Annotated in this window: 43 protein-coding genes (2 of these 43 running past the window's edge); 31 read left to right on the forward strand and 12 right to left on the reverse strand. The window is 70.2% G+C overall.

Annotated features, from left to right (window positions below):
- Together ATM97_RS20405 and ATM97_RS20410 are read right to left on the reverse strand one after the other, a co-directional pair.
- On the reverse strand, positions 1-283 hold the 5' portion of the coding sequence (locus ATM97_RS20405) for a MerR family transcriptional regulator (protein ID WP_218719631.1). It extends 182 nt beyond the left edge of the window; only the first 283 of its 465 coding nucleotides appear in the window; its start codon is at positions 281-283; its stop codon lies beyond the left edge, outside the window.
- An 89-nt stretch (positions 284-372) separates the two neighbouring features.
- Entirely contained in the window at positions 373-741 is a 369-nt protein-coding gene (locus ATM97_RS20410) for a VOC family protein (RefSeq protein ID WP_218719632.1), read from the reverse strand.
- A 48-nt stretch (positions 742-789) separates the two neighbouring features.
- On the opposite strand from ATM97_RS20410, the gene ATM97_RS20415 reads away from it, so the two are divergent.
- Positions 790-993 carry a hypothetical protein gene (locus tag ATM97_RS20415; protein ID WP_218719633.1) on the forward strand — a complete coding sequence of 68 codons (204 nt, stop codon included), beginning with the start codon at positions 790-792 and terminating at the stop codon, positions 991-993.
- Positions 994-1005: 12 nt separating this feature from the next.
- Here ATM97_RS20415 and ATM97_RS20420 read toward each other — a convergent pair whose 3' ends face one another.
- Positions 1006-1497 (reverse strand): histidine phosphatase family protein, encoded by a 492-nt coding sequence (locus ATM97_RS20420; RefSeq protein WP_218719634.1) that lies wholly within the window; start codon positions 1495-1497, stop codon positions 1006-1008.
- Positions 1498-1655: 158 nt separating this feature from the next.
- Between ATM97_RS20420 and ATM97_RS20425 the strand changes: the two genes are divergently transcribed.
- Positions 1656-3323: an FAD-dependent oxidoreductase gene (locus ATM97_RS20425; protein WP_218719635.1), complete on the forward strand. Its 1668-nt coding sequence runs from the start codon at positions 1656-1658 to the stop codon at positions 3321-3323.
- A gap of 34 nt (positions 3324-3357) precedes the next feature.
- Here ATM97_RS20425 and ATM97_RS20430 read toward each other — a convergent pair whose 3' ends face one another.
- The gene (locus ATM97_RS20430; protein ID WP_218719636.1) at positions 3358-4131 is read right to left on the reverse strand and encodes an acyl-[acyl-carrier-protein] thioesterase; all 774 of its coding nucleotides are present in this window, start codon (positions 4129-4131) and stop codon (positions 3358-3360) included.
- A 142-nt stretch (positions 4132-4273) separates the two neighbouring features.
- Here ATM97_RS20430 and ATM97_RS20435 point away from each other — a divergent pair, with 142 nt between their 5' ends.
- From ATM97_RS20435 to ATM97_RS20475, 9 genes are all read left to right on the forward strand, one after another.
- Positions 4274-5929, forward strand: a complete 1656-nt coding sequence (locus ATM97_RS20435; RefSeq protein ID WP_218719637.1) for a serine/threonine-protein kinase — start codon at positions 4274-4276, stop codon at positions 5927-5929.
- Between the two features lie 56 nt (positions 5930-5985).
- Positions 5986-6960 (forward strand): NADPH:quinone oxidoreductase family protein, encoded by a 975-nt coding sequence (locus tag ATM97_RS20440; protein ID WP_218719638.1) that lies wholly within the window; start codon positions 5986-5988, stop codon positions 6958-6960.
- Between the two features lie 83 nt (positions 6961-7043).
- Positions 7044-8156 (forward strand): winged helix DNA-binding domain-containing protein, encoded by a 1113-nt coding sequence (locus ATM97_RS20445; protein WP_218719639.1) that lies wholly within the window; start codon positions 7044-7046, stop codon positions 8154-8156.
- Positions 8157-8283: 127 nt separating this feature from the next.
- On the forward strand, positions 8284-9597 hold the full coding sequence (locus ATM97_RS20450; protein ID WP_218719640.1) for an amidohydrolase family protein: 1314 nt from the start codon (positions 8284-8286) through the stop codon (positions 9595-9597).
- A gap of 112 nt (positions 9598-9709) precedes the next feature.
- Positions 9710-10495 (forward strand): ABC transporter ATP-binding protein, encoded by a 786-nt coding sequence (locus ATM97_RS20455; RefSeq protein ID WP_218719641.1) that lies wholly within the window; start codon positions 9710-9712, stop codon positions 10493-10495.
- Complete coding sequence (locus ATM97_RS20460) at positions 10495-11343, forward strand: ABC transporter permease (RefSeq protein ID WP_218719642.1); 849 nt, start codon at positions 10495-10497, stop codon at positions 11341-11343. The genes ATM97_RS20455 and ATM97_RS20460 overlap by 1 nt, the downstream gene beginning before the upstream one ends.
- Positions 11344-11370: 27 nt before the next feature.
- Positions 11371-12540 carry a nitrate ABC transporter substrate-binding protein gene (locus ATM97_RS20465; protein WP_218719643.1) on the forward strand — a complete coding sequence of 390 codons (1170 nt, stop codon included), beginning with the start codon at positions 11371-11373 and terminating at the stop codon, positions 12538-12540.
- 10 nt (positions 12541-12550) lie between these two features.
- Complete coding sequence (locus ATM97_RS20470; protein WP_218719644.1) at positions 12551-13543, forward strand: isopenicillin N synthase family oxygenase; 993 nt, start codon at positions 12551-12553, stop codon at positions 13541-13543.
- A gap of 30 nt (positions 13544-13573) precedes the next feature.
- Complete coding sequence (locus ATM97_RS20475) at positions 13574-14218, forward strand: GntR family transcriptional regulator (protein WP_218719645.1); 645 nt, start codon at positions 13574-13576, stop codon at positions 14216-14218.
- 28 nt (positions 14219-14246) lie between these two features.
- Here the strand turns inward: ATM97_RS20475 and ATM97_RS20480 are convergent, their stop codons facing one another.
- Positions 14247-14762 carry an Lrp/AsnC family transcriptional regulator gene (locus ATM97_RS20480; protein ID WP_218719646.1) on the reverse strand — a complete coding sequence of 172 codons (516 nt, stop codon included), beginning with the start codon at positions 14760-14762 and terminating at the stop codon, positions 14247-14249.
- Positions 14763-14903: 141 nt separating this feature from the next.
- On the opposite strand from ATM97_RS20480, the gene hppD reads away from it, so the two are divergent.
- The 8 genes from hppD (at position 14904) to ATM97_RS20520 (ending at position 23014) form a co-directional block, all read left to right on the forward strand.
- Positions 14904-16049, forward strand: a complete 1146-nt coding sequence (gene hppD / locus ATM97_RS20485) for a 4-hydroxyphenylpyruvate dioxygenase (protein WP_218719647.1) — start codon at positions 14904-14906, stop codon at positions 16047-16049.
- 157 nt (positions 16050-16206) lie between these two features.
- Positions 16207-16731 carry a DUF3558 domain-containing protein gene (locus ATM97_RS20490; RefSeq protein WP_218719648.1) on the forward strand — a complete coding sequence of 175 codons (525 nt, stop codon included), beginning with the start codon at positions 16207-16209 and terminating at the stop codon, positions 16729-16731.
- Positions 16728-17303, forward strand: a complete 576-nt coding sequence (locus ATM97_RS20495) for a DUF3558 domain-containing protein (RefSeq protein WP_308248558.1) — start codon at positions 16728-16730, stop codon at positions 17301-17303. The genes ATM97_RS20490 and ATM97_RS20495 overlap by 4 nt, the downstream gene beginning before the upstream one ends.
- A 284-nt stretch (positions 17304-17587) precedes the next feature.
- Positions 17588-17962 carry a 30S ribosomal protein S12 gene (gene rpsL, locus ATM97_RS20500; protein ID WP_019049359.1) on the forward strand — a complete coding sequence of 125 codons (375 nt, stop codon included), beginning with the start codon at positions 17588-17590 and terminating at the stop codon, positions 17960-17962.
- 1 nt (position 17963) lies between these two features.
- Positions 17964-18434, forward strand: a complete 471-nt coding sequence (gene rpsG / locus ATM97_RS20505) for a 30S ribosomal protein S7 (protein ID WP_019049358.1) — start codon at positions 17964-17966, stop codon at positions 18432-18434.
- Between the two features lie 150 nt (positions 18435-18584).
- Positions 18585-20687, forward strand: coding sequence for an elongation factor G (gene fusA, locus ATM97_RS20510; protein ID WP_218719649.1), 2103 nt, complete (start codon positions 18585-18587; stop codon positions 20685-20687).
- Positions 20688-20801: 114 nt separating this feature from the next.
- On the forward strand, positions 20802-21992 hold the full coding sequence (gene tuf, locus ATM97_RS20515) for an elongation factor Tu (protein ID WP_218719650.1): 1191 nt from the start codon (positions 20802-20804) through the stop codon (positions 21990-21992).
- 206 nt (positions 21993-22198) lie between these two features.
- The gene (locus ATM97_RS20520) at positions 22199-23014 is read left to right on the forward strand and encodes an alpha/beta hydrolase (RefSeq protein ID WP_308248559.1); all 816 of its coding nucleotides are present in this window, start codon (positions 22199-22201) and stop codon (positions 23012-23014) included.
- Between the two features lie 10 nt (positions 23015-23024).
- Here ATM97_RS20520 and ATM97_RS20525 read toward each other — a convergent pair whose 3' ends face one another.
- Entirely contained in the window at positions 23025-23381 is a 357-nt protein-coding gene (locus ATM97_RS20525) for a nitroreductase/quinone reductase family protein (RefSeq protein ID WP_374104884.1), read from the reverse strand.
- 104 nt (positions 23382-23485) lie between these two features.
- Entirely contained in the window at positions 23486-23914 is a 429-nt protein-coding gene (locus tag ATM97_RS20530) for a PPOX class F420-dependent oxidoreductase (RefSeq protein WP_218719651.1), read from the reverse strand.
- 334 nt (positions 23915-24248) lie between these two features.
- Between ATM97_RS20530 and fusA (ATM97_RS20535) the strand changes: the two genes are divergently transcribed.
- Complete coding sequence (fusA, locus tag ATM97_RS20535; protein ID WP_218719652.1) at positions 24249-26339, forward strand: elongation factor G; 2091 nt, start codon at positions 24249-24251, stop codon at positions 26337-26339.
- A 127-nt stretch (positions 26340-26466) separates the two neighbouring features.
- Here fusA (ATM97_RS20535) and ATM97_RS20540 read toward each other — a convergent pair whose 3' ends face one another.
- A complete protein-coding gene (locus tag ATM97_RS20540) occupies positions 26467-27351 on the reverse strand; it encodes a helix-turn-helix transcriptional regulator (protein ID WP_218719653.1) in 885 nt (294 codons plus the stop codon).
- Positions 27352-27453: 102 nt separating this feature from the next.
- Here ATM97_RS20540 and ATM97_RS20545 point away from each other — a divergent pair, with 102 nt between their 5' ends.
- Positions 27454-28968: an MFS transporter gene (locus ATM97_RS20545; RefSeq protein WP_218719654.1), complete on the forward strand. Its 1515-nt coding sequence runs from the start codon at positions 27454-27456 to the stop codon at positions 28966-28968.
- Positions 28969-28981: 13 nt separating this feature from the next.
- Here the strand turns inward: ATM97_RS20545 and ATM97_RS20550 are convergent, their stop codons facing one another.
- Positions 28982-29599, reverse strand: a complete 618-nt coding sequence (locus ATM97_RS20550) for a TetR/AcrR family transcriptional regulator (RefSeq protein WP_218719655.1) — start codon at positions 29597-29599, stop codon at positions 28982-28984.
- A complete protein-coding gene (locus ATM97_RS20555) occupies positions 29599-29955 on the reverse strand; it encodes an SPW repeat protein (RefSeq protein ID WP_218719656.1) in 357 nt (118 codons plus the stop codon). The genes ATM97_RS20550 and ATM97_RS20555 overlap by 1 nt, the downstream gene beginning before the upstream one ends.
- Positions 29956-30280: 325 nt before the next feature.
- On the opposite strand from ATM97_RS20555, the gene ATM97_RS20560 reads away from it, so the two are divergent.
- The 4 genes from ATM97_RS20560 (at position 30281) to ATM97_RS20575 (ending at position 33459) form a co-directional block, all read left to right on the forward strand.
- On the forward strand, positions 30281-31480 hold the full coding sequence (locus tag ATM97_RS20560) for an NAD(P)/FAD-dependent oxidoreductase (RefSeq protein ID WP_218719657.1): 1200 nt from the start codon (positions 30281-30283) through the stop codon (positions 31478-31480).
- A gap of 99 nt (positions 31481-31579) precedes the next feature.
- Complete coding sequence (locus ATM97_RS20565; RefSeq protein WP_218719658.1) at positions 31580-31789, forward strand: hypothetical protein; 210 nt, start codon at positions 31580-31582, stop codon at positions 31787-31789.
- Positions 31790-31845: 56 nt separating this feature from the next.
- Positions 31846-32610: a glutamate racemase gene (locus ATM97_RS20570; protein ID WP_218719659.1), complete on the forward strand. Its 765-nt coding sequence runs from the start codon at positions 31846-31848 to the stop codon at positions 32608-32610.
- Positions 32611-32718: 108 nt separating this feature from the next.
- A complete protein-coding gene (locus ATM97_RS20575; RefSeq protein ID WP_218719660.1) occupies positions 32719-33459 on the forward strand; it encodes a DNA alkylation repair protein in 741 nt (246 codons plus the stop codon).
- A gap of 16 nt (positions 33460-33475) precedes the next feature.
- On the opposite strand, the gene ATM97_RS20580 is transcribed toward ATM97_RS20575, so the two are convergent.
- Both ATM97_RS20580 and mftR2 read right to left on the reverse strand, forming a co-directional pair.
- The gene (locus ATM97_RS20580; RefSeq protein WP_218719661.1) at positions 33476-34531 is read right to left on the reverse strand and encodes a ferredoxin--NADP reductase; all 1056 of its coding nucleotides are present in this window, start codon (positions 34529-34531) and stop codon (positions 33476-33478) included.
- Between the two features lie 37 nt (positions 34532-34568).
- Entirely contained in the window at positions 34569-35207 is a 639-nt protein-coding gene (mftR2, locus tag ATM97_RS20585; protein ID WP_218719662.1) for a mycofactocin system transcriptional regulator MftR2, read from the reverse strand.
- A gap of 176 nt (positions 35208-35383) precedes the next feature.
- Here mftR2 and mftA point away from each other — a divergent pair, with 176 nt between their 5' ends.
- The 6 genes from mftA to ATM97_RS20615 all read left to right on the forward strand — a co-directional run.
- A complete protein-coding gene (gene mftA, locus ATM97_RS20590) occupies positions 35384-35488 on the forward strand; it encodes a mycofactocin precursor MftA (protein WP_218719663.1) in 105 nt (34 codons plus the stop codon).
- Between the two features lie 2 nt (positions 35489-35490).
- Positions 35491-36984: a mycofactocin radical SAM maturase gene (gene mftC / locus ATM97_RS20595; protein WP_218719690.1), complete on the forward strand. Its 1494-nt coding sequence runs from the start codon at positions 35491-35493 to the stop codon at positions 36982-36984.
- Positions 36985-37123: 139 nt separating this feature from the next.
- Positions 37124-38521, forward strand: a complete 1398-nt coding sequence (gene mftF / locus ATM97_RS20600) for a mycofactocin biosynthesis glycosyltransferase MftF (RefSeq protein WP_218719664.1) — start codon at positions 37124-37126, stop codon at positions 38519-38521.
- Between the two features lie 10 nt (positions 38522-38531).
- Positions 38532-39977, forward strand: a complete 1446-nt coding sequence (mftG, locus tag ATM97_RS20605; RefSeq protein WP_218719665.1) for a mycofactocin system GMC family oxidoreductase MftG — start codon at positions 38532-38534, stop codon at positions 39975-39977.
- A gap of 105 nt (positions 39978-40082) precedes the next feature.
- Positions 40083-41459, forward strand: a complete 1377-nt coding sequence (locus ATM97_RS20610) for a GAF domain-containing protein (RefSeq protein ID WP_218719666.1) — start codon at positions 40083-40085, stop codon at positions 41457-41459.
- A 469-nt stretch (positions 41460-41928) separates the two neighbouring features.
- On the forward strand, positions 41929-57671 hold the 5' portion of the coding sequence (locus ATM97_RS20615) for a non-ribosomal peptide synthase/polyketide synthase (protein ID WP_308248560.1). It continues 2161 nt past the right edge of the window; 15743 of the gene's 17904 nt are visible here — the first part of the coding sequence; its start codon is at positions 41929-41931; its stop codon lies beyond the right edge, outside the window.

Consider the following 57671-nt stretch of genomic DNA (forward strand, 5'->3'; position numbering starts at 1 on the left):
GCTCACCCGCCTTGACCAGTTCGGCGTAGCGGATCATGTCGGCCACCGGCATGCCGGTCATCCGCAACCGCTTGATCAGCGTCAGCCATTCCAGGTCGCGGTCGCTGAAGCGCCGGTTGCCGGTGTGGTCGCGGCCGACGTAGCTCATCAGCCCGATCCGCTCGTACCAGCGCAGGGTGTCGCGACTGAGGCCCGATCGCTCGGCGACCTGGCCGATCGAGTATCGCGGGCGTTCGCGATCGTCGTCCCCGGCGGTGCTGCGCAGGGCCGCGTCCTGATCCATCGTGCTCGTCCCTTTCTCGTGGAACCCCACCGACGCTATCCACCTGGAGTGCGCTCCAAGCAAGACTTATTCTCGCGGGACGAGCGAATTCAGTTGTACTTCGGCAGCTCCTGCACGGCCCACCGGTTGCCGTCGGGGTCGGCGAAGAAGGTGAACAGACCCCAGCCCATGTCCTGCACCGGGCTGGCCTCCACGCCCGCGGCCACGAGCTGCTCGTAGGCCTGCTGGGCACTGGGGACGACCATCTGCATGCCCTCGACGCTGCCGGGGGCCGCACTGGTCAGGCCGCGGCCGATGCAGATCGAGCAGCCGGAGCCGGGCGGGGTGAGCTGGACGAAGCGGATGTCCGGGCTCGGGGTGTGGTCGTGATCGGCGTTGAAACCGATGCTGGTGTAGAAGTCCTTGGCCCGATCGACATCGGTGACCGGGATGGCAACGAGTTCGATTTTCCAATCCATGCCGTTCAGCATGGCACCAGAGGCCGACAGAAACGTAGTGTGGATCACATGGCAGGTAAGGACATCGACCGCGTCAGGGCCCGATCGGCCTGGGAGACGGTCAAGGAGAGCCCGGTGATCACCGCGATCGCGGTGGCGCCGGTGGTGCTGGTGCTCGGCGTGGTGTGGTGGCTGACGAACGGTTTCGTCGCCTTCGTGCTGCTCGCCCTGCTGGGGGTCGGCATCGTCGTCGGCGGCAAGCTGCTCAAGTAGCCGCGTCCGCCCTCAGCGGGGCACGTGGAAGTACGTGAGTTCACCCGAACCCGGGTCCAGCTGTGCCCACAGCCGGTCGAACTCGAGCACGGCCAGCGCCGAGGTGGGAAATTTGCGGCTGAGCTCGGTCGCCTGATCGGAGTCGCGATTGGCCGCGAGTTCCCAAGCGGTCCACGGGATTCCGGGCACGTGCCCGACGACGAGCAGCGTGCCGACGGCATCGTCGGTGAGCTGGACCAGCTCGATCAGGGTGTGCGGGTTCGCCTCGTAGATGTCGTCGGTGTACTCCACCGGCGCATCGATCCCGGTCGCGGCGAGCGTCTGCCTGGTCCTGGTGGCGGTCGAGCAGCGCACGGCGTCGATCGGCGGCTGGGTGGCCCGCAGCCAGTCACCGGCCAGGGCCGCCTCCCGCTGCCCACGCGGCGCCAGCGGGCGGGCGTGATCGCCGACACCGTCGGGGTATGCCGATTTTCCGTGCCGCATGAGGATCAGGGTCGCCACCATGGGAACCACCGTAATCCCGACCGCCGGTGAGGTAGCGGTCACACTCGAGGCACACTGAAAGCTGCGTCACCGTAGATGTGTTCGTGGCACACCCGCCGCGGGCCCGCCACGGACGACGTCTCGAGCCACCGACCACACATTTCGAGGATCTGCACACTATGGCCTACGTCATCACGCAGCGTTGTTGCAACGACGCCAGCTGCGTCACCGAGTGCCCGGTCGACTGCATCCGTCCGACCCCGGATCAGCCGGAATTCGCCACGGCGGAGATGCTGTACATCGACCCCGACACCTGCATCGACTGCGGAGCCTGTGTCGACGCGTGCCCGGTGGACGCCATCTTCTCCGAGGACGACCTGCTCGCCTCGCTGGCCAGGTACCGCGAGATCAACGCCGCCTACTTCCAGCGCCACCCGCTGGAGTCGAACTTCGATCCGCTGGCGACCCCGACCCGTCCGCCCAAGGACCTGGGCACGCTGCGCGTCGCGATCGTCGGCGCCGGCCCGGCCGCCTGCTACGCCGCCGACGAACTGCTGCGCCGCAGCGACGTCGAGGTCGAGATGTTCGACCGGCTGCCGACCCCGTGGGGTCTGGTCCGGGCGGGCGTCGCGCCCGATCACGCGGGCACCAAGAACGTGGCGAACATGTTCGACTCGGCCTTCCGCCGCGAGACGCTGCAGTACTACCTCAACGTCGAGGTCGGTCAGCACATCGACCATCAGGAACTGCTCGATCACCACCACGCGGTGATCTACGCGGTCGGCGCGTCCAGCGATCGCAAGCTCGGCGTGCCCGGCGAGGACCTGCCCGGCAGTCACTCGGCCACCGAGTTCGTCGCCTGGTACAACGGCCACCCCGACTTCGCCGATCGCGAGTTCGACCTGTCGGGCGAGCGCGCGGTGATCGTCGGCAACGGCAATGTCGCGCTCGACGTCGCCCGCGTGCTCACCGTCGACCCGGACGAGCTCGCCAAGACCGACATCGCCGACCACGCCCTGGACGCGCTGCGCAACAGCAACATCCGCGAGGTGGTGATCCTGGGCAGGCGCGGCCCGCTGCAAGCCGCCTACAGCACCCCGGAGTTCCTGTCGCTGACGCACCTGAAGGGCGTCGACGTCGTCGTCGATCCGGCCGATCTGGCGCTGGACCCGCACAGCCAGGCGCTGCTCGACGACCCGAACATCGAGCCGTCGCTGCGGCTGAAGTACACCCTCGCGCAGGAGTACTCCACCGCCGAGCACGACCCCGCGCACAAGCGGATCGTCTTCCGCTACCTGACTACGCCGACCGCGGTGCACGGCGAGGACAAGGCAACCTCGATCGAGTTCGCGCACAACGAACTGACCGAGGAGAACGGTCAGCTCGTGGCGACCGCCACCGATCGCACCGAGTCGCTCGACACCGGTCTGGTGCTGCGTTCGATCGGTTACCGCGGCGTGCCGATCGCGGGTCTGCCCTTCGACGAGCGGCGCGGCACCGTGCCCAGCGAGCACGGCCGGGTCATCGAGGCGACCGAGCCGGTGCCGGGCGTGTACGTCTCCGGCTGGATCAAGCGCGGCCCGCGCGGCGTGATCGGCTCCAATCGGGTCGACGCCGAGGAAACGGTGGAGGCGCTGATCGCCGACTTCATCGCGGGCAAGCTCACCGCGCCGACCGGTGACCGGGCGGCGCTGCAGGCGCTGCTCGCGCAGCGGCAGCCGGAGCTGGTCGACCGGAAGGGCTGGAAGACCATCGACCAGGCAGAGAAGGCCGCGGGCAAGGCGGCGGGCAGGCCGCGGGTCAAGTTCACCACCCGCGCCGATCTGCTCAAAGCGGCCAAGGGCTAGCCGAGGCAGCCCCGGTCCGCGCGGCGGGCCGGGGCTACTCCGGCAGGGGCATGATCCGGACGACGGTCGTGGTGATCCCGCCGACCACGAACCACAGCCGCAGCACCGGGCGGCCGGTCCGGTCGCCCGATTCGTAGCGGCCGCGCACCGTGATGTGCTCACGGGCCAGCACCGGGGCCACGTATTCGATGACCGCGCGGTGCGGTCCGGCGACCAGCTTGGGGTAGTCGACCAGGAACTGCTCGACCGCCTGCCAGTAGCAGGTGTGGTTGACGTGGTTGTACTGGTCGATATCGGTCGCGCGGACCGGGAACGGCAGATCGGTGTCGGACTCGCGCGGGGCCGGATCGGTCAGGTAGGGCCGCCAGCGCAACCGGTGCTCGTCGGTGGATCGGGCCAGGTAGGCCAGGCCCTCGTCGCTGATCCGGGCGGGCAGATTGCTGGACTCGCTGAGGTTGATCCAGAAGCCCTCGGTCTCGATCAGCCCGCCGCCGTCGCTGGTGATCCGCGTGCGCATGTTCGTCCACCGGGTCGACATGCTCGAACACCAGCGGGTCAGGTGCACCTGGTCGGGCCAGGTGACCGGCCGGATGACGTCGATGACGGTGCGGCGCACGATCCAGGTGGGGTCGGTCCGATGCAGGGCCGTCTGATGCAGTTCGTCCCAGGAGATGTCCTGCAGATAGCGCGCCACGGCATCGAAGCGCAGCCGGTGATAGGGATCCACATCGCCAGCCCGGACGGGCCACGCCGCGGCGAAACCCATGCCCTCCTGGGGAAGCGGGGCCAGTGGCTGATCGAGTGACACGTGTGCTCCTTGCACGGCGCACCAGGTGTGCCGCGACTTCTTGCGTAGTTCTGCTGACGACTTTACGGGGCGCAGATCACACCCTCGCGCGGAGCCGGGGCAAGCGGTATCGAATTCCACCGGCTCCCGGTAGCCTGCAGGAATGGCCGGCGGGGCGATGGCGGGCTCGATGTTCGGGCGCTATGAATTGCGCAGACTCCTCGGAGTCGGCGGTATGGGGGAGGTCTACGAGGCCTACGACACCTCCAAGAATCGCACTGTCGCCGTCAAGGTGCTCAACCGCGATCTGGCCAGAGACCCCGTCTACGTGCAGCGATTCCGCCGGGAGTCGCACGCGATGGCGAGTGTGCAGGAGCCGCACGTCATCCCGGTGCACGACTGGGGTGAGGTCGACGGTGTCCTCTACATCGACATGCGGCTGGTCAAGGGCACCGATCTCAAGGACCGCCTGCAGCGGCACGGCAGGCTGACGCCCGGTGAGGCGGTGCAGGTGGTCGAACAGATCGCCGCCGCGCTCGACGCCGCCCACGAGATCGGCCTGATCCATCGCGACGTGAAGCCCGCCAACATCCTGCTCACCAGCAGCATGTTCGCCTACCTGGTCGACTTCGGCATCGCGCACACCGACTCCGATCCGCAGCTCACCAGCACCGGCAGCGCCGTCGGCTCGATGGCCTACATGGCGCCGGAACGCTTCGAGGACGCGCCGCTGACCGCCGCCGTCGACACCTACGCGCTGACCTGCGTGCTCTACGAGGCCCTGGTCGGGCGGGTCCCGTACCCGGTGAACAGCCTCGCAGGCGCGATCGGCTCGCATCAGATGGCGCCGCCGCCACGGCCCAGCGCCGTGGACCCGGCCCTGGAATTCTTCGATCCGGTGATCGATCGGGGCATGGCCAAGCGGCCGGGACAGCGCTACGCCACTCCCGGTGACCTGGCTCGCGCGGCCCGCGCCGCGCTGGTGCAGGGCGAGCGCGCGGCGCCGCGCACCGCGCCGGGCCCGCAAGTGGCGGCGGCGACCGTGGTCGGCCCGCTGACCGGGCCCCGGTCCTACGACACCGGTGAGCCGCCACCGCCGACGGTGTCCGGTCCCCAGGTGGTGGTGCCGCAGGCCGCCGGCCCGCAGCCGCAGTGGACGCCGCCGCCGGGCTATCGGATGAACGGTCCGCAGCCCACCCGGCCCGGCGGATACACCCACCCCTCCGCGCCGCTGCCGCTGCCGCCGCGGCGCGGTTCGTCGACGCCGATCCTGGCCGGTGCGCTGGGCGCGCTGATCGTGGTTGCGGTGGTCGGCGCGGCGGTGTGGATCATGCTCAGCGTCGGCGACGACAAGCAGCGGACCATCGCCGATCCGCCGATCACGACCACCGGCGACGTGGTCCCGCCGCCGGTGATCGAGACGGTCAGCCAGACCGTCCCGACCACCCGGAACGCGCCGACCCCGACCCCGACGACGGTGCCGCCGCTGCAATCGAGCGTCTCCGGCGCCGACGGCCAGGGCTTCCTGACCAGCCCGCGCTGCAACGACAACGACGCCGCGATGACGATCGCGCGCACCACCGGCTCCCGTGTCGTCATCTGCCACACCGGCGACAACCGCTACTACTACAAGGGCGCGCGCGCCAGCGACGGCCTCGGGATCGAACTCGACGACCCGGTGCCGACCGGCGGTGGTGGTTTCACCGCGACCAATCCGACCGACGGCACGCAGTATCAGCTCAGTTCGGCCGGACTCACCATCGTCAAGGGCGGCTCGGTGCTGGCCAGCGAGTCGGTGACGGAATTCGCCCATCGCTGATCGGTCCGCCGGGATATGTTCGCGGTAGAGGGTGTCACCGAGAGAGGTTCTGGAAAATGCGCGCAGCCCAGGTCGGCAAGCTGGATGGTCCGTCGGCGATCGAGATCGTCGAACTGCCCGAGCCGGTGGCCTATCCCGGTGGGGTCCTGATCGACGTGCACGCGGCGGGCATCGCCTTCCCGGATGTGCTGATGACGCGCGGCCTGTACCAGATGAAGCCGGGCCTGCCGTTCGTCGTCGGCGGCGAGGTGGCGGGGGTGGTGCGCGAGGCGCCGGAGGGCTCGGCGCTGCGCCCGGGTGATCGTGTCGCCGCCCTGACCATGCTCGGCAACGGTGTCGCCGAGGTGGCCGTCTCGCCCGAGCACGCCGTGTTCAAGCTGCCGGACAACGTCTCGCTCGACGCGGGCGCGGGCATTCTGTTCAACGACCTCACCGTCCACTTCTGCCTGACCAAGCGTGGCCGGATCGCCCAGGGCGAGACCGTGCTGGTGCACGGCGCGGCGGGCGGCATCGGCACCTCCACCCTGCGCATGGCCAGGGCGCTGGGCGCGGGCCGGGTGATCGCGGTGGTGAGTACCGAGTCGAAGGCGCAGGTGGCCAAGGCCAACGGCGCGACCGACGTGGTGCTGGCCGAGGGCTGGCTCGCCGCGGTGAAGGAGCTCACCGAGGGCCGTGGCGTCGACATCGTGCTCGACCCGGTGGGCGGCGACCGCTTCACCGACAGCGTCCGCTCGCTGGCCGGTGGCGGCAGGCTGCTGGTCGTCGGTTTCACCGCGGGCGAGATCCCGACGGTGAAGGTGAACCGGCTGCTGCTCAAGAACGTCGAGGTGGTCGGGGCCGCGTGGGGCGAATGGGTGATGAGCCACCCGACCTACCTGGCCGAACAGTGGGCCGAGGTCGAGCCGCTGCTGGCCTCCGGCGCCATCCCCGCGCCCGAGCCGGTGCTGTACCCGCTGGAGAAGACGGCCGAAGCCGTTGCGGCGCTGGACAACCGGACCGCCACCGGCAAGGTCGTCGTGCGGCTGCGCTGAGCGGACGGTGCCCGCTCGTCCCGGCGGCGGTCGGTGGCGGGCGGTACTGTCCATGTCGTTCGCCGGGTCGTCGAAGGAGCCGCATGCAGCTGTCCAATCGGGTACTCAACCGGACGCTGCTCGCCCGCCAGCACCTGCTGGAGCGCTCGACGCTGACCGCCGCGCAGATGTGCGATCACCTCGTCGGTCTGCAAGCCCAGGATGTCCCGCCGCCGTTCGTCGGATTGTGGGGGCGGATCGCCGATTTCGATCCCGCCGTGGTCTCGGCGGGGCTCGAGGATCGCTCGCTGGTGCGGATCACCCTGATGCGCGGCACGATTCACCTGGTCACCCCGCCCGACGCGCTGCGCATCGCGCCGCACATCCAGCCGGAGCTGGAGAAGGTGCCGTTCCGCAAGGGCTTCAACTACGGCGCGATGGTCGGCCTCGAGCCCGACGAGGTGCGCGCCCACGGCGAAGCGGTGCTCGGTGCCGAGCCGATGTCGGCCACCGCGCTGCGCGACGAAGCGGCCAGGATCTATCCGGATCGCGACCCGGGCGCGATCGTCCAGACCTGGCTCTATCAACTACCCGTGCTGCAAACACCGCCGCGCGGGCGCTGGCGCGACAACAGCAGGCCGGTGTGGTCGCGGGTGCAACCCTGGCTCGACGCACCCCTCGACCCGAGCTATCCGGTGGCCGAACTGATCCTGCGGTATCTGCGCGCGTTCGGCCCGGCGAGCACCATGGACATGCAGGCGTGGTCGCGTCTGCCCGCGATGAAGCAGGCCGTGGCCGCGCTGGGCGATCGGGTCCGCACCTACACCGACGAGCGCGGGCGCACCCTCTACGACGCCGCCGACCTCACGCTCGCCGACCCCGATCTGCCCGCGCCGGTGCGGCTGCTCGGCTGGTACGACAACGCCCTGCTCTCGCACCAGGATCGTTCGCGGATCGTCGGTGACAGCTCCGCGCCGCCGTTGCGGGCCTTCGCCGCCAACGTCTCGCCGGTCCTGATCGACGGCTTCCTGGCCGGTCTGTACAAGATCTTCGTCAAGTCCGGCACCGCGCGCCTGCGGATCAGCCCGATCCGGCCCTGGACGAAAGCCGAAGTCGCGCAGGTGGAATCGGAGGCGGCCGGGCTGCTCGCCTTCCTCGAACCGGAATCTGCCCCGGCCGTGGAGATCCTGGCGCCCGGTGCGGACGTCCGCCCGTGACACGGGTTTAACGCCGTGGCAACACCGGCTTCCTAGGGTCGGTGCCACGACGTTCATGGCTGCAACGGACGACGTGCTCCGCTGAACCGGGCGGGCGAACCAGCCGCATCCCAGAAGAGGTGCGCGCATGGGTTCCCCCGCGTCCGTCGTCATCACCGATGTCACCGTCTACACCGAACAGGGCTGGGCGCCCGGCGAGGTCGTCGTCCGCGACGGCGTCGTCGTCGCCCTGCGGGCGGGCCCCGAACACGCCGACCTGCCGCGCTTCGACGGTGGTTCCGGCTACCTGCTGCCCGGCTTCGTCAATACCCACACCCACCTGCAGCAAGCCGTGCTGCGCGGGGTCGGCGAGGGCCTGCCTCTGCTCGAATGGCTGCGCTGCGTCGGCGAATTCACGGTCGCGGCCACCCCCGAGCGGACCTATCTCTCGGCGCTGGCCGGCGGCCTGGAGCTGCTGCGCAGCGGGGTCACCACGGTGGTCGAGCACATGTGGCCGAGCCCGTCGGACGAGATCCACCAGGCGATGATCCGGGCGCTCGACGAGCTCGGCATCCGCGTCGTCCTCGGGCGCGGCCTCGCCGATCGGGCCGACAGCACTCGTAAGTGGGGCCTGGATCCGCGCCTGATGCAGCCGCTGGACGAGGCGCTGGCCCACGTCGACGCCCTCGACAAGCAACTGCTCGGCACCCGCATCAGCACCGCGCTGGCCGTGCCCAACCCCCGCTGCCTGACCCCGGAGGGGATGGCGGCCACCCGCGAGTACGCCCAGGCGACGGGCAAGACGGTGTCGATACATGTTCTGGAGACCACCACCGACGAGGAGATGTGCCGATTGCATGCAGGCGCCGGTGCCGTCGACTACCTCGACGCGAGCGGTTTCCTCTGGGATCGCACGTTGGCGGTGCACTGCGTCAACCTCGACGCCCACGGCCGCGCGCTCTTCGCCGAGCGCGGGGTGGCGGTGTCCTACAACCCGGTCTCCAACATGCGCCTCGGCAGCGGCGTCGCCCCGGTGCCGGAGATGCTGGCCGCAGGCATCGAGGTGACTCTCGGCGTCGACGGCGCCGCCAGCAACGACACCCAGGACATGCTGCTGGCGCTCCGTCTCGGCGCGTTCCTGCAGCGTGCGGCCAACAAACAGGCCGACCTGCTCGGCTTCGCCGACATGCTGCACATGGCCACCGGCGCGGCGGGCCGCGTCCTCGGCAGGCCCACCCGCACCGGCGTCGCCGTCGGCGACCGCGCCGACCTCACCCTGGTCCGCTTCGATCGCGACTTTGCCTGCCTGCCGGTCCTCGACCCCGGCGCCAGCCTGCTCACGGCCGCGTCGTCGCGGGTGATCGACACCGTCTGGGTCGACGGCGAGGCCGTGATCCGCGACGGCGTCAGTACCCGAGTCGACGCGCAGGACCTGGCCGCGCGCCTGGTTCGCATGCGCTGATTGTTAATACGCCAGAAACGAATCACACATTGCATGTAATTCAGTCAATTTACACTGATATTGATCTCAAGTTGCACGCAACATCGACAACCCGCAGGAGAAGGTGATCACGGTGACGCTCTACGACACGGTGAACGACGCCGACGCGAGGACGCTGCTGTCCGGCCTGGAGGTCTCCTTCGCCGGCGTCGGCAAGCGCTTCGGCGGCGAGGAGGGCACGCTCGCCCTGACCGAGATCGACCTCGACATCCGCGAGGGCGAATTCGTCGCGGTGGTCGGCCCGTCCGGCTGCGGCAAGTCGACGCTGCTGCGCCTGGCCGCCGGACTCGAACCGGTGAGCGAGGGCGCCGTCGCGGTCCGCACGGACTCGATCGGCTTCATCTTCCAGGAGGCCACCCTGCTGCCGTGGCGCAAGGTCCGCCGCAATGTCGAGCTCTCGGCCGAACTGGCCGGTGTCGACCGGACCGTGCGCCGCGAACGCGTCGGACGGGCGATCGCGGCGGTCGGGCTGGCCGACTTCGCGAACAAACTGCCGCACCAGCTCTCGGGCGGCATGCGTATGCGCGTCTCGCTGGCCAGGGCACTCTCGCTGGAGCCACGGCTGATGCTGCTCGACGAGCCGTTCGGCGCGCTCGACGAGATGACCAGGCTGAACATGCAGGAGGAGCTGCTGCGCCTCTACCGCGACAACGCCTTCACCGCGTTGTTCATCACCCACTCGGTCTCCGAGGCGGTATTCCTCGCCTCGCGTGTGGTGGTGATGTCGGCCCGGCCGGGCCGCGTCCACGAGGTGATCGACGTCGACCTGCCCTACCCGCGCGATCGCGAGCTGCGCTTCGATCCCGCCTTCACCGAACTTGTCTCGCGCATCTCGCGCGCGCTGAAAGAGGCTGCCTGATGGTCAGTATCGCGGCCCGAGCCGTCGCCCCCGCCCGTCCGCGCCCGGCACTGCCGGTGTCGCAGGTCCGCAAGCTCGCCCGCGCCCTCGTCGCGCCGACGGTGTCCATCGCGCTGGCACTGGCCGCCTGGTACGCGGTGTCGATGCTGGTGCTCAGCGAGGGGCGTCGCTTCCTGCTGCCGCCGCCGCACGTCGTGTTCAGCGAATCGCTCGCCGACCCGGCCAAGCTGGCGGTGATGGCCGAAGCGCTGGCGGTCACCGCCCGGGTGGCGCTCACCGGTCTGCTGATCTCGGCGGTCCTCGGCGTCGCCATCGCGGTGCTGATGAGCCAGGCCAAGCCGATCGAGCAGGTCGTCTACCCGTATGCCGTGGTCCTGCAAGCCATTCCGGTGCTCGCGGTGGTCCCGCTGATCGGGCTGTGGCTCGGCTACGGCTTCGCCGCCCGCACCACCGTCTGCGTGCTCATCGCCATCCACCCGATCATCGCGATGACCCTGTTCGGCATCAAATCCGTCGACGCCAACCTGCAGGAACTGTTCACCCTCGGCCGGGCGGGCAGGCTGCGCAGGCTCTGGTCGCTGCAACTGCCCGCCGCGTTGCCCTCGACGCTGACCGGATTGCGCACCGCCGCCGGGCTTTCGGTCACCGGCGCGATCATCGGCGACATGTTCTTCGCACAGGGCAAACCCGGCATCGGCACCCTGCTCGACACCTACCGCGCCCGCCTGCAATCGGAGGACCTGATCGGTGCGTTGCTGCTGGCCGCGCTGTTCGGCGTGCTCGTGTTCACCGTTTTCACCGTGGTGCAGAAGGTCAGCGTCGGCCGCTGGCACAACTCCGCGCACTAGCTCGTCCCCCTGCACAGAGGATCAACCATGAAGACACTTCCCTTGCGCCGCATCGGCATCGCCGCGCTCGCCGTGCTGCTGGCCGGCGCCGCGACCGCCTGTTCCGACGACGCCACCGACGCTCCCGCCGTCGCGCTGGAACCGGCGCCCGCCGAACAGCAGCTGGCCGGCGCCTGCCCGAGCACCGTCGTCGTGCAGTTGCAGTGGGCGCCCGAGACCGACTCCGGGCCGATCTTCGGCCTGCTCGGTCCCGGGTACAAGGTCGACGCCGACAACAACAAGATCACCGGTCCGCTCGTCACCGACGGCAAGGACACCGGGGTGAAGCTGGAGATCCGGGCCGGTGGTCCGGCGATCGGCTTCCAGACGGTGCCGTCGCAGATGTATGTCGACCAGAGCATCACCCTCGGCCTGGCCCACTCCGAGCACGCCATCGCGGCCGCCGGCCAGCAGCCGATCGTCGCGGTCACCACGCTGCTGCGCAACAGCCCGCAGATGCTGATGTGGGATCCCGAGACCCATTCCGAGTGGCGGGGGATCGCCGATATCGGCAAGTCGGGCAAGCCGATCGTGGTGTCGAAAGGACAGCTGTACCCGGACTGGCTGGTCGCCCGCGGGCTGGTGCAGCAGGGTCAGGTCGACGCCTCCTACGACAACTCCCCGTCGCGGTTCGTTTCCGATCCGTCCTTCGCCCAGCAGGGCTTCGCCAACGCCGAGCCCTTCACCTACGAGCACGAGGTGCGGGCCTGGAACAAGCCCGTCGCCTATCAGCTGCTCAAGGACGTCGGCTACGAGGGCTATGCCCGCACCGTGAACGTGCGCGCCGACAAGCTGGTCGAACTGCGGCCCTGCCTGCAGAAGCTCGTGCCGATGATCCAGCGGGCGACGGCGCGGTTCGAAGCCGATCCGGCACCGGTGAACGACGTGGTCGTCGACGTGGTGTCGAAGAACCCCAAGCTCACCCCGTACAGCGCCGAGCTGGCCGCCTTCGGGTCCAAGGCCCTCATCGACGGCGGTCTGATCGGCAACGACACCGACGGTGTCCTCGGCAGTTTCGACGAGGCCCGCGTCCAGCGCATCATCGACGAATTCGGACCCATCCTGCGCAAGGGCGGCGCGAACGTGCCGACCGGGCTGACCGCCAAGGACCTGGTCACCAAGGAATTCCTCGATCCCGCCATCTCCGTCACCGGCTAAGGAGCCATCCATGACCACCAGCTACGACCTGTCCGAAGTCTCGCGCGAGAAGCAGATGGGCGGCCTCGGTAAGGAAACCGATGCCCGCGAGATCCGCGTCGTCGACCTCACCGACTTCGAGCACCGCCGCGCCGAGATCACCGAGGAGCTGTGGGCCGCTGCCACCGAGATCGGCTTCTTCCAGCTCTCCGGCCACGGCATCCCGCAGGACCTGATCGACGAGATGTTCGGCGCGACAGCCGATTTCTTCGCGCTGCCCGAGGACGTGAAGGGGCAGTATCCGCTGGTCAAGCAGAACAACGCGGGCTGGGAGAGCCTGAGCCAGGTGCGTCCGTCCATCGGGGTGCCCGACCAGAAGGAGTCCTACCAGATCACCCGTCCACACATGGACCAGCTCTGGCCCAGCGAGACCGAACTCGCCGGATTCCGTTCCCGTGTCCTCGATTTCGAGGAACGGGCGTGGGCGGTGGCGATGCGCGTGCTGTCCTGCTTCGCCGACCGGCTCGGCCTGCCGCGCGAGCACTTCACCGCCGCCCACGATCCGTCCTCGCCGAACTACCAGAGCGCGCTGCGGCTGCTGCACTACTTCGCGGTGCCCGAGGAGCTGCGCGGTGTCCCCGGGCGCTGGCGGGCCGGTGCGCACACCGACTTCGACTGCCTGACCCTGCTGTTCCAGCGCGACGGTCAGGGCGGCCTGCAGGTGTGCCCCGGCAAGGAGATGCAGGAGCAGGAATGGACCTCCATCACCCCGTCGTCGAGCCTGATCACCTGCAATATCGGTGACATGCTGACCCGTTGGAGCGACGACCTGCTGCCGTCGAACTTCCACCGCGTCCGCAGTCCGGGTGAGGGGGAGTACCAGGGTGAGCGCTACAGCATCGCCTACTTCGCCCAGGCCGACCGCGACGCGATCATCCAGGGCCCGGCGGGCAAATACCCGCCTGTCACCGCCGCCGATTTCCTGGCGCAGCGGGTGCAGGCGAACTACCGGCCCCAGGGATAATCGAGCACCGACACGGAAAGGACCACGGCGATGACCGACGAGAGCTCCGCGCTGCTCGGCCAGTCAGTGCACCGGCAGATCAGGCAGATGGTCCTCTCCGGCGAGCTGGCCCCGGGCCGATCGCTCAGCGTGCCCGCGCTGGCGACCCAGCTCGGGGTCAGCCGCAGCCCCGTCCGCGAGGCGGTGCAGCAGCTGATCTACGAGGGGCTGGCCGTCAGCGCGCCGCACGCGGGCGCCAAGGTGGCCGCCGTCGACGCGGCGCAGATCCGCGATGTCCTCGCGGTGCGCGCCGCCCTCGACGGGCTCGCCGCCGCCGCGGCGGCCACCCGGCTCACCGAAGCGGACCTGGACAAGCTGGCGAGCATCATCGCCGCCCAGGAGGCCAACCTCGACGACGCCACCGACGCGGCCCGCGACGCCCAGCTCGACCTGGAGTTCCACACTTTCATCCGCGACGCCTCCGGCAACAGCTGCGTCGTCGACGAGCTGGCCCGGCTGGAGGCCAAGGCCCACCTCTACCGCGGCGACCTGTGGTGCTCGGCCCGCAACCGCCGCGTCGCCCTCCGCGAACACCGGCGCATCGTCGAAGCACTCGAATCCGGGCATCCCGAGTCGGCGCGCACGGCCGCCGAGGCGCACGTGCACGGCCTGCTGACCCGCCTGGGCAGGCGGTGAGCGGTCAGCCTGGGCAGGCGGTGAGCGCTCAGCGCGGCTCGCGGTAGGCGGGCGCCTTCGCGGTGCCCGCCGGGGTCAGCGTGCGCAGCAGCGGCATGGTGCGGCGCGCGATCACCGTCGACAGCACGATCACGCTGTGCGACCGCACCACCGAACCGGTCCGGTCGATGCTGAGCAGCACGGCTTGCAGGCCGGCGTGTGAGTCGGCGCCGATCCGGCACAGTACGTCACCGGACCCGGTGGTCGCGTAGGCCTCGAGCACGCCGGGAATGGCCTCGAGCTCGGCGCTGACGGTGTCGAGCGCGCCCTGCGCGATCTCCAGCGTCACGAAGGCCTGCACCTCGAATCCGGCCGCGGTGACGTCGATCTGCGGGTCGTAGGAGGCGATCACCCCCGACTCCTCCATCCGGTTGATCCGGGCCTGCACGGTGGCCCGCGCGACCTTCGTGCGGCGCGAGAGTTCGAGGATTCCGGCCTTCTGATACGTGTGCATCGCGGTCAGGATCGCGAGATCGAGTTCGTCCAGTTTCGCTGGCGTCCGCATCGAGAGACCTCCGTGCCGTGCGCGGTCGAGTGCTATTCAAATTGTCCACCATCGGGGGTGAATCGGTAGCTTCTCGTGTCAGCCTGTTCAGGGTTCTCCGGTGTTGTTGCCTAGGTCGGCCGGGGCGAGATTTCCTTGGTCATGACCATTGAGCAGCAGCTCGTCGGGCTGATCGAGCACGACGACAGCGTCGATCCGTTTCCGGTGATCGGGTGGGACGCGCTGGTGTGGGTCGTGGGTAACGCGACCCAGAGCGCGCACTTCCTGCAGTCGGCGTTCGGGATGCGGCTGGAGGCCTACTCCGGTCCCGAGACCGGCAATCGCGACCACAAGGCGTTCGTGTTGCGCAGCGGGGGAGCGCGCTTCGTCGTGCAGGGCGCGGTCGACCCGGACAGTCCGCTCGTCGCCCACCACGACCGGCACGGCGACGGCGTCGTCGACATCGCGCTCGAGGTGCCCGACGTGGACCGCTGCATCGCCTGGGCCCGCGACCACGGTGCGCGCATCCTGGTCGAACCACACGACGCGACCGACGAATTCGGCACCGTCCGCTCCGCGGCCCTGGCCACCTACGGCGAGACCAGGCACACCCTGGTCGACCGGTCGCGGTACTACGGGCCGTATCTGCCCGGCTATGTCGCGCGCACGTCCACCCATCAGCGGCGCACCGCCCGGCTGTTCCAGGCGATCGACCATGTGGTCGGCAATGTGGAGCTGGGCATGATGGACCGCTGGGTCGACTTCTACCGCAGCGTCATGGGATTCACGAACATGGCCGAGTTCGTCGGCGACGACATCGCCACCGAGTACTCCGCGCTGATGAGCAAGGTCGTCGCCAACGGCAACCACCGGGTCAAGTTCCCGCTCAACGAACCGGCCGTGGGCCGCAAGCGATCCCAGATCGACGAGTATCTCGAGTTCTATCGCGGCCCCGGCGTCCAGCACATCGCCCTGGCCACCGGCGACATCATCGCCACCGTCGACGCCATGCGCGCCGAGGGCGTCGAATTCCTGCCCACCCCCGACACCTACTACGAGGACCCCGAACTGCGCGCCCGCATCGGGCACGTGCGCGTCCCGGTGGCGGAGCTGCAGCGCCGCGGCATCCTCGTCGACCGCGACGAGGACGGCTACCTCCTGCAGATCTTCACCCGACCCCTGGCCGACCGCCCCACCGTCTTCTTCGAACTCATCGAGCGGCACGGTTCACTCGGCTTCGGAAAGGGCAATTTCAAGGCCCTTTTCCAGGCCATCGAACGCGAGCAGGAGGCCCGCGGCAATCTGTGAGTGCCGTTGCTGACAGAAGAACGCGTCGTCGCGCTCATCCATGAATGTCGCCCGCCGATCGATGAGTGCGGCGGAGCGGGCGAGATCGGTTGCGCGTGGGCGAGGTCGCACCATCGGATACGGTCTCCAGCCCGCCCCACTGGGTAGAGTTTCGGCTATGCGGTTCAAACCTGCGGTGGCGATCGGGCTGGCGTGCGTGGCACTGGCTGCCTGCGGGTCGGGCGGCTCCGACGACTCCTCGGGTTCGTCGCGGACGCCACCCAAGGTCGCCGCGCTGGGGCCGTTCGTCGGGGAGTGCGGACATGTCGGTGACGACGAGGTGCGGTCGATCGCCGGTCTCCCGCAGGTCTCGGCGGTGTTCCGCAACGCGGTCGGGTGTAACTGGCAGTCGGCGGGCATCGATTCTTCCGTGGTCACCTTCGCCTCCTACCGAGGTAGTCCGATAGATCGAGAGCGGGCCTGGGTGCAGTCCAAGGACCGCGTCGTCGAGTCGGTCACGGTCCAGGGGCGCACCGGGTTTCAGTCGTACGGAACCAGCTACGGCGCCACCACGTGCGATTTCGCCATCGGGCTCGGCGACGATTTCTTCGAGTGGTCGACCTACGGGTACACGGCCCCCGGGCGTGGCCCGTGTGACGCCGCCCGGCAACTGGCCGAACTGACGTTGGGGAGATTGCAGTGACCGGGACGCGCTCACCTCGGCCGGCCGCGCGCCTCGCGGCGATCGCCGTCATCATCGCCGCCGCGGGCACCGCGCTGGCCGGCTGCGGCCGGACGGTGCCGGGGGCGCCCGCCGCGGTCGGTGAAGGCGGCGGGGGGAGCGCGGTCAACGTCGATTTCGACAAGTTACTGCGTGAGTGTGAGGTTCTCACCGAGGAACAGATGGCCGAAGCCGTCGGCGGCGACGCGCAATTCAACGACTCCTTCGTCGGAGCCGTGTGCATGTGGGATGTCGTCGGTGCGCCCGGCGGCGGCGCCAAGCTGACTTTGAACTGGTACGAGCACGGCTCGCTCAACGTCGAGCGGCAGACGTATCAGAAGCTCGGCTACAACTCGGCGATCACCACGATCCAAGGGGCGTCCGCGGTCGAGATCCGTCGTCCGGGTGATCCCGACTCCTGTGGTGTCAGCGCCAAAGCCGCCGACGCGGGTGTGGTCGGCTGGTGGATCAACTATCGGGCGGGGTCCGCCCATCCCGATCCGTGCCCGGTGGCGGCCAAGCTGGTCGAACTCACCTTGAACCGAGCCCGCTAGACTCCTGACCAGGTGCCCCGCTTTGACCCTCTGCGGGACACACGGGTATCGTGGATCCCTGTGCCCGGATTGCTACGGGCAAGTTCGTGCGTGAACGTAGGCCAGCGAGAGCGGCCGGTACGTTCCAGCGTGCCCAGAAAAAGGGCCCTGAGCTGCGCGCGACACGCCCGACCGCGGGTAGAGGAAAACACGGTCGGACGTGCGAGTGAAAGCTCGATGAACTGAAGACATGTGTTCTGCCCACCGCAATACAAGCCGCAATTACCAATAAGGAAAGCCGGTCTATGCCAACCATCAACCAGCTGGTCCGCAAGGGTCGCCGCGACAAGGTCTCCAAGACCAAGACTGCGGCCCTGAAGGGGAGCCCGCAGCGTCGTGGCGTGTGCACTCGCGTGTACACCACCACCCCCAAGAAGCCGAACTCCGCGCTGCGTAAGGTCGCGCGTGTTCGCCTGACCAGCGCAGTCGAGGTCACGGCGTACATCCCCGGCGAGGGTCACAACCTGCAGGAGCACTCGATGGTGCTCGTCCGTGGCGGTCGTGTGAAGGACCTCCCCGGTGTCCGCTACAAGATCATCCGTGGCTCGCTGGACACCCAGGGTGTGAAGAACCGCAAGCAGGCCCGCAGCCGCTACGGCGCCAAGAAGGAGAAGAGCTGATATGCCACGCAAGGGCCCCGCACCCAAGCGTCCGCTGATCAACGACCCGGTCTACGGGTCGCCGCTGGTCACTCAGCTGGTCAACAAGATCCTGCTGGACGGTAAGAAGTCCACCGCCGAGCGCATCGTCTACGGTGCTCTCGAGCAGGCGCGTGAGAAGACCGGCACCGATCCGGTCGTCACCCTCAAGCGTGCGCTGGACAACGTCAAGCCCGCCCTCGAGGTGAAGCCCCGCCGCGTCGGTGGCGCCACCTACCAGGTGCCGGTCGAGGTCCGTCCGGGCCGCGCCAACACCCTGGCGCTGCGCTGGCTGGTCAGCTACTCCCGCGCTCGTCGCGAGAAGACCATGGTCGAGCGTCTCGCCAACGAGCTCCTCGATGCCAGCAACGGCCTCGGCGCTTCGGTGAAGCGTCGCGAGGACACCCACAAGATGGCCGAGTCGAACCGGGCCTTCGCGCACTACCGCTGGTGATTGCCGCCCGGCCCGTCGCTAGTGTCGGCGCCGGAAGGCTTTCAGTCGGGACGCGGCACTTCGGTGCCGCCCCCGGCGTTGACATTGTGACGACCCGAACCAGGGTCGTTCCCGAGAATCCCAACTAGCTAACGAGCGGGGAAGATTTCCGTGGCACAGGACGTGCTCACCGACCTGAACAAGGTCCGCAACATCGGCATCATGGCCCACATCGATGCGGGCAAGACCACCACTACCGAACGCATCCTCTTCTACACCGGTATCACGTACAAGATCGGTGAGGTCCACGACGGCGCGGCCACCATGGACTGGATGGAGCAGGAGCAGGAGCGTGGTATCACCATCACCTCCGCCGCTACCACCTGCTTCTGGAAAGACAACCAGATCAACATCATCGACACCCCCGGGCACGTCGACTTCACCGTCGAGGTGGAGCGGTCGCTGCGCGTGCTCGATGGTGCGGTCGCCGTGTTCGACGGCAAAGAGGGTGTCGAGCCGCAGTCCGAGCAGGTGTGGCGTCAGGCCGACAAGTACGACGTGCCGCGTATCTGCTTCGTGAACAAGATGGACAAGCTCGGCGCCGACTTCTACTTCACGGTGCAGACCATCAAGGATCGTCTCGGTGCCAAGCCGCTGGTCATCCAGCTGCCGATCGGCGCGGAGAACGACTTCGAGGGCATCGTCGACCTGGTCGAGAACAACGCCAAGGTCTGGAAGGGCGAGACCAAGCTCGGCGAAGAGTACGAGGTCGTCGAGATCCCGGCCGATCTCAAGGACAAGGCCGAGCAGTACCGTCAGGAGCTGCTCGAGACCGTCGCCGAGTCCGACGAGTCCCTGCTGGAGAAGTTCTTCGGCGGCGAGGAGCTCTCGGTCGAGGAGATCAAGGGCGCCATCCGCAAGATGACGGTCAACTCCGAGCTGTACCCGGTGCTGTGTGGTTCCGCGTTCAAGAACAAGGGCGTGCAGCCCATGCTCGACGCGGTCATCGACTACCTGCCCTCCCCGCTGGACGTCGAGGCCACCACCGGCCACGTGCCCGGCAAGGAAGACGAGCTGGTCACCCGCAAGCCGAACGTCGACGAGCCGTTCGCGGCCCTGGCGTTCAAGATCGCGGTGCACCCGTTCTTCGGTGAGCTCACCTACGTCCGCGTGTACTCGGGCAAGGTCGACTCCGGCTCGCAGGTCGTCAACTCGACCAAGGGCAAGAAGGAGCGTCTGGGCAAGCTGTTCCAGATGCACTCCAACAAGGAGAACCCGGTCACCACCGCGTCGGCCGGCCACATCTACGCCGTGATCGGTCTGAAGGACACCACCACCGGTGACACCCTCTCGGACCCGCAGAACCAGGTCGTCCTCGAGTCGATGACGTTCCCGGACCCGGTCATCGAGGTCTCGATCGAGCCCAAGACCAAGTCCGACCAGGAGAAGCTCGGCACCGCGATCCAGAAGCTGGCGCGCGAAGATCCGACGTTCTCGGTCAAGCTGGATGCCGAGACCGGCCAGACCGTCATCGGCGGCATGGGCGAGCTCCACCTCGACATCCTCGTCGACCGCATGAAGCGCGAGTTCAAGGTCGAGGCGAACGTCGGTAAGCCGCAGGTGGCCTACCGCGAGACGATCACCAAGCCGGTCGAGAAGCTCGAGTTCACGCACAAGAAGCAGACGGGTGGCTCCGGCCAGTTCGCGAAGGTCATCATCGCGGTCGAGCCCTTCGTCGGCGAGGACGGCGCGCACTACGAGTTCGAGAACAAGGTCTCCGGCGGTCGCGTGCCCCGTGAGTACATCCCGTCGGTCGACGCGGGTGCCCAGGACGCCATGCAGTACGGCGTGCTCGCCGGCTACCCGCTGGTGAACCTGAAGGTCACCCTGCTCGACGGCGCGTACCACGACGTCGACTCCTCGGAAATGGCGTTCAAGATCGCGGGCTCGCAGGCCCTCAAGGAAGCGGCCCGTAAGGCCGGTCCGGTGATCCTCGAGCCGCTCATGGCGGTCGAGGTCATCACGCCCGAGGATTACATGGGCGACGTGATCGGCGACCTCAACTCCCGCCGTGGCCAGATCCAGGCCATGGAGGAACGCAGTGGTGCCCGTGTCGTCAAGGCGCTGGTTCCGCTCTCGGAGATGTTCGGTTACATCGGTGACCTGCGGTCGAAGACCCAGGGCCGCGCGAACTACTCCATGGTGTTCGCCCAGTACGCGGAGGTTCCGGCCAACGTGTCCAAGGAGATCATCGCCAAGGCGACCGGCGAGTAATTCGCTTGCCGGGGCCAAGTACGCTTGGCCCCGGCAACCGGGCGTCAGCACGACCCCCCTTAATAACCGCACTGCTGCAAAAAAGCACGCACTAACTAGTCCAGGAGGACAACAGTGGCGAAGGCGAAGTTCGAGCGGACGAAGCCCCACGTCAACATCGGCACCATCGGTCACGTCGACCACGGCAAGACCACGCTGACTGCGGCGATCACCAAGGTGCTGGCTGACAAGTACCCGGATCTGAACGAGAGCTTCGCTTTCGACCAGATCGACAAGGCGCCGGAGGAGAAGGCTCGTGGTATCACGATCAACATCTCCCACGTCGAGTACCAGACCGAGAAGCGCCACTACGCGCACGTCGACGCCCCGGGCCACGCCGACTACATCAAGAACATGATCACCGGTGCCGCCCAGATGGACGGCGCGATCCTGGTCGTGGCCGCCACCGACGGCCCGATGCCGCAGACCCGTGAGCACGTGCTGCTCGCCCGTCAGGTCGGCGTGCCCTACATCCTGGTCGCGCTGAACAAGTCGGACATGGTCGACGACGAGGAAATCCTCGAGCTCGTCGAGATGGAGGTCCGCGAGCTGCTGGCGTCGCAGGAATTCGACGAGGATGCCCCCGTCGTGCGCGTCTCCGGCCTGAAGGCCCTCGAGGGCGACGAGAAGTGGGCCGAGTCCATCGTCGAGCTCATGGCTGCCGTCGACGAGTCGATCCCGGACCCGGTCCGTGAGACCGAGCTCCCCTTCCTGATGCCGGTCGAGGACGTCTTCACGATCACCGGTCGTGGCACCGTCGTCACCGGTCGCGTCGAGCGCGGCATCATCAACGTGAACGAGGAAGTCGAGATCGTCGGCATCCGTCCGGACAAGACCAAGACCACGGTCACCGGTATCGAGATGTTCCGCAAGCTGCTCGACCAGGGCCAGGCGGGCGACAACGTCGGTCTGCTGGTTCGTGGCATCAAGCGCGAGGACGTGGAGCGCGGCCAGGTCGTCGTGAAGCCGGGCACCACCACCCCGCACACCGAGTTCGAGGGCCAGGCGTACATCCTGTCGAAGGACGAGGGCGGCCGCCACACCCCGTTCTTCAACAACTACCGTCCGCAGTTCTACTTCCGTACGACTGACGTGACGGGCGTTGTGACCCTGCCCGAGGGCACCGAGATGGTCATGCCCGGTGACAACACCGAGATGTCCGTCAAGCTGATCCAGCCGGTCGCCATGGACGAGGGCCTGCGTTTCGCGATCCGTGAGGGTGGCCGCACCGTCGGCGCCGGTCGCGTCACGAAGATCATCAAGTGAGTCTGTAGACCCACTGACACCGCAACGGCGTCGCTCCCCCGGGAGCGGCGCCGTTCGGCGTTTCCCGGGGCTGTCGCGTGGCCACAGCACCAGTGATCCAGCGCGGCGGCCAGTGACGAGATCGCCATGACCTCCGGGGTCATCGCGGGGCGGCACCACGCTGGGTAGCGTTCGGGAGGGAGATATCCGGTGGATCGGAGGCAGGCGTGTCTGTGGTGCAGGGGTTCGAGGTCACCGAGGGTGTGCTCGAGCACGGGATGCCCTATCTGGCGTTCGGGGACGGGCCGCCGCTGGTGTTTCTCCGGTGGTTCACGCCCGATCACGCGAATCCGCGGGGGTGGATGCGGAGCTCGGAGATCAAGACGATGGCGCCGCTGGCCAGGAACTTCCGGGTGTACGCGGTGAATCGGGCGCCGGGGATGGCGGTGGGGACGACGATGGCCGATATCGCGCGCGAGCATGCGGAGGCGCTGTTGGGCGAGTTCGGTGCTGCGGTCGACGTGCTCGGGATTTCGTCGGGTGGGTCGCTGGCCTTGCAGCTCGCCGCGGATCATCCGTCGGCGGTGCGGCGGCTGGTGGTCGCGTCGTCGGGGTATCGGCTCGAGGACGCTGCCAGGGAATCGCAGATGAAGTACGCGACGGCGGTCGCCGCGGGCAAGCGGGCGCTGCATCATCTGGCGACCCAGGGGATCGAGTCGCGGGTCAAGGCACGGCTGGTCGGCGCGGTCGCCTGGCTCGTAGATCCCCTGGTGCGGCCGAAGAACCCGGCCGACACGCTCGCGTTCGTGCGCGCCGAGGACGCGTTCGACCTCGACGGCAGGCTCGCCGACATCACCGCCCCGACCCTGGTGGTCGGCGGTGACCGGGACGAGTACTACTCCGTCGAGACCTTCCGGCGCACCGCCGACGGCATCCCCGACGCCCGCCTCGTGGTCTACCCGGACACCAGCCACCTCGGCGCGATCAAGCACGAGCGCTTCGCTGCCGACGTCACCGCGTTCCTGACGGCGCCGGGAATCTGAGCGGCGGGAATCAGGCCGGGGCGAGCAGGCGGACGCGGACGGTGACCCGGCCACGGTCGTCGCGGTGGGTCACCGCGTGACCGGCCTTGTCGACGCCGTCGATGCGCAAGGTGATCGGGCCGCCCTCGCCGAGGAAGTTGCGCCACCACTGCTTCTTGTCGGGCATGGCCACGCCGATGACGTACTCGTCCCCGGAGCGGCGGTAGCTGACCGGGGTGCTGAAGGTGCGTCCCGAGCGCCGGCCGACATAGCTGACCTGCGCGAACGCCTTACCGAGGAGCTTGCCGACGACCGGGGCTTCGGTCAGCGCGACCACGCCCGCGTTCATGCCGTGCACGACTCGGCGCAACACTGATTCCTGACTCAACGGCTTCTCCTGCCTGAGGATGAAGAACGGGCTCGTTGCGCCCACGGTACCGAGGTTCTTTGGCAGAGCCCTGAGAGTTCTTGGGGCCGAAACGGTTCCGGCGTTCAGCGGATCTTGGCGCCGTAGACGTGTTCGACGCTCAGCGCCATGAGGACGCGGCGGTCGGCGACCATGACCTCGCGGTACTCGTTCCAGTCCGGGTGCTCGCCGGCGGCGGCGCGGTAGTAGTCGACGAGGGCGGCGACCTCGGGGCCGTCGGGATCGGTGCCGGGACCGGTCAGGGTGACGCTGCCTTCGGCGGTGGCCCAGGACCAGCCGTCGGGCGCGGTCACCTCGACGGCGGCCCTGGGGTCGCGGCGCAGGTTGGTGGTCTTGGCGCGGCCTTCGGTCATCGAGACGTAGATGACGCCCGCTTCGCGGTCGTAGTACGGGGTGACGGGGGACAGCTGGGGCCGTCCGTCCGCCTTGATGGTGGCGAGCACGCCGAGCTTCGCTGTCGCGAGCAGATCGTGCGGGTCGAATGCCGCTGTCATCGGTGGGTCTCCTCTGGGTGGGCTGACTCGCTGGACGAGGCCACCGCGGTCGACGGCGATGTCCCCTCGGTGAGACGAACTGCCGTGACCGCCGATTTATGCCCGCCGGGCCCCGAGGACATCGGCCGGGAAAACCCGTCGACAGCGCGGGGTCCGAGCGCGTAGAACTGGGGGCATGGTTACGGTACGTCCGCATTCGCGGCGCTAGTTCGCATCGGGTCCTCGGGCGCCGGTGTGGCGCCGCGTGATTCGATGCCCGTGCCGTCCGGTGGAACGCACAACTGGCGAGCGTCGACTTCTTCGACCGAACTAGTTGACGTACTGGGGGATTCCCATGACCACGAGACGGCCCGACCTCGCCCGCATGCGCAATATCGGCATCGCGGCCCATATCGACGCGGGCAAGACGACGACCACCGAACGCATCCTGTTCTATACCGGCGTCACCCGCACCCTGGGTGAGGTCCACGACGGCACCGCCGCCATGGACCGGATGATCCAGGAGCGCGAGCACGGCATCACCATCGCCGCCGCGGCCACCACGTGCCGGTGGAACGAGCACGAGATCACCATCCTCGACACCCCCGGCCACGTCGACTTCACCGTCGAGGTGGAGCGATCGCTGCGGGTGCTCGATGGCGCGGTCGCCGTGTTCGATGCCAAGGAGGGCGTCGAGCCGCAGTCCGAGCAGGTGTGGCGGCAGGCCGACCGTTACGGCGTGCCCCGCCTCTGTTTCGTGAACAAGATGGACAAGCTCGGCGCGGACTTCGCGTTCACCGTGCGGACCATCGCGGAGCGACTCGGCGTGCGGCCGTTGGTGATCCAGCTGCCGATCGGCGCCGAGCGCGAGTTCGAGGGCATCGTCGACCTGGTCGAGATGACGGCGAAGGTGTGGCGCGGGGACACCGACCGTGGCGCGCGGTTCGAGATCGTCGAGATCCCGGACGACCTGCGCGTCACGGCCGAACAGCACCGCGAGGCGCTGGTGGCCGCGGTCGCCGAGGCCGACGAGGCCGACGAGGCGGTGCTGCGGCGCTACCTGTCCGGCGCGCCGATTCCGGTCGACGTGCTCAAGGCCGCCATCCGCACGATGACGGTCGACGCGCGCGCGTACCCGGTTCTGTGCGGTTCGGCGCTGGCCAATATCGGCGTGCAGCCGCTGCTGGACGCGGTCGTCGACTACCTGCCCTCGCCGCTGGACGTCGTTGCCGTGCACGGCTTCTCGCCGGAGGGTGAGTACCTCGAGCGCGCACCCGATGTCGCCGAGCCGTTCGCGGCGCTGGCGTTCAAGGTGGCGCTGCATCCGTTCTTCGGCAAGCTCGTGTACCTGCGGGTCTACTCGGGACATGTCGAACCCGGTGCGGCCGTACTGAATTCGACCACGGGACGAAAGGAGCGCCTGGGCAAGCTGTTCCAGATGCAGTCGAGCACCGAGATCGCCGTCGATCGGGTGCGGGCCGGGCAGATCTGTGCCGTCATCGGCCTGAAGGAGACGCGCACCGGCGACACCCTGTGCGATCGGAACCATCCGGTCGTGCTGGAGTCGATGGCCTTCCCCGAACCCGTCCTGGCGGTCTCGATCGAACCGCGGACCCGCGCGGATCAGGACAAACTGGGCACCGCCCTGGCGCGCCTGGCCGAGGAGGATCCGACGTTCACCGTGCAGGTCGACGCCGAGACCGGTCAGACGGTCATCGGCGGCATGGGCGAGTTGCATCTGGAGATCCTGGTCGACCGGATGCGCCGGGAGTTCCGGGTCGAGGCCGAGATCGGCGCGCCCCGGGTGGCCTATCGCGAGACCATCACCGCCGCCGTCGAGCAGTTCGAGTACACCCATCGCAAGCAGGTGGGCGGGCGCGGGCAGTTCGCCAAGGTGGTGATCGCGGTGCGGCCGCACGTGGCCGAGGACGGCGCGGTCTACGAATTCGAGAGCCGGGTGGCCGGTGGGCGCGTGCCGCGGGAGTACCTGCCCGCGGTCGACGCGGGCGCGCAGGACGCGCTGCGGGTCGGCGCGCTCGCCGGGTTCCCCCTGGTGAACGTGCGGGTGACGCTGCTCGACGGCGCCGCCCACGTGCAGGATTCGTCGGATCTGGCGTTCCGGCTGGCGGGTGCGGCGGCGGTGCGCGCGGCGGTCGCGCGGGCGAAGCCGGTGCTGCTCGAACCGGTGATGGCCGTGGAGGTCGTCACCCCGGAGGAGTATCTCGGCGAGGTGATCGGTGATCTGAACGCCCGGCGCGGGCGGGTCACCGAGCTCACCGAGCGGGCGGGCGCGCGCGTCGTGCGGGCCCTGACTCCGCTGCAGGAGATGTTCGGCTACATCGGGGATCTTCGTTCGAAGACCCGCGGCCGAGCGACCTACTCCATGGTGTTCGACTCCTACGCGCCGGTTCCGGCCGGCGTCGCGGAGTCGATCATCGCCGGCTGACGAGGCGCAGGTGGCGTCGTATCCACGGATACGGCGCCACCTGCTCGGACTGCTTGCGGTCGAACGTGGCCGCGGGCGCCGCGATGGAAAGTCGGTGCTGTCCGCCCGTTGATGCCGAGCTAGCCGCTCATTCGGGGGTGACGACCCGATCCGGGCGGTTCGCACTCTCCGCTGCCGCCCGGGCGAGCAGCCGCAGCGCGTCGGCGGTGCTCGCGTCGCGCGGGGTGTAGACCTCGAGCCGGTGGTCGGGGCTGTCCGGTTGCAGCCACACCTGGTAGTCGACGTCGACATCGCCGACGGTGGGATGGTGCAGGTGCATCGCGCCGACGGTGCAGTCGGCGACTTCCCCTTCGGCCCACAGGGTCGCGAATTCGCTACTGCGCATGGCGAGTTCACCGATCAGTTCGGCCAGGTGCGCGTCGGTGGGGTAGCGGCCCGCGGTGAGGCGCAGGTAGGCGACGTGGACGCGGGCCAGTTCGGACCAGTTGCGGTGCAGGTCCCGGCTGAGCGGATCGAGGAAGAACATGCGCGGGATCGACGGCCGCACCGCCGGATCGGCCGGCGCGGCGGCATCGAGGTGTGCGGCGAACAGGGCGTGCCCGGTGGGGTTCCAGGCCAGGACGTCACCACGGCGGCCGAGGACGAGCGCGGGCATGCTGTCGCCGAGCGCGTCGAGCAGGGCGAGGACTCGCGGGTGCGCGCGTTCGGGCCCGGACCGCGTCAGCCGGGGCGCGGCGGGCGATTCGGCCAGGTTGTGCAGGTGGGCGGTCTCGGCGACGTCCAGCCGCAGCACCCGCGCGATGGCATCGATGACCTGCGCCGACGCCGTTCCCGCCTGGTCCTGTTCGAGCCGCGTGTAGTACCCGGCGCTGACCCCGGCCAGCTGGGCCAGCTCCTCGCGGCGCAGACCGGGAACCCGGCGGGTCACGCCGTAGGTCCGTAACCCGATGGACTCGGGCGTGACCCGGCCGCGGCGGGACTTGAGGAAGGCGCCGAGGGTTTCCCGTTCCATGCCTTCCGATCGTAGGCACGGCGGCCGGGCGGCGGGTGTCCCTGCGAGGTGTACCCATCGCCGGGTCTGGCTGCCGGGCGCGGACCGCCGCAGATTCGGGACATGACTCGACACGACGCCCCACCCACGCCGGTGCGGGCCTGGCTCGGCCTGCTGGTGATCCTTGGCCCGGTGCTGCTGGTCGCCATGGACGGCTCGGTGCTGTTCCTGGCCATGCCCGCGCTCACCGAGGCCCTCACCCCGAGCGCCGACCAATCCCTGTGGATCCTGGACAGTTACGGCTTCGCGGTCGGCTCGCTGCTGATCGCGTTCGGCGCCATCGGTGACCGGTACGGGCGGTTGCGGCTGTTGCTGATCGGCGCCGCGGTCTTCGGTATCGCCTCGGCGGCAGCGGCTTTCGCGCCGAACGCGGCGATCCTGATCGGATTGCGGGTGCTGATGGGCGTCGCCGGGGCGACGTTGCTGCCGTCGGCGCTGGCGATCCTGAGCACCCTGTTCCCCGATCCGCGTACGCGGGCCCAGGCCATCGGCATCTTCGCCGCCACCTTCGCCGCGGGCTTCGCGATCGGGCCGATCGTGGCGGGACAGCTGCTCACCAGGTTCTGGTGGGGATCGGTGCTGTTGCTCAATCTGCCGGTGCTGCTGGTGTTCCTGCTGCTGGCGCCGGTGCTGCTGCGCGAGGTGCGCGCGCCGGGCACCGGCCGGGTCGACGTGGCGAGTGTGCTCGCCTCGGCCGCCGGATTGCTGCTCACCATGTACGCGCTGAAGCACGCGGCGGCCGACGGTCCGTCGGCGACCGGCTCGGTGGCCGGGCTGGTGGGCGTCGCCCTGCTGGCGTGGTTCGTGCGCAGGCAGTTCCGGATCGCGCACCCGCTGGTCGAATTCGGGCTGTTCGGCAATCCGGTGTTCGCGATCGCGATCGTCACCGGGTTCCTGCCGCTGGCGGCGTGGTCGGCGACGGCCTATCTCGCGAGTACCTATCTGCAATCCGTGCTGGGGCTCACGGTCGCCCGCGCCGCGTGGCTCGCGGTGCCCGGCGCCGTCGTCCTCACCGTGGCGGCGGTGCTGACCCCGGCCGTGGTCGCCCGGATCGGCCGGTCGAACGCGCTGATCAGCGCGCACTTCGGCATCGCGGCGGGACTGCTGCTGTTGCTGCTCGCCGACGACGCGGCGGGCATCGGCTGGTACATCGCCTCGACCGCCGTCGCCGGAATCGGGTACGGGATTTCGTTCAGTGTGGTCGCCGATATCGCCGTCGCGGCGGTGCCGCCCGCGCGGGCGGGATCGGCCGCCGCGCTCGCCGAGACCGGCAACGAACTCGGCAACGCGATCGGGATCGCGGTCTTCGGTTCGCTGGCCGCGCTGGTCTTCCGGCTGGCCGGACCCGATCTCGCGCCGACCCTCGGCGAGACGTTGCGGCTGCCCGGGGCGGCTCCCGCGACGCTCGACGCCGCGCGCGGCGCGTTCGTCACGGGACTGCACGCGGTCGCGTCGGTCGCCGCGGTCCTGCACCTCGTGCTGGGCGCGGTGGCGGTGCGGGTCCTCCGTCCCCGCGCGGCCGTGGTCGGTACGCCGGACGCCGTGACCGGCGACGACCGCGCCTCCGCGCCGGGGTGAGGGCGGGCGGTCCTCAGCCGAGCTGGGTCATCCCCGCCGCCACCACCTGGGCGACATCGAGCAGGTCGTCGGGGGTCGGCACCGGGACGCCGTCCAGGGCGTGCAGGCGGTCGGTGCTGGCGATGGCGAACATGGCCGAGACCCAGGCCGACGCGCACGCGTGCAGGGTGCTCGGACGGACGGGCGTGGGGACGCTGGCCTGCAGGACGCGGGCGGTGGCGTCGAGAAGCTGGTCGCGCAGGTTGCGCAGGGTACGCCGCACGTCGGGGTGGGTGTCGGCCTCGCGCCACATGATCACCCGCAGGACCGAGGAATGGTGGTCGCGCAGGTTGATGGCGGAGTCGAGGTTGATCAGGCTGGCGGCCGGATCACCGGGGGCGACCACGGCTCCGAGATCGTCGATCGGGTGTTCGGGGACCCGTTCGCGCATCAGCGCGGACAGGATCGCGTTCTTGGTGGGGAAGTAGTAGAAGACCAGGCCCTTGGGTACCCCGGCGGCCGCGGCCAGGGCAGCGGTCGGGGTGGCGTCGAATCCCTGTGCGGCGAACAGGTTCTCGGCGGCATCCAGAATGAGTTGCCGGGCGTCGCCATCGCGTTTCGCGTTGCGGCGCCCGACGCGTCGGCCCGGCATCAGTGATGCGGAGCCATCTTGTGCAGGCGCTCGTTCATCGCGGGCAGCGCGGCGACCGCCACCACCGCCGTCACTACCCCGACCACCCATGCGGTCCAGGATGCGCCGCTGAACGCGGTGAAGTCCATCGCCCACGGCGAGATGAACAGCAGGACGCCGAACAGGCCCATCGCGTAGTCGGCGCTGGACATGCTCGCCCGGGCCATCTGGATCAGCCCGGTCGCGGCGATGAGTACGCCGAGCACGATGAGCGTCCAGCGGGCGTTGTCGTTGGTGTCGACCCACAGGGGCGACAGCGCGGTGAATGCGCCGAGCACGACGGCGAGAAGATCCTGTGCGCGGCTGTCGGTGAACATGGGGAATGCCTCCTCGATGAGACGAAAAATACTTCTGACCTCGGTCTACCCCTGATTGACCGCCCGGTCGACATCGGAAGCGGCACGGTTGCGTTGCGACGTGGGTGTCACCTGTGGCGGGTCGCACTGGTACAAACATCTTCGGGGCCGTAGTGGCCCGCAACACAAGAACATGGCATGAGCGGTCAGCGCCCGAAGGCGGCAGTCTGCGTAACCACGTAGGGCGCCCGAGCATGCCGAATCGAGAGAGCATGAGCGGTCAGCTCCCGGCGGCGGTGGCTCGCGCGAGCAGGCAGGGCGCCGCACAGGCCGAGAGGACACAGGTATGAGCGCGCCCATCGTGATCGTCGGAGCGGGTCTGGCAGGCCTGCGCACGGCGGAGGAACTACGCCGGGCCGGGTACGAGGGCGGGGTGCTGCTGCTCGGCGACGAGTCGCGTCCGCCCTACGACCGCCCGCCGCTGTCGAAGCAGTTCGTCCGCGGCGAGACCGACGACACCACCCTGCGGCCGCCGGAGTTCTTCGCGGAGAAGGATATCGAGCTGCGCCTCGGCACCGCCGTCACGGGCGTCGATACCGCCGCGCGCACGATCACCCTCGCCGACGGCAGCGACCTCGGCTACGACCAGCTGATCATCGCGACCGGGCTGCGCCCGCGCAGGTTGCCCGGGCTGCCCGAGGTGGCGGGCGTGCACGTGCTGCGCGCCCACGAGGACGCCGAGACGCTGCGCGCCGAACTGGACGGTGCGAATCGGGCGCTGATCATCGGCGCCGGTTTCATCGGCTGCGAACTGGCCGCCAGCTTCCGGGCCGCGGATGTCGCCGTGACTCTGGTCGAGCCGCAGCCGACTCCGCTGGCCTCGGTGCTCGGCGAGCGGATCGGCGGGCTGGTGGCCCGCATGCACCGCGACGAGGGCGTCGACCTGCGCTGCGGCGTCGGCGTCGACACCCTGCGGTCCGACGAATCCGGCCGGGTGCGCGGCGCGCTGCTCACCGACGGCACCGAGGTCGATGCGGACCTGGTGGTGGTCGGTGTCGGATCGGTGCCGGTGACCGACTGGCTGGCCGGTTCCGGCATCGAACTGGCCGAGGCTTCCGCCGGGGGCGGCGTGCTCGCCGACGAGGTCGGCCGCACCTCCGCGGAGGCCGTCTGGGCGGTCGGCGACGTGGCCGCCTGGCAGCACGACACCGGTGTCCGCAAGCGGGTGGAGCACTGGACCAGCGCGGGCGAGCAGGCCAAGCTGCTGGTCACCGCGCTGCTCGGCGGTGCGGCCCCGACCGCGGCCCGGGTGCCGTACTTCTGGAGCGACCAGTACGACGTCAAGATCCAGGCGCTGGGCACCCCGTCGCCCGCCGACGACGTCACCGTGGTCAGTGACGACGGCCGCAAGTTCCTGGCCTACTACTCCCGCGACGGCATCCTCACCGCCGTTCTCGGCGCCGGTCTGACCGGTCAGGTGATGAAGCTGCGCGCCAAGCTGGCCACCGACACCCCGGTGGCCGACCTGCTCGCCGCCGCGGGCTGATCCGGAAAGGTTCACAGCCGCCGCGCCGATCGATCGGGACGGCGGCTGAGAACCGGCCGACGCCGGGACCTTGTCACCGGCCTGGATTACTGTGGCGCCGTGGGGTTTACCGAGTACTCGGCCGGTGATGTCGTCTATTTCCCGGAAGGTCCGTTCAGCGGTGTCTGCGGTGTGGTCAGGGAGGTCGACGTGCGCCGCGCCACGGTGCGGCTGGAATTCGCGGAGGGGAGCGTGCACCGCGAAGGCGGTGTGCTGCGGGAACGGCGACACACGCTGACGGTGGGCTTCGACGAGATCGAACTGGTGTAGCGCGCGGGGATACGGTCGCGGCAGGTCGATTCGCGGGCCTGTAATACGGTGGACCCGTGATCGTCGCGCTTATCGATTCCGGCCTCGGCCTGCTGCCGACGGCGGCGTGGTTGCGCACAATGCGTCCCGATGCGGATCTGCTGCTGCTGCTCGACCCCGAGGGCGCGCCCTGGGGGCCCAAGCCGGAGGACTGGGTGGTCGAGCGGGTGCTCGGTGCGGCGCGGCAGGCGCTGGAACTCGGCGCCGAAGTGATCGTGCTGCCGTGCAATACGGCGAGCGTGACCGCGCTGGCGCACGTGCGGGCCGAGGTGGGGGAGTCGGTGCCGGTGATCGGGACCGTGCCCGCCATCAAGCCGGCGGCGGCGCAGTGCCGTTCGGTGGCCGTGTGGGCGACCGCGGCGACCACCGCCAGCCGCTACCAGGCCGACCTGATCGCCCAGTTCGCCGGAGACGCCAAAGTCGTCGGGGTGGCCTGCCACGGCCTGGCCGACGCGATCGACCGCGGCGACCTGTCCGCCATCGGCGAGTCCATCGCCGACGCGGCCGCTCGCACGCCCGCCGATGTGGAGGGCGTCGTCCTGGGCTGCACACACTATCCGCTGGTCATCGATGCCATCATCGGGGCGCTGCCGGACGGCGTTCGCCTGTTCGACAGCGCTCAGGCCGTCGCCGCGCAGACGATCCGCAAGATGGACGAACTCGGCCGCCCGACCGCCGGCACCGGCACCGTCACCGTCCGCAACAGCGGCAGGCCGGGGGAATTGCCCAGCAGTGCCGCCACTTTCGAGTCCGGCCGGGTCGTCGGCGCGCTGTCCGGCTGAGGTCGCCGAGCCGATCGGTCGGCGGACACGCCCGTCGGCGGCCGACGCGAATCTGTCGGTCCGCCGGTGTTGAATGCGAGGGAATTCCCCCGACGCCGGAGGTGCCCTGTGTCCGAGCTCCCCACCGCCGCGCAGGTGCGGGCGGCGCTCGCCGAGCGAGCCGATCCCGCCGATGCCATCCACCTCCAGCGCTTCTTCAAGACGGGCGCCGGTGAATACGGTGAGGGCGATGTCTTCCTCGGCGTTCGCGTCCCCGCCACGCGCAAGGTCGCCAAACAGTTCGCCACGCTGCCGCTGAAGCAGATCGGCGACCTGCTCGACAGCCCGGTCCACGAGGAACGGCTGGCCGCGCTGCTCATCCTGAACGCCCGCTTCGCGGCGGCGTCGAAACCGCGCACCCGCGACGACGCGGCGCGCGCGGAGATGGTCGAGTTCTACCTGGACGCGGTGCGCCGGGGCCGGGTGAACAACTGGGATCTGGTCGACGCCTCCGCCGAGAACATCGTCGGCCCGTGGCTGCTCGACAAGGACCGCGGCCTGCTGTTCGACCTGGCGCGGCGGGATTCGCTGTGGGAGCGGCGGGTGGCGTTGCTGTCGACCTTCGCCTTCATCAAGGCGGGCGATCCGAGCACCACGCTGGAACTGGCGAGCGAGCTGCTCGACGACCGCCGCGATCTCATCCAGAAGGCGCTGGGCTGGATGCTGCGCGAGATCGGCAAACGCGTCGATCCGGCGGTGCTCACCGGCTTCCTCGACGCCAACGCGGCCGGGATGGGCCGGACCGCCCTGAGCTACGCCGTCGAGCACCTGACGCCCGAGGAACGCGCCGCCTACCGCGCGCTGCGCTGAGGCGGCGCGGCCCCGCTCAGAACTGGATCTTCAGGTGGTCGGTGACCGGCCGGGCCTGGCAGCCGAGGATGTAGCCGTTCTCGATGTCCTCGGGGTCGAGGATCTCGGCGTTGGCCATCTCGACCTTGCCCTCGAGCACGGTGCAAGCGCAGGAGCCGCACTCGCCCTCCTGGCAGGAGTACGGCACGTCCAGGCCCTTGTCGAGCATGATGTCGACGAGCGTCTGCTTGCGCGGCCAGGACAGCTCGTGCACCTGGCCGTCGAGCTCCACCTCGACGGTCGCGGCGTCGGCCGCCTCTTCCTCGCTGAGCTCGACGGGAGCGTGGTCGGCGAACGGATCGCCCGCCAGCGAGTTGAAGATCTCGGCGTGGGTGCGGTTGCGCGGCACCTCGAGGGTGGCCAGCGCGTCGTGGACCAGGTCCATGAACGGCTTGGGTCCGCACATGAACGCCTCGTAGGCGGTGTAGGGCGCGACCAGGGTGGCCAGCATGTCGGCGGTCGGCAGGCCGAGCAGCGGCTCGAGCCAGTGGATGACCGACAGGCGCTGGGGATGCTTGCCCACCAGGTCGCGCAGTTCGTCGGCGAAGATCACCGAGTCGGCGTCGCGGTTGGCGTAGACGAGCACGATCTTGCCGCTGCCCTGCGACAACGCCGACTTCAGGATCGACATCACCGGGGTGATGCCGCTGCCCGCGCCGAACAGCAGCAGGTCCTCGTCGAGGTTCTTGGGGGTGAACACGCCCGAGGGCGGCAGCACCTCGAGCTCGTCGCCCGCGGAGATGTTGTCGCACAGCCAGTTCGAGCCGTAGCCGCCCTCGGTGCGCTTGACCGTCACCTTGGGCAGATCGTCGGTGAACGGCGAGCTGGCCAGCGAGTAGCAGCGGGCGACCGAGCCGGTCTGGTCGCTGGGGATGCGCAGGGTCAGGAACTGGCCCGGGGTGTAGGCCATGCGTTCGCGGAGGTCGGCGGGCACCTCGAAGACCACGGAGTGGGTGTCGGCCGTTTCGGCGATCACCGCGGCCACCCGCAGCACCACCGACCGCGAACCGTGCGGAACCTCGACTGTGGTCATGTCGTCCTCTCGAACAAAACTAGAACGTGTTTCAGTTTCATGCTAGGTCGGGACGCGCCTGCAGGGCAAGCTGCGCCTCGAGACCGGCGACCAGCACCTCCATCCCGAAGTCGTAGGAGTACTTGCCGCGCAGGTCCGCCATGTACTTCGTGGCCCGTGCCACCGCCTCGGGCAACAGCACGTCCGCCGGGGCGGAGCGGTCCCGCGGATTCACCCGGCTGCGGCCGAACAGGTAGGTGTGGATGGTCGCATACGCGGCCAGCACGTTGCGGTCGCTGAAGCCCGCGTCGAACAGGATCTCCATCACGGCGTCGATCAGGTCGAGCTGCTTGCCGAGCATCTGCTCGAGCAGGATGTCGCCCAGGCCGGGATGCCTGCGCAGTTTATCGTCTATCTGATCGATGAGGTCGCGCAGGCGCTCCTGCCACGGCCCCGACTCCCGGGTGGGCTTGCGGACCCCGAGCAGGGCCGCGCTGGCCACCAGATCGAGCAGTTCCCGCTTGTCGGCGACGTAGTAGTACGGCGCCATCGGCGAGACGCCGAGCTCGCGGGAGAGCCTGCGCATCGACAGTTTCTCCACGCCGTCCTCGCGCACGACTCGCAGTGCCGCCTCGACGATCTCCGACTCCGAGAGTGTGGAATGCGCGCCGCTCCCTGCCCCTCCGTGGTTACGCAAGCTTCCGCCTCACCTCTACTGCCACCGGACCCACCGGCGGCGTTCCCGTCCTGCTCCCGGAAGTCTAGAGGGGTGCGCCGAGGTGCTCGCGGCCATCGAGATTTTCGAATTCCGCCCCTTTATGGCAGTGACTGACGTTAAAGTCGGCGGTGACCGGCAACACAATGGAGGTAGTCATGCCCGAGAACGCAACGCCTGCGACCGTCGAATCCGACGAAGACCTGGTCACCGAGACGCTGATCGAAGAGGTCAGCATCGACGGCATGTGCGGCGTGTACTGACCATGGAGGCAGGCGTGCTCGATCTCGACACCCGCTGGGCGCTGCATCCGCGCGTCTCGCTGCGCCCGGAGTCCTTCGGTGCGCTGCTGTACCACTTCGGCACTCGCAAGCTCTCGTTCCTCAAGAGCCGCGATCTGGTCGACGTGGTGCAGTCGCTGCCTGCTCACGCCTCGGTGCGGGACGCGCTGCGAGCCAAGGGCGTCGGCGCGTCCGACGCCCACATCAAGGCGCTGGCGCAGCTGGCCGACACCGACATGATCGTGCCCGCGCCGGGCCCGGTCACGCCGGTGACACCGGTGAGCCTGCCTGCCTCCACGGACACCACCCAGGGCGGCAAGCTGATCGACCGGTTCGAATCCGGTCTGGCGGCGCCGATCTGCCTGACCTGGGAACTCACCTACGCGTGCAACCTGTCCTGCGTGCACTGCCTGTCCTCGTCGGGTCGCCGCGACCCGAACGAGCTGACGACCGAGCAGTGCAAGGCGCTCATCGACGAGTTCGAGCGCATGCAGATCTTCTACGTCAACATCGGCGGCGGTGAGCCGACGGTGCGACCCGACTTCTGGGAGCTGGTCGACTACGCGACCGCCCATCATGTCGGGGTCAAGTTCTCCACCAACGGCGTTCGCATCAACGAGGAGGTCGCCGCGCGGCTGGCCGCCAGCGACTACGTCGACGTGCAGATCTCCCTCGACGGCGCCGACGCCGCGGTCAACGACGCCGTGCGCGGCCCCGGCTCCTACGACACCGCGATCCGCGCCCTGGAGAACCTGCACAACGCGGGGTTCAAGGACGCCAAGCTCTCGGTCGTCGCGACCCGGCACAACATCGCCCAGCTCGACGAATTCAAGGCCATCGCCGACCGTTACGGCGCGACCCTGCGGCTGACCCGCCTGCGTCCATCCGGCCGCGGCGCCGACGTCTGGGACGAGCTGCACCCGCTGCCCGAACAGCAGCGCGAGCTCTACGACTGGCTCGTCGCCAACGGCGAGGGCGTGTTGACCGGCGACTCGTTCTTCCACCTGTCGGCCTTCGGTTCCGCGCTGCCGGGCCTGAACATGTGCGGCGCGGGCCGGGTGGTGTGCCTGGTCGATCCGGTCGGTGACGTCTACGCCTGCCCGTTCGCCATCCACGACCGGTTCAAGGCCGGAAACATCGTCGCCGACGGCGGTTTCGACGCGGTGTGGACCACCTCGGAGCTGTTCGCCGAACTGCGCGAGCCGGTCGACGGCGGCGCCTGCACCAAGTGCTCGCACTACGACGCGTGCCGCGGCGGCTGCATGGCGGCGAAGTTCTTCACCGGCCTGCCCGCGAACGGTCCCGACCCGGAATGCGTGCAGGGCTATGGCGAAGCGGCACTGTCGATGCCGGGCCGCACGATTCCGCGACCCGCGGTCGATCATTCGCGCCCGGTTCGTACCCGTGGTCGGGTCTCGCTGCCGTTGACGGTCAAGCGCGCTCCTGCCAAGGCGTGCAACGAGAGTCCACTCGGATAGACGGGTCGGTTGCCGAAAGTGCGCTGCCGATCTTGTTGACGCGCCCGGATATCGGTCACGGCGGCATTTCTGGCGGACTTTCCTCCTTTTTTGTGGGGTGATGATGTCTGCGAGCTCGAGTGCGCATAGCATGCGAGGAATGCGCCATGATCGTCTGCCCGACGGCTTCGGGGTACGGATCGATCCACGGGTACGCGCATTTTCCGGGGGTCGGATCCTGATCGGTGGATCGCCCGCGCGGATGCTGCGCCTGGCCCCGGAGGCCGCCGAGCTGATCGGCGACGGGTACCTGGAGGTGACCGATACCAAGTCCGCGATCGTCGCCCGCCGGCTGCTCGATTCCGGTGTGGCGAACCCGCGGCCGCGGCTGCTGCCCTCGCTCGACGACATCACCGTCGTCATCCCGCTGTACAACAACGCCGACGGGTTGATGCGGCTGCTGGCCACGCTGCGTGGGCACAACGTGATCGTCGTCGACGACGGTTCCGACGAGCCGGTGCGGATCCCGCCCCGGCAGGGCCGTGGGCAGGTGACGGTGCTGCGGCACGAGTCCCCGCTCGGCCCGGCCGCCGCGCGCAACGCCGGATTACGGGCGGCCACAACGGGCTTCGTCGCGTTCCTGGACTCCGACGTGGTGCCGCGCAGCGGCTGGCTCGAGGTGATGCTCGGGCACTTCAGCGATCCGCAGGTGGCGCTGGTCGCGCCGCGGATCGTCGCGCTGGACAAGGAGTCCAACGCGCTGGCCCGCTACGAGCACACCCGGTCCTCGCTGGATCTGGGCAGACGCGAGGCGGCGGTGCACGCGCGCGGAGTCGTGTCGTACGTGCCGAGCGCGGCCCTGCTGACCCGGCGCGCGGCGCTGCTCAACGAGGGCGGCTTCGACGAGTCGATGCAGGTGGCCGAGGACGTCGACCTGTGCTGGCGGCTGGAACGGGCGGGCTGGCGGCTGCGCTACGAGCCCGCCGCGCACGTCGCCCACGACCATCGGGTGGCCTTCCGCGCGTGGTTCGGCCGAAGGCTGTTCTACGGCACCGGCGCCGCGCCGCTGGGCAAGCGGCACGCGGGCATGGTCTCGCCGCTGTCGGTGCCGACCTGGACCGTGCTGGCGAGCATCCTGTTCGCGACCCTGTCCAAATGGGGCCTGCTCGGTGGGCTGGTCACGTTGGCCACCGCGCTGGTGCGGATGCGGCGGGTGTTCACCGAACTGGACAACCCCACGCGCATCGCGGCGGTGTATCTGGCGCGCGGCTATTTCGCCGGAATGTGGCGGCTGGCTTCGGCGATGTGCCGGGACTATTGGCCGGTGACGCTGATCGCGGTGCTCGCTTCCCGGCGGATTCGCAAGATCGCGATCACCATGGCCCTGGCCGACGGGCTGGCCGACTGGTTCACCCACCGCGACGCCGGCGGGCTCGATCCGGTGCGCTATGTCGCCTACAAGCGTCTCGACGACGTGGCCTACGGCAGTGGCCTGTGGCTCGGCGTGATCAGGGCGCGCAGCTTCGAGGCGCTCAAGCCGAGCGTGCCGCCGCGCTGAGTTCGGCCGCGTGACGAACACACTCGTCGTCGGCGCCGGCTCGGCCGGCTGCGTGGTCGCGGCCGAGCTCAGCGCCGACCCGGCGCACACGGTCAACGTGTTCGAGGCGGGTCCGGTCTGGCCCTCGGCCGCCGCGATGCCCGCCGACCTGCTCGATCCGGGGCGGCTGCCGGTCGGCCCGGAATCCGCCGTGGTGTGGCGGTATCCGGGGAACATCGTGCGGGGCAAGCTGATCGGCGGCTCGGGTGCGATCAACGGCAGCTATTTCGTCCGCCCGCCCGCCGCCGACTTCGCGGCCTGGAGCGCGGCGGCGGACAGTGCGCTGTGGTCGTTCGACGCGGTGCTGCCGTTCCTGCGCGGGCTGGAGACCGACCACGATTTCGGCACCGCGCCCGGTCACGGCACCACCGGCCCGATCCCGATCCGCCGCACGACCGAGCCGACCCCGGTCAGCGTGGATTTCGCCACCCGATGCGCGGCGGCGGGCTTCGCCGAGATCGCCGATCTGAACGCGCCACACCCCGAAGCACTTCCGCCCGGCCGAGAACACGGCGCCGCCGCGGTCCACCCGGGGGAGACGGTCGGCTTCGGACGCGTGCCACTGGCGATCGCGGACGGCCGCCGAGCGGGCACCGCGATCACTCATCTCTATCCCGCGCTCGCCCGCCCGAACCTCACGATCGCCGCCGCGACGATGGTGACCCGACTGGTGTCGCGCGGCGCCAGGGTGGTCGGCGTCGAGTGGGCGCGCGGTCGCGAACGCGGCACGGCCTACGCCGACCGGGTGATCCTGTGCGCGGGCGCGGTGGAATCGGCCGCGCTGCTGATCCGCTCGGGGATCGGCCCGGAACCGCTCCTGCGCTCGCTCGGCATCCCGGTGGTGCGGCCCGCGCCGGTGGGGCAGTGGTGCACCGACCATCCCGAGATCGGTGTCGAGTACCCGGGGCCGACGCCGACGGCGAGCACGGTCGCCCTCGAATACGTCCTGGAACTCGGCGACCTCGAACTGCGCCCGTATACCCCGATGTTCACGCCCGGCCTGCGCAGGCTCGGCGTCGCGCTGATGCTGCCGGAGTCATCCGGCACGCTCGGCCTCGTCTCCGCCGACCCGGCCGTTCCCGCCCGGATCGACCAGGGCTATCTGCGCGCCGCCGTCGATCGGGATCGCCTGCGCGCGGGGGTCGAACTCGCCGGGCGGATTCTCGGGCGGCCGCCGGGCACCGTCGACGATGCCTGGCTACGCTCGCATCTGGGGACGTCCCAGCACCTTTCGGGCACCTGCCGGATGGGCCCCGCCGACGACCCGCGCGCCGTCGTCGACGATCGCGGCCGGGTGCACGGCATCGAGGGTCTGACGGTGGCCGATCTGTCGATCGTGCCGGTCCCCTTGCGCCGCGGTCCGCAGGCCGCGACGGTGCTGCTCGCCACAGTGATAGCGCGTCGACACCGGGTGTGACGAAGTGACATCTGCTACCACAATGTGACCTGCGGGACAAACCCACACTTCTGGCGAGGCTGCCGATAACTCACCGGTACAGTTTGTAGCGGGAAAGAAAGGCAAATGGTCAGCAATCTCGCAGGTGGGCGGCCCCCACGGCAGGCGGCGGAGTCGGGCGCACAGCTCGGAGCTCTGGAAGCCTATGCCGCACAGGCCCATGGTTTTCTCAGTGCCGGTGGTGACCAGCTGACCCAGCTGGCCGGCCTGTTGCGTCCGCTCGTTCTCGAGTCCTGGTTGCGCAGTACGCGTGGCGGAATCGATCCGACGGACATACTCGACGGTCGCGGTCTTCGTGGTGCCGATCTGGTGCGTTATCGGGATGCCCATCCCATCGCCGCACTGATGCCACTCATCGACAAACTGCTGGTCCAGGACGCGGCGCGGGCTGGACTGATCGTGACGGTCGCCGACCAGTTCGGTCGTGTGCTGTCGGTGCACGGCCATCCGGAGCAGGTCGCCGCCGCCGCCGAGATCGGCGTGCGCGAAGGCGACGATCTGAGCGAGCGCCGGATCGGCACGAACGCGGTCGGTCTCGTCGTGCGCACCGGTCGCGCGACATGGATCCACGGACCCGAGCATTTCCTCCATCGGATGCATCAGATCACCGGCGCGGCGGCCCCCGTGCACGAGCCGGACGGCCGATTGATCGGCGTGCTGATGATTGCCGGCGGGATGCGGGTGGCCAAGCCTGAAATCCTCGCTCTGGTCAAAGCCGCGGCGACGGCCGCCGAGATGGATCTGGTGCTGCGGGCGATGCGCGCCGGCCGCGGGGTTCCCGCGGCCGAGCCGAACCGCCCGGGCGAGCAAGCCGCCGACGCGGAACCGGCCCGGCTCGGGCTCGAGGTCCTCGGGCTCGGCCAGCCGCAACTGAGTGTGGCGGGGGAGCGGGTATCGCTGTCGCAACGCCATGCCGAGATCCTGCTGTTGCTCACCGAGCATCCCGAGGGGCTCGGCGCCGATCATCTGGCGCTGCTGCTCGACGACACCGATCTCGACAACGGCACCATCCGCGCGGCGATGTCGCGCCTGCGGTCGGTGATCGGCGCGACGGTCGTCGGATCGCGCCCATACCGTCTGCGCGTCCATGTCGCAACCGATGTGGAGGCCCTGCGGGCCGCGCTCGACTCCGGTGATATCGAATCCGCATTGCGCTTGTATGCCGGTCCGGTGCTCCCCAGATCGTCGGCTCCGGGCATCTGCGACATCCGAGACGAGCTTCGGGTGCGGTTGCGCACCGCCGTGCTCGCGTCCGCCGATCCCGGCGTGCTGCGCCGGTGGACCGCGGGCCCGGAAGGTCGCGACGACGCCGCCGCGTGGGCCGCGTACCGGTCCACCGTCGACCGCGATTCGCCACTGTATGCGCAGATCGAGGCCAAGATCCGGGTGCTCGATCGGCGCCTCGGTGCCGATGCAACGCAGATGCAACGTTTCGGCTCATAGTCTCCCGTTCTGAAAGTGTGGTAGCTCACACATCTGGCGTAGATGTGGTGTGGCACACACTGATGCCCAGGTCGCGGCAACCTCCCCGGAGAGACTGGACGTTCGTCCGATTTTTTTAGCGGAAAAAGTTTCTTTTTATTAACTGACCGCCTAGTGTCTGCAATGCATGGACAGGCAGCCATGTGATGTAAGTGACATAGCCGGGGCGCGAGGTTCGGGCCGCGGCCGCGATGTTGGAGGAACGATCAACAGCTAGGCACCCCGCGACGGACACAGTGGTTCGTCGCGCCGGCGGTCCACCGGGCCGTCGATCTCGTCCACATGATCTGTCGGGGATCCTGCGCGAGTGTGGCGGTTGCGCCCACTGCGCTCACAGGCGAATTTCTCGCTCCACGGAGTACCTCAGGTGTCTTCGTGCTGCCCGAAAACGGTTCGCCTCTGCTTTTTTTCGCGATTCGAGGAGGCTCTGGTGCACGGTACGGAGTTGGGTGGGTTCAGCGCGCGACCGCAGGAAGCGGAGGTCGCCGCCACGGCGTCGGCACCGTTCCCGCTGACACCGGCCCAGCTGGGAGTCTGGTACGCGCAGCTGCTCGACCCCGAGGTCCCGATCACCATCGCCCAGTACGTCGACATCACCGGTGAGCTGGATGCGGCTGTGCTGCAACAGGTCACGGCCGAGGCGGCGCACACCTACGGTTCCCCGCTGGTGCGCATCGGCGAATCCGACGGTGTCCCTTACCAGGTCGTCGACCACACCATCCCGGTCGAGAACGAGCTGCCGCTGATCGATCTGCGCCACCACGACGACCCCGTCGCCGCCGCCCACGAGTGGATGCGCGCGGAGTTCGGCGCGCCGCTGGACCTGCTCACCGACCGGCTGGTGGCGGGCGCGGTGCTGCGCGTCGGCGAGGACCGCTGGTTCTGGTACCTGCGCGGACACCACATCGTGCTCGACGGCTACGGCGCCTTCACCAATTCCCAGCGCATCGCCGAGCTCTACACCGCCCGCGTGCTCGGCACCGAGGCCAAGGCGGCGGCCCCGGGCGACCTGGCCGACCTCGTCGACGGCGAACAGCGCTACCGCGAGAGCACCCGCTTCGCCAACGACCGCGAGCACTGGGCCCAGCGCATCGCCGGCCTGGACAGCCCGACCAGCCTCGACAGCCGTACCGCGCCGCGCGCCGCGATCAACCTGGTGACCGGCGGCAGGCTCTCCGAGAAGCTGGTCGATCGGCTGGAAACCATTGCCGCCAGTGATGATTCGACCATCTCGGCGGTGCTGCTGGCCGCCTTCGCCGCCTACCTCGGCCGGCTCACCGACCGCCCGGACGCGGTGCTCAGCCTGCCCGTCACCGCGCGCACCACCGCGGTGATGCGCCGCTCGGCGGGCATGCTGTCCAATATCGTGCCGCTGCGCCTGCCCACCGGCGCCGCCGGGGCCCCCACCACCTGGGGCGAGCTGCTGCGCGCGGCCCGCGTCGAGGTGGCCGGCGCGCTGCGGCATCAGCGCTACCGCGCCGAGGACATCCGCCGCGACGCCGAGGACGACGGCCGCCCCGCCCGGCGCGCGCTGTTCGGCCCGCTCGCCAACTTCATGCTCTTCCGCAGCGACCTCACCCTCGGCACCACCACCGGCCGCTACCGGGTGCTGTCCACCGGCCCCATCGAGGACCTGAGCCTCAACGTCTACTACGGCGATCGCGATCGCGTACACGTCGACTTCGAGGCCAACCCGCACCTCTACGACGCCGATACCCTGGCCCGGCATCATTCCCGATTCCTCGGTTTCCTCGAGCGCCTCGCCGCCGCCGACCTGGACACCGCGATCGGCGCGATCGAAGTGGCGACCGAGCTGGAACTCCAGGTCAGCACCAAGATCTGGAACGCGACCGGTTTCGACGTCGCGGCCGCCCTGGCCGAGCGCGCGGTGGCGTCGGCGACGCTGCCCGCGCTGTTCGAGGCCCAGGTCGCCCGCACCCCCGACGACGTCGCCGTGCGGATGGCGGGCGAGGACGCCGCCACCCTGACCTACCGCGAGCTGGCCCAGCAGGTGAACCGGCTGGCCCGGCGTCTGCGCGCCGACGGCATCGGCCCCGAATCGCTGGTGGCGCTGAGCATTCGGCGCTCGCCGGAGCTGGTCGTCGCCATGTACGCGGTGCTCGCCGCCGGTGCGGCCTACGCGCCGATCGACCCCGATCACCCCGCTGAGCGGATCGCCCACATCCTGGCCACCGCCGCCCCGGCCGCCGTCCTGACCACCTCCCGCGACGGCGCGCCCGGCGCCGACGCGCTGCCGGTGCTGGCCGTGGACGCGCTCGAGCTGACCGACTACGCCGACACCCCGCTGACCGACGCCGACCGCACCGCGCCGCTGCGCCCCGGCCATCCCGCCTACGTCATCTTCACCTCCGGTTCGACCGGTCTGCCCAAGGGCGTCGCGGTCGAGCACGCCGCGATCGTCAACCGGCTGGTGTGGATGCAGCAGGCCTACCGGCTGCACGGCGTCGACGTGGTGCTGCAGAAGACCCCGATGACCTTCGACGTCTCGGTGTGGGAGTTCTTCTGGCCCTTGCAGATCGGCGCGACGTTGCTGCTCGCGGAGCCCGACGGGCACCGGGATCCCGGCTACCTGCGCGGCGTGATCGCCGAATACGGCGTCACGGTCGCGCATTTCGTGCCATCGATGCTGGAAGCCTTTCTCGCCCAGCAGGAGATCGCCGAGCACTCCTCGCTGCGACTGGTCTTCGCCTCGGGTGAGGCACTGCCCGCCGCCCTGGCGCAGCGGCTGCGGCTGCTCACCGGAGCGCGGCTGCACAACCTGTACGGTCCGACCGAGGCCGCCGTCGACGTCACCTTCCACGAGGTGAACGACGCGGACCGGACCACGGTGCCGATCGGCGCGCCGGTGTTCAACACCCGGCTCCATGTTCTCGACTCGCGGCTGCGGCCGGTACCGGTCGGGGCTCCGGGTGAGCTGTATCTGTCGGGGGTACAGCTCGCCCGGGGTTATGTCGGCAGGCCCGAGCTGACGTCCGGGCGGTTCGTCGCCGACCTGGACGCGCCGGGCGAGCGGATGTACCGCACCGGCGACCTGGTCCGCTGGACCACCAACGGTGAACTGGAATACCTGGGCCGCACCGACTTCCAGGTGAAGCTGCGCGGTCTGCGGATCGAGCTCGGCGAGATCGAGGCCGTGCTCGAAGGCGTCGAGGGCGCGGTGCGCGCCGTCGTCGTCGTGCGTGGGGACGCGGGCGTCGGCGAACAGCTGGTCGCCTACGTGGTGGAGGCCGAGCCGGGCGCGGTCGCGGTGGAACTGCTGCGCGAGGCCGCGCTGCGCGCGCTGCCCGCGTACATGGTGCCCGCCGCGTTCGTACTGCTCGGCGCCCTGCCGGTGAACGCCTCCGGCAAACTCGACCGCAAGGCGCTGCCCGCGCCCGCCCGCACCGTCGTCGCCTACGCCGAGCCCGCCGGGCCGGTGGAACAGACGGTGGCCAGGGTGTTCGGTGAGGTGCTCGGGATCGAGCGGATCGGCCGGGACGACGACTTCTTCGCCCTGGGCGGCAACAGCCTGGTGGCCACCCAGGTGGCGGCCCGCCTCGGCGCCGATCTCGGGATCCGGCTGGGGGTGCGCGACCTGTTCGGCGCGACCACCCCGGCCCGGCTGGCCGCCGCCGTCGCCGAGCGCGCCGACGCCGGCGTCACGGCCCAGCTGCCGGTGCTCGCGGCCGGACCGCGCCCCGCGCTGATCCCGCTTTCGCCCGCGCAGCAGCGGATCTGGTTCCTCAACCGCTTCGATCCGTCCGCGCCCGGCTACAACATGCCGTTCGTGGTCCGGATGCGCGGCGCCGCGAATCTGTCCGCGCTGGTCACCGCGCTGACCGCCGTCGTCGAACGGCACGAGGCGCTGCGCACCGTGTTCCCCGCGGTCGATGTGCCCGGCGGGGAGGTGGCCGAGCAGGTCGTGCGCGACGCCGGGATCGTCCGCATCGACGAGCCGACCACGGTCGACGTGGCCGAGCTCGACGCCGAACTCGCCCGATTCGCCGCCGCCGGTTTCGATCTGGAACACGAGGCGCCGTTCCGGGCGCGGATCTTCGTCGTCGCGGGCGATGCGGCGGGTGAGTGCGCGCTGGCCGTCGTGCTGCATCACATCGCGGCGGACGGTGTGTCGCTGCAGGTCCTGGTGCGCGACGTGCTCACCGCCTACCAGGCCGCGACCGCGCGGCTCACGCCCGGCTGGGCGCCGCTGAGCGTGCAGTACGCCGACTACGCCCTGTGGCAGCGCGAACTGCTCGGCTCGGAGACCGATCCGCAGTCGCTGGCCTCGCGCGAGATCGCCTTCTGGGAGCGGACACTGGCGGGCCTGCCGGATCAGCTGGAGTTGCCCTCGGCCCGGCCGCGACCGGTGACGCCGAGCATGCGCGGCGCCCGGACCGGCTTCACCATCGGCGCCGGCCTGCACCGGCAGCTGACCGAGCTGGCCAACGAGGCGGGCGCGTCGCTGTTCATGGTGCTGCACACCGCGCTGGCCGTGCTGCTGGCCCGGCTCAGCGGCACCAGCGACATCGCCATCGGCACCGGCGTCGCCGGCCGTGGTGACCGGGCGATCGACGATCTGATCGGCATGTTCGTCAACACGCTCGTGCTGCGCACCGAGATCGACCCCGCCGCGAGCTTCACCGCCGCGCTCGAGCACACCCGCGAAACCGATCTGGCCGCGTTCGCGCACGCCACCGTCCCGTTCGACCGGCTCGTCGACGTGGTCAACCCGGCGCGCTCGCAGGCCCGCCATCCGCTGTTCCAGGTGGCGCTGAACTTCCAGGCCGGGCTGGACACCCGCTTCGAGCTGGGCGGCACGCCGGTATCGGTGCACGAGATCGAACTCGACATCACCAAGTTCGACTTGCAGCTCACCCTCGACGAACGTCGCGGCGCCGCGGGCGAACCCGCGGGCATCGACGCCGTCGCCCTCTACGCCACCGACCTGTTCGACGACGCCGAGATCGTCGCGCTGGGCGCGCGGTTCGTGCGACTACTCGCCGCGGCCGTCGCCGCCCCCGCCACCGCGGTCGGTGACCTGCCGCTGCTGTCGCCAGCCGAGCACGCCCGCTTCACCGGCATGCGCGGTGCACCCGTCACCGCCACCGGTCTGCTCCCCGACCTGTTCGCCGCCGCCGTCGCGGCCGGTCAGGACCGGATCGCGGTCACCGACGGCGATCGTGCCCTCACCTACCGCGAGCTCGACCGCGCGTCCTCGCGCCTGGCCAGGGTGCTGGTGGACGGGGGGGTCGGCCCCGACGACATCGTCGCGGTCGGGATTCCGCGCTCCGTCGAATCGGTGCTCGCCGTGTGGGCGATCGCCAAGGCCGGCGCGGCCTGGCTGCCCGTCGATCCGAGCTACCCGCTCGATCGGATCACCCATATGGTGACCGATTCCGGCGCGCGAGTGGGTCTTACGGTGTCCGAGGCGCAGTCCGCGCTGCCCGGCCCGACCGACTGGCTGGTGCTCGACGAGCTGAAGCTGATGGCCGAGTGCGCGGCGCGTTCCAGCGATCCGATCACCGACGCCGACCGGGTGCGGCCGCTGCGCCCCGCGCACCTGGCCTACGTCATCTACACCTCCGGCTCCACCGGCCTGCCCAAGGGCGTGCTGGTGACTCAGGCGGGCATCGCCGGTTTCGCCGCCGAGGAATCCGAGCGGATGTTCGGTACCGCCGACGCACGGGTGCTGCAGGTCGGGTCGCCCTCGTTCGACATCTCGGTGATGGAGCTGCTGCTCGCGGTGAACTCGGCCGCCACCCTGGTGATCGCGCCGACGGGTCGTCACGTCGGCGCCGAACTGGCGCAGCTGCTGGCCGAGGAGAAGGTCACCCACGCGCTGATGACTCCCTCGGGTCTGGCGGTGCTCGATCCCGAACAGCTCGACGACCTGCGCATGGTGATGGTCGGCGGCGAAGCCTGCCCGCCGGACCTGGTCGCGCGCTGGACCGAAGGCTCGGTGTCCCGGGCGTTCGTGAACGCCTACGGCCCGTCCGAGACGACCGTCGCGACCAATATCAGCGCACCGCTCACAGCGGATTCGCCGCTGACGCTGGGTACGCCGCTGCGCGGCATCGCGCAGTGGGTGCTCGACGACCGGTTGCGGCCGGTGCCCGCCGGGGTCGCCGGTGAGCTGTACGTCGCCGGGGCCCAGGTGGCGCGCGGCTACCGTAGCCGGGCCGCGCTCACCGCGGGCCGCTTCGTCGCCTGCCCGTGGGAGCCGGGTGCGCGCATGTACCGCACCGGTGACCTGGTGCGCTGGACGGCCGACGGCACCCTGGAGTACCTGGGCCGCAACGACGACCAGGTGAAGCTGCGCGGCTTCCGGATCGAGCTCGGCGAGATCGAGGCGGCGCTGCTCGCCCAGCCGTCGGTGCGCCGGGCCGTGGTCCTGGTGCGGGCCGACGCGCATCGCGGTGATCAGCTGGTGGCCTACGTGGTGCCGAATCCCGAACCGGCCGTGCCGGATCTGGGCGCCGAACTCACCGCGACGCTGCGCGCCACCCTTGCCGCGCACATGGTCCCCTCGGCGTTCGTCGTGCTCGACGCGCTGCCGCTGACCCCGAACGGCAAGCTCGACCGCCGCGCGCTGCCCGCACCCGTCTTCGCCGCCCGCGCCTTCCGCGCGCCGGCCGAGGGCACCGAGACCGTGGTGGCCGAGGTGTTCGGCGAGGTGCTCGGTCTCGCGCGGGTCGGCGCCGACGACGACTTCTTCGCCCTCGGCGGCAATTCGCTGGTCGCCACCCAGGTGGCTTCTCGCCTGGGTGCCGCGCTCGGCGTCACGGTCTCGCTGAAGACGCTGTTCGAGGCGCCGACCGTTACCGCCCTCGCGGCCGCGCTCGGCACGGCCGAGACCACCGCGACCCGGCCGCCGCTGGTGGCGGGCGAACGGCCGCAGCGCATTCCGCTGTCCTACGCGCAGCAGCGCATGTGGTTCCTCAACCAGTTCGACGCCGACTCGGTCGCCGACAATATCGCCGCCGCGATCCGGCTGACCGGCACCATCGACCATGCCGCCATGACCGCCGCGGTCGCCGCGGTCTTCGCCCGGCACGAGGCGCTGCGCACCCGCTACCCGGCGGTCGACGGCATCCCCTTCCAGCAGATCCTCGGCGCCGACCAGCTGACCATCACGCTCGAGCCCGAGACCATCGACCCGGCCACGCTCGACGACCGCGTGCGCGCCCTGGCCGGGGTGCCGTTCGCGGTGGACCAGGAACCGCCGGTGCGTCTGCGCCTGCTGCGCATCGGCGCCGACCAGCACGTGCTCGTGCTGGTGCTGCACCACATCGCCGCCGACGGCTGGTCGGTCGCGCCGCTGACCCGCGACGTGATGGTGGCCTACGCCGCCCACCTGGCCGGTGCCGCGCCGCGATGGACGCCGCTGCCCGTGCAGTACGCCGACTTCGCGCTGTGGCAGCGCGAAGCCCTCGGCGCCGAGGACGACCCGGACTCGCCGATGGCGCGCCAGATCGATTTCTGGACAACCGAACTCGCCGGACTGCCCGATGTGCTCGCCCTGCCCGCCGACCGCCCCCGCCCTGCCGTCGCCTCGGGCCGCGGCGCCCGGCACACCTTCGCGGTGCCCGCCGCGCTCACCGAGCGGCTGCGCGCCCTCGCCACCGATGCCCAGGCCTCGCTGTTCATGGTGCTGCACGCCGCGTTCGCCGCCACCTTGGCGAAACTGTCCGGGCAGCAAGACATCTCGATCGGCACCCCGGTGGCCGGTCGTGGCGACCGGGCGCTCGACGAGCTCGTCGGCATGTTCGTCAACACCCTGGTGCTGCGTACCCGGATCGACCTCGCCACCACCTTCGCCGACCTGGTCGGCACGGTGCGCGAGGGCGATCTGCGCGCGCTGGCCAACACCGACGTCACCTTCGACCGGCTGGTCGAGACGCTCAACCCCGAGCGCTCCACCGCCCGGCACCCGTTGTTCCAGGTGATGCTCGACTTCCAGAACAACTCCAGGACCGAACTCGAACTGGCCGGGCTGACCGCTGCGGAGATCGAGATCGACACCCGCACCGCCAAATTCGACCTGCAGCTGACGCTGCGCGAGACCACCGACGGCCTGCTCGCCCGCTTCGAGTACGCCACCGACCTGTTCGACGCGCAGACCATCACAGATTTCGGTACCCGCCTGCTGCGGGTGCTGGAAACGGTGAGCGCCGATCCCAGCGTCGTGATCGGCGACATCGACCTGCTCGGCGCCGCAGAGCGCACCCGGATCCTCGAGACCTGGAACGCCACGGCGTACCCGGTCGACGAGACGATGACGCTGGTGTCGCTGTTCGCGGCGCAGGCGGCGCGTACCCCGGGTGCGACCGCGGTGACCTGCGCGGACGAATCGCTCACCTACGGCGAGTTCACCGAGCGGGTGAACCGCCTCGCCCGCCTGCTGATCTCGATCGGCGTGCGGCCCGACCGCACCGTGGCCCTCGGGATGCGCCGCTCGACCGACCTGGTCGTGGCCATGTACGCCGTGCTCGCCGCGGGTGGCGCCTATGTGCCGCTGGACCCCGAGCACCCGGCCGAGCGCCTGGCGCACGTCATCGACGCCGCCGCGCCGGTGTGCGTGCTCACCCGCGCCGCCGACGAACTGGATCTCCCCGCGACGACGTCGGTCGCGGTGCTCGACCTCGAGCAGCTCGACACCACCGACTACCCGGCCGGGCCGATCACCGACGCCGACCGGCTGGGCACCCTCACCCCGGCCCATGCCGCCTACTTGATCTTCACCTCCGGCTCGACCGGCAAGCCCAAGGGCGTCGTCGTCTCGCACGCCTCGATCGTCAACCGTCTGGTGTGGATGCAGGACGCCTACCGGCTCACCGCGGCCGACACGGTCCTGCAGAAGACCCCGGCGACCTTCGACGTGTCGGTCTGGGAGTTCTTCTGGCCGTTGCAGATCGGCGCTCGCCTGGTGCTGGCCCGGCCCGACGGGCATCGCGACCCGGCGTACCTGGCCGAGCTGATCGAGGCCGAGTCGGTCACCGTCGCCCACTTCGTGCCGTCGATGCTGTCGGTCTTCGTCGCGGCCCTCGACTCGGCACCGGCGGGTGCGCGGCGGTGCGCCTCGCTGCGCATGGTGTTCGCCTCCGGCGAGGCCCTGCCGCCCGCGCCCGCGCACCGGTTGCACGCCCTGACCGGCGCCACGGTGCACAACCTCTACGGTCCGACCGAAGCCGCCGTCGACGTCACCTTCCACGAGGTGACCGCCGCCGATGTCGTCTCGGTGCCGATCGGCGAGCCCGTCCACAACACGCGCGTCTACGTCCTCGACAGCAGGCTGCGACCGGTGCCGGTCGGCGTCCCCGGCGAGCTGTACCTGGCCGGCGCTCAACTGGCGCGGGGCTACGCGGGCCGGGTCGACCTGACCGCCGACCGTTTCGTCGCCGACCCGTTCGCCACGGGCGAGCGCATGTACCGCACCGGTGACCTGGTCGCCTGGACCGCGGTGTTCGAGAACGACGCGGCCGAGGGCCGTGCGTGGTCCCATTCCGCTACCGGTTCCGACCGCGTCGTGCGTGGCGAGCTGGAGTATCTGGGCCGCACCGACTTCCAGGTGAAGCTGCGTGGTCTGCGGATCGAGCTCGGCGAGATCGAGGCCGCGCTGGGCGCTCTGACCGAGGTCGGACAGGCGGCGGTCGTCGTCCGCGACGAGCTGCTGGTGGCCTATCTCGTGCCGGCCGCCGAGCTCGACGTCGACGGGGTGCGCGCGGCGCTGACCCGCACGCTCCCGGCCTACATGGTCCCGGCGGCTTTCGTCGAGCTGACCGAGTTCCCGCTCAACGCCTCCGGCAAACTCGACCGCAAGGCGCTGCCCGCGCCGGTGTTCGAGGCCGCGGTCTTCCGCGCCCCGGTCACCGAGGTGGAGCAGATCGTGGCGGCCACCTTCGCCGCGGTACTCGGCTTCCCTGCCGACCGGGAAGTCGGCTTGGACGACGACTTCTTCGCCCTCGGCGGGAACTCGCTCAACGCCACCCAGGTGGCGGCCCGCCTCGGCGCCGCGCTCGACACCCAGGTCCCGGTGCGACTGCTCTTCGACGCGCCGACCGTGCTCGAGCTGGCCGCCCGCTGCGCCGCGCTGCGCGGCACCGGCAGGCGCGTCGAGCTCACCACTCGTGAACGGCCGCGGCGTATTCCGCTCTCCGCCGCGCAGCGCCGGATGTGGTTCCTCAACCGCTACCTGGCCGACGCCGACGGCTCCGGCGACGCCGTGAACAACATCCCGGTCGCTCTGCGGCTGACCGGCGAGCTCGATATCTTCGCGCTCGAAGCGGCCCTCGCCGATGTGATCGATCGGCACGAAACCCTGCGCACCAGCTACCCGGACGGCCCCGACGGCGCCGAACAACTGGTCGCCGACGCCGCGCATCTCACGCTGCGCGCCGAGCCGATCGGCGCGGGCGAGCTGCCCGCGCGCCTGCTGTCCTGCGCGGCGGTGCGGTTCGACCTCACCACCGAGATCCCGCTGCGCGCCACGCTGTTCGCGGTCGCCGAGGAGCACGTGCTCGTGCTGGTGGTGCACCACATCGCCGCCGACGGCTTCTCCCTCGGGCCGCTGGCCGCCGACCTGATGACCGCCTACGCCGCCCGCCGCGACGGCACCGCCCCCGACTGGGCGCCGCTGCCGGTCCAGTACGCGGACTACGCGCTCTGGCAGGACGAGAACCTCGGCGACGCGAGCGATCCCGACTCGCTCGCGCACGCGCAACTGGCGTTCTGGCGGCGCGGCCTGGCCGGTCTGCCCGAGCAGCTCGAGCTGCCGACCGACCGGCAGCGTCCGGCCGAATCCAGCTTCCGTGGCGGGGTGCACCGCTTCCAGATCGACTCCGATCTGCACAGCGAACTGCGCGAGCTGGCCCGCAAGCACGAGGCCACCCTGTTCAGCACCGTGCACGCCGCGCTGGCCGTGCTGCTGGCCCGCCTCTCCGGCGGTAGTGACATCGCCATCGGCACCCCGGTGGCCGGGCGCGGTGAGGCCGCCCTGGACGGGCTGATCGGCATGTTCGTCAACACCCTGGTGCTGCGCAGCCAGATCGACCCGCGCGCGGAGTTCGAGTCCACCCTCGACGCCGTCCGTGCCGGTGACCTCGACGCCCTCTCCCACGCGGACATCCCGTTCGAGCAGGTCGTCGACGCCGTCGACCCGGCGCGGGCGCGCAACCGCCACCCGCTGTTCCAGGTGGCGCTGGTCCTGCAGAACTTCACCGTGCCCGCGCTGACCGCGGCCGGGCTGCGCGTCGCACCGATCGACTTCGACGCCGCCGTGGCGAAGTTCGACCTGCAGTTCACCGTCACCGAATCCGGGGATGTCGACGGCCGCGCCGACGGCATGGCCATCGAGATCGCGTACGCCACCGACCTGTTCGACGCGGGCAGCATCGCCGTGCTGGCGCGCCGGTTCACCCAGGTGCTGGCCGCGGTGGTCGCCGATCCGACCGTGGTCGTCGGGGACATCCAGCTGCTCAGCGCCGAGGAGCAGCAGCGCATGCTGCACGACTGGGCCACCACCGGCGACGCGGTCGCCACCGGCGCCGAGACCATGCTCGACCGGTTCGCCGCCATCGCGGCGCGGCACCCGCACGCCGTCGCGGTGAAGGCCGAGGGCGCCACGCTCACCTACGGCGAGCTCGACGCCTGGTCCAACCGGCTGGCGCGGCGTCTCGTCGGCGCCGGCGTCGGCCCGGAAACCCTGGTGGCCGTGGCCCTTCCGCGGTCGGTGGAACTGGCCGTCGCGCTGCTGGCGGTGCTCAAGGCGGGTGGCGGCTACCTGCCGATCGACCCCAACTACCCGGCCGACCGCATCGAGTACGTCCTCGACGACGCCCGCCCGCTGTGCGCGATCGCGAACGCGGACACCGGGCTGGCCCGCGACTGGTTCGGCGGACCGGTGATCGACCCCGCCGCCGAGAACCTCACCGGCTTCGCGGCCACGCCGCTGACGGCGGCGGACCGGCGCGCGCCGCTGGTGCCCGCGAACACCGCGTACGTCATCTACACCTCCGGCTCCACCGGCCGTCCCAAGGGCGTGGTGATCCCGCACGCGAACGTGCTCGCGCTGCTGGACAACAGCGAGCGCCACTTCGGCTTCGGCCCGTCGGACGTGTGGACGATGTTCCACTCCTACGCCTTCGACTTCTCGGTGTGGGAGCTGTGGGGCGCGCTGTTGACCGGCGGCTCGATCGTGCTGGTCGACTACTTCACCTCGCGCTCGCCCGAGCAGTTCCGGGAGCTGCTGCTGGCCGAGCGGGTCACCGTACTCAACCAGACGCCGTCGGCGTTCTACCAGCTCGTCGCCGCCGATCTGGCCGTCGCGCCCGGCGACTACGCCCTGCGCACGGTGATCTTCGGTGGTGAGGCGCTGGAACCGCAGCGGCTGGCCGGTTGGTTCGCTCGCTACCCGCGCTCGCCGCGGCTGGTGAACATGTACGGCATCACCGAGACCACGGTGCACGCCTCCTACCGGGAGATCACCCCGGAGACCGGTTCGGCCAGCGTCATCGGCGGTGCCCTCGCGGGACTGACCGTGCGCGTGCTGGATTCGCGCCTGCGGCCGGTGCCGGTCGGCGTGCCCGGCGAGATCTACGTCTCCGGAGCGCAATTGGCGCGCGGCTACCTGGCCAGGCCCGACCTGACCGCGAGCCGGTTCGTCGCCGACGCCTACGGCGCTCCCGGCAGCCTCGCCTACCGCTCGGGCGACCTGGCCCGCTGGACCGCCGACGGCGAGCTGGAGTACCTGGGCCGGGCCGATCAGCAGGTCAACCTGCGTGGGTTCCGGGTCGAGCTCGGTGAGATCGAGGCCGCGCTGCTCGCCAGCTCGGTCGCGCCGCGCGAGGTCGCGGTGCTGGTGCGCACCGACCTGGTCGACGAGCCGCGCATCGTGGCCTACCTGGTCGCCGGGCCGGAGACCGGCCGGGTGGACGCGGCCGCCATCCGCCAGGAACTGGCCCGCACGCTGCCCGAACACATGCTCCCGGCGGCGGTCGTCGCGGTCGAGCGGATTCCGCTGACCGTCAACGGCAAGCTGGATCGGGCCGCGTTGCCCGCGCCGGTCTTCGAGACCACCGTCTACCGCAAGCCGGGCACGGTCACCGAGGAGATCATCGCCGCGGTGTACGCCGAGGTGCTCGGCCGCACCCGCGCCGACGATCAGCCGGTCGGCGCCGACGACGACTTCTTCGCCCTCGGCGGCAGCTCGCTGCTCGCCGCCAAGGCGGTCGCCCGGATCGGCTCCGCGCTGGATCGCCGGGTCGGCGTGCGCGCGCTGTTCGAGACGCCGCGCGTCGGCGAACTGGCCGCGGCGGTGGATGCCCAGGCGAAGGTCGACCGGCCCGCCCTGGTCGGCCGGGCCCGCCCCGAGCAGCTGCCGCTCTCGCCTGCCCAGCAGCGGATGTGGTTCCTCAACCGCTTCGATCGCGCCTCGGTGGCGTACAACATCCCGTTCGCGCTGCGGCTGTCCGGTGACCTCGATGTCGCCGCGCTGCGCGCGGCGGTGGCCGACCTGGTCGCCCGCCACGAATCGCTGCGCACGGTGTACCCGGAGGTCGACGGCGCGCCGGTGCAGTCGATCACCCCCGCCGCGCAGGCGATTCCGGAACTCGACCCGATCGTGGTGACCGAGGCCGACCTGCCCGGCGCGATCGCCGACCTGGCCGCTACCACCTTCGACGTCACCGCCGAGATCCCGGTGCGGCTGCGGCTGTTCCAGGTGGGCGCCGCCGCGTCCGCCGCGTCCGCCGGACCGGCCTCGGGTGAATTCGTGCTCGCCGCCGTCCTGCACCACATCGCGGCCGACGGTTCCTCGATCGCACCGTTCGTCGCCGACCTGATGCGCGCCTACACCGCGCGCCTGGCCGACACCGCGCCCTGCTGGGCGCCGCCGGCGGTGCAGTTCGCCGACTACGCGCTGTGGCAGCGGGAACTGCTCGGCGACGAGGCCGACCCGGAGTCGGTCGCGGCCCAGCAGGTCGGCTACTGGCGTACCCAGCTGGCCGGACTGCCCGACCAGCTGACCCTGCCGACCGACCGGCCCCGCCCGGCCCGGCAGAGCCTGCGCGGCGACAAGGTGAGCTTCACCGTCGACGCCGACCTGCACGCCGCCCTGGTCGCCCTCGGCCGGGGGAACGGCGCCACGCTGTTCATGGTGGTGCACGCGGCCTTCGCCGCCCTGCTGGCCCGGCTCTCCGGGACCGCCGACATCGCCGTCGGCACCCCGAACGCGGGCCGTGGCGAGGCCGAACTCGACGAGGTCATCGGCATGTTCGTCAACACGCTGGTGCTGCGCACCCCGGTCGCGGGCGACGCGCCGTTCACCGACCTGCTCGCCGCCGCCCGTGCCGCCGACATCGCCGCGTTCTCGCACGCCGACGTCCCGTTCGAGCGCCTGGTCGAGGTGCTCAACCCGGCCCGCTCCACCGCCCGGCACCCGCTGTTCCAGGTCGGCTACTCGTTCCAGAACCATGAGCGCGGACAGCTCGAGCTGCCCGGCCTGACCGTCTCGGACATCGAATTCGATTCCGGCGTGGCCCAATTCGACCTGCACCTGTTCGCCCTCGACCACTACACGGCCGACGGCGCGCCCGCGGGCATCGAGATGGCGCTCGGCTACGCGAGCGACCTGTTCGACGCGGGCACGGCCGAGCGGTTCGCCACCCAGCTGCGCCGCATCCTCGAATCCGTCACCGTCGCACCGGACACCGTGGTCGGCGACCTCGACCTGCTCGGCGCCGACCGCGGCCTGCTGCTCGACACCTGGAATGCCACCGCGCATCCGGTGGCGGCGGTCACCCTGGCCGAGCTCGGCGCGCGCCAGGCGGCCGCCACCCCCGGCGCGCCTGCCCTGGTCGACGCCGAGACCGGCACCTCGCTGGACTACGCGGCCTTCGACGCCAGGGTCAACCGGATCGCCCGGCTGCTGATCGCCGAGGGCGTCGGCCCGGAGCGCACGGTGGTGCTGGCCATGCGGCGCGGGCTCGACCTCGTGATCGCCATGCACGCCGTGGTGCGGGCGGGTGGCGCGTACGTGCCGATCGACCCCGATCATCCGGTCGACCGGATCGCCTACATCGTGGCGACCGCCGCGCCGCTGTGCGTGCTCACCACGGCCGCCGACGGCCTGCCGGTCGCCGTGGACGTGCCCGTCTTCGAGCTGGATCACCAAGCGCTGGAAGAGCTTTCCGACGCACCGGTGGATGATGCCGAGCGCATCGCCCCCCTGCGTCCCGCCCATCCCGCCTACCTCATCTTCACCTCCGGCTCGACCGGTCAGCCCAAGGGCGTCGCCGTGCCGCACGCGGCGATCGTCAACCAGCTGGCCTGGCTGCACGACCGCTTCGCCATGACCGGCGCGGACCGGGTGCTGCTCAAGACGCCTGCCACCTTCGACCTGTCGGTCTGGGAGTTCTGGTCACCGCTGACCTGCGGCGGCGCGCTGATCGTCACTCGCCCCGGCGACGAACGCGATCCGGATCGCCTGCGCGACACCATGACCCGCTACGGCGTCACCGTGCTGCACGCGGTGCCGTCACTGGTCGGCATGCTGCTGGCCGCCGAGGCCACACCCGCGCTGCCGGAGTCGCTGCGCGCGGTCCTGGCCATCGGCGAGGCGCTGCCCGCCGCCACGGCCGCCCAGTTCCTGGCCTGCGACGCCGGCGCACGTCTGCACAACCTGTACGGGCCGACCGAGGCGGCGGTGTCCATCACCGAATACGCGGTGGCCCGGGACCTCTCGCATGTCGTGCCGATCGGGACGCCCGCCTGGAACAGCGCGCTCTACGTGCTCGACGCCCGGCTGCGCCCCGTTCCCGTCGGGGTCGCGGGCGAGCTGTACCTGGCCGGTGACCAACTCGCCCGCGGCTACCACGGCCGCCGGGCGCTGACCGCCGACCGTTTCGTCGCCAACCCCTTCGCTCCGCCGGCCGCCGAAACAGCTGCCCGTGGCGTGCCGACCCAGGCCGGAGCCGCCGGGGGTGCCCGGATGTACCGCACCGGTGACATCGTCCGGTGGCGCGCGGACGGCACCCTCGAGTACCTCGAGCGCGCCGACTTCCAGGTGAAGATCGGTGGCTTCCGGATCGAGCTCGGCGAGGTCGAGACCGCGCTGCTGCGGTGCGCCGGCGTGCGCGCGGCGGTGGCCGTCGCCAGGACCGACGAACGGGCCGGGGC

It is taken from the genome of Nocardia sp. MH4, from assembly GCF_019266065.1.
GTDB classification, from domain to species: domain Bacteria; phylum Actinomycetota; class Actinomycetes; order Mycobacteriales; family Mycobacteriaceae; genus Nocardia; species Nocardia canadensis.

Bases quoted from the DNA above. Each gene is read 5' to 3' on its own strand.
- ATM97_RS20410 (WP_218719632.1), bottom strand. From the start codon at position 741: ATGGATTGGAAAATCGAACTCGTTGCCATCCCGGTCACCGATGTCGAT.
- ATM97_RS20415 (WP_218719633.1), top strand. From the start codon at position 790: ATGGCAGGTAAGGACATCGACCGCGTCAGGGCCCGATCGGCCTGGGAG.
- ATM97_RS20420 (WP_218719634.1), bottom strand. From the start codon at position 1,497: ATGGTGGCGACCCTGATCCTCATGCGGCACGGAAAATCGGCATACCCC.
- ATM97_RS20425 (WP_218719635.1), top strand. From the start codon at position 1,656: ATGGCCTACGTCATCACGCAGCGTTGTTGCAACGACGCCAGCTGCGTC.
- ATM97_RS20435 (WP_218719637.1), top strand. From the start codon at position 4,274: ATGGCCGGCGGGGCGATGGCGGGCTCGATGTTCGGGCGCTATGAATTG.
- ATM97_RS20440 (WP_218719638.1), top strand. From the start codon at position 5,986: ATGCGCGCAGCCCAGGTCGGCAAGCTGGATGGTCCGTCGGCGATCGAG.
- ATM97_RS20445 (WP_218719639.1), top strand. From the start codon at position 7,044: ATGCAGCTGTCCAATCGGGTACTCAACCGGACGCTGCTCGCCCGCCAG.
- ATM97_RS20450 (WP_218719640.1), top strand. From the start codon at position 8,284: ATGGGTTCCCCCGCGTCCGTCGTCATCACCGATGTCACCGTCTACACC.
- ATM97_RS20460 (WP_218719642.1), top strand. From the start codon at position 10,495: ATGGTCAGTATCGCGGCCCGAGCCGTCGCCCCCGCCCGTCCGCGCCCG.
- ATM97_RS20465 (WP_218719643.1), top strand. From the start codon at position 11,371: ATGAAGACACTTCCCTTGCGCCGCATCGGCATCGCCGCGCTCGCCGTG.
- ATM97_RS20470 (WP_218719644.1), top strand. From the start codon at position 12,551: ATGACCACCAGCTACGACCTGTCCGAAGTCTCGCGCGAGAAGCAGATG.
- ATM97_RS20475 (WP_218719645.1), top strand. From the start codon at position 13,574: ATGACCGACGAGAGCTCCGCGCTGCTCGGCCAGTCAGTGCACCGGCAG.
- ATM97_RS20480 (WP_218719646.1), bottom strand. From the start codon at position 14,762: ATGCGGACGCCAGCGAAACTGGACGAACTCGATCTCGCGATCCTGACC.
- hppD (WP_218719647.1), top strand. From the start codon at position 14,904: ATGACCATTGAGCAGCAGCTCGTCGGGCTGATCGAGCACGACGACAGC.
- ATM97_RS20490 (WP_218719648.1), top strand. From the start codon at position 16,207: ATGCGGTTCAAACCTGCGGTGGCGATCGGGCTGGCGTGCGTGGCACTG.
- rpsL (WP_019049359.1), top strand. From the start codon at position 17,588: ATGCCAACCATCAACCAGCTGGTCCGCAAGGGTCGCCGCGACAAGGTC.
- rpsG (WP_019049358.1), top strand. From the start codon at position 17,964: ATGCCACGCAAGGGCCCCGCACCCAAGCGTCCGCTGATCAACGACCCG.
- ATM97_RS20530 (WP_218719651.1), bottom strand. From the start codon at position 23,914: ATGACAGCGGCATTCGACCCGCACGATCTGCTCGCGACAGCGAAGCTC.
- fusA (WP_218719652.1), top strand. From the start codon at position 24,249: ATGACCACGAGACGGCCCGACCTCGCCCGCATGCGCAATATCGGCATC.
- ATM97_RS20540 (WP_218719653.1), bottom strand. From the start codon at position 27,351: ATGGAACGGGAAACCCTCGGCGCCTTCCTCAAGTCCCGCCGCGGCCGG.
- ATM97_RS20545 (WP_218719654.1), top strand. From the start codon at position 27,454: ATGACTCGACACGACGCCCCACCCACGCCGGTGCGGGCCTGGCTCGGC.
- ATM97_RS20550 (WP_218719655.1), bottom strand. From the start codon at position 29,599: ATGCCGGGCCGACGCGTCGGGCGCCGCAACGCGAAACGCGATGGCGAC.
- ATM97_RS20555 (WP_218719656.1), bottom strand. From the start codon at position 29,955: ATGTTCACCGACAGCCGCGCACAGGATCTTCTCGCCGTCGTGCTCGGC.
- ATM97_RS20560 (WP_218719657.1), top strand. From the start codon at position 30,281: ATGAGCGCGCCCATCGTGATCGTCGGAGCGGGTCTGGCAGGCCTGCGC.
- ATM97_RS20580 (WP_218719661.1), bottom strand. From the start codon at position 34,531: ATGACCACAGTCGAGGTTCCGCACGGTTCGCGGTCGGTGGTGCTGCGG.
- mftA (WP_218719663.1), top strand. From the start codon at position 35,384: ATGCCCGAGAACGCAACGCCTGCGACCGTCGAATCCGACGAAGACCTG.
- mftC (WP_218719690.1), top strand. From the start codon at position 35,491: ATGGAGGCAGGCGTGCTCGATCTCGACACCCGCTGGGCGCTGCATCCG.
- mftF (WP_218719664.1), top strand. From the start codon at position 37,124: ATGCGCCATGATCGTCTGCCCGACGGCTTCGGGGTACGGATCGATCCA.
- ATM97_RS20610 (WP_218719666.1), top strand. From the start codon at position 40,083: ATGGTCAGCAATCTCGCAGGTGGGCGGCCCCCACGGCAGGCGGCGGAG.